General features: G+C 56.5%; 36 protein-coding genes (2 of these 36 running past the window's edge). 9 read left to right on the top strand and 27 right to left on the bottom strand.

Translation table 11 applies throughout. From position 1 onward, the window contains the following. On the bottom strand, positions 1-502 hold the 5' end (the start) of the coding sequence (locus LC059_RS12510; RefSeq protein WP_226704206.1) for an MFS transporter. 773 nt of this gene lie to the left of the window's left edge; the window shows 502 of its 1,275 coding nt (coding positions 1-502); the start codon lies at positions 500-502; its stop codon lies off the left edge, out of view. A gap of 528 nt (positions 503-1,030) precedes the next feature. Between LC059_RS12510 and LC059_RS12505 the strand changes: the two genes are divergently transcribed. Next, complete coding sequence (locus LC059_RS12505; protein ID WP_319005110.1) at positions 1,031-2,629, top strand: carboxylesterase/lipase family protein; 1,599 nt, start codon at positions 1,031-1,033, stop codon at positions 2,627-2,629. 123 nt (positions 2,630-2,752) lie between these two features. Beyond that, positions 2,753-3,367 (top strand): histidine phosphatase family protein, encoded by a 615-nt coding sequence (locus LC059_RS12500; protein WP_226704204.1) that lies wholly within the window; start codon positions 2,753-2,755, stop codon positions 3,365-3,367. 55 nt (positions 3,368-3,422) lie between these two features. Here LC059_RS12500 and pepN read toward each other — a convergent pair whose 3' ends face one another. Together pepN and ggt are read right to left on the bottom strand one after the other, a co-directional pair. Beyond that, complete coding sequence (gene pepN, locus LC059_RS12495; protein ID WP_226704203.1) at positions 3,423-6,062, bottom strand: aminopeptidase N; 2,640 nt, start codon at positions 6,060-6,062, stop codon at positions 3,423-3,425. Positions 6,063-6,101: 39 nt separating this feature from the next. Continuing rightward, complete coding sequence (ggt, locus tag LC059_RS12490) at positions 6,102-7,763, bottom strand: gamma-glutamyltransferase (RefSeq protein ID WP_226704202.1); 1,662 nt, start codon at positions 7,761-7,763, stop codon at positions 6,102-6,104. Positions 7,764-8,140: 377 nt separating this feature from the next. On the opposite strand from ggt, the gene LC059_RS12485 reads away from it, so the two are divergent. The 3 genes from LC059_RS12485 (at position 8,141) to LC059_RS12475 (ending at position 12,043) form a co-directional block, all read left to right on the top strand. After that, a complete protein-coding gene (locus tag LC059_RS12485) occupies positions 8,141-11,266 on the top strand; it encodes a YdbH domain-containing protein (RefSeq protein ID WP_226704201.1) in 3,126 nt (1,041 codons plus the stop codon). 196 nt (positions 11,267-11,462) lie between these two features. Further along, on the top strand, positions 11,463-11,675 hold the full coding sequence (locus tag LC059_RS12480) for a YnbE family lipoprotein (RefSeq protein WP_226704200.1): 213 nt from the start codon (positions 11,463-11,465) through the stop codon (positions 11,673-11,675). After that, positions 11,675-12,043 carry a YdbL family protein gene (locus tag LC059_RS12475; protein ID WP_226704199.1) on the top strand — a complete coding sequence of 123 codons (369 nt, stop codon included), beginning with the start codon at positions 11,675-11,677 and terminating at the stop codon, positions 12,041-12,043. The genes LC059_RS12480 and LC059_RS12475 overlap by 1 nt, the downstream gene beginning before the upstream one ends. Before the next feature lie 90 nt (positions 12,044-12,133). On the opposite strand, the gene rpoS is transcribed toward LC059_RS12475, so the two are convergent. The 12 genes from rpoS to tilS form a co-directional block, all read right to left on the bottom strand. Continuing rightward, positions 12,134-13,219 (bottom strand): RNA polymerase sigma factor RpoS, encoded by a 1,086-nt coding sequence (gene rpoS / locus LC059_RS12470; protein ID WP_226704198.1) that lies wholly within the window; start codon positions 13,217-13,219, stop codon positions 12,134-12,136. Between the two features lie 255 nt (positions 13,220-13,474). Beyond that, positions 13,475-14,308 carry a peptidoglycan DD-metalloendopeptidase family protein gene (locus LC059_RS12465; RefSeq protein ID WP_226704197.1) on the bottom strand — a complete coding sequence of 278 codons (834 nt, stop codon included), beginning with the start codon at positions 14,306-14,308 and terminating at the stop codon, positions 13,475-13,477. A 209-nt stretch (positions 14,309-14,517) separates the two neighbouring features. Beyond that, complete coding sequence (locus tag LC059_RS12460) at positions 14,518-15,465, bottom strand: DUF368 domain-containing protein (RefSeq protein ID WP_226704196.1); 948 nt, start codon at positions 15,463-15,465, stop codon at positions 14,518-14,520. Beyond that, the gene (locus LC059_RS12455; protein WP_226704195.1) at positions 15,465-16,136 is read right to left on the bottom strand and encodes a protein-L-isoaspartate(D-aspartate) O-methyltransferase; all 672 of its coding nucleotides are present in this window, start codon (positions 16,134-16,136) and stop codon (positions 15,465-15,467) included. Before LC059_RS12455 ends, LC059_RS12460 begins: the two co-directional genes overlap by 1 nt. Before the next feature lie 101 nt (positions 16,137-16,237). After that, positions 16,238-17,239 carry a tRNA pseudouridine(13) synthase TruD gene (gene truD, locus LC059_RS12450; RefSeq protein WP_226704194.1) on the bottom strand — a complete coding sequence of 334 codons (1,002 nt, stop codon included), beginning with the start codon at positions 17,237-17,239 and terminating at the stop codon, positions 16,238-16,240. Then, complete coding sequence (ispF, locus tag LC059_RS12445) at positions 17,236-17,730, bottom strand: 2-C-methyl-D-erythritol 2,4-cyclodiphosphate synthase (protein WP_226704193.1); 495 nt, start codon at positions 17,728-17,730, stop codon at positions 17,236-17,238. Before ispF ends, truD begins: the two co-directional genes overlap by 4 nt. Next, on the bottom strand, positions 17,727-18,476 hold the full coding sequence (gene ispD / locus LC059_RS12440; RefSeq protein WP_226704192.1) for a 2-C-methyl-D-erythritol 4-phosphate cytidylyltransferase: 750 nt from the start codon (positions 18,474-18,476) through the stop codon (positions 17,727-17,729). The genes ispF and ispD overlap by 4 nt, the downstream gene beginning before the upstream one ends. Then, complete coding sequence (locus tag LC059_RS12435) at positions 18,473-18,787, bottom strand: septum formation initiator family protein (protein ID WP_226704191.1); 315 nt, start codon at positions 18,785-18,787, stop codon at positions 18,473-18,475. The genes ispD and LC059_RS12435 overlap by 4 nt, the downstream gene beginning before the upstream one ends. A 225-nt stretch (positions 18,788-19,012) precedes the next feature. Continuing rightward, entirely contained in the window at positions 19,013-20,299 is a 1,287-nt protein-coding gene (eno, locus tag LC059_RS12430) for a phosphopyruvate hydratase (RefSeq protein ID WP_226704190.1), read from the bottom strand. 117 nt (positions 20,300-20,416) lie between these two features. Continuing rightward, positions 20,417-21,262 carry a 3-deoxy-8-phosphooctulonate synthase gene (gene kdsA, locus LC059_RS12425; protein WP_226704189.1) on the bottom strand — a complete coding sequence of 282 codons (846 nt, stop codon included), beginning with the start codon at positions 21,260-21,262 and terminating at the stop codon, positions 20,417-20,419. A gap of 100 nt (positions 21,263-21,362) precedes the next feature. Continuing rightward, positions 21,363-22,991 carry a CTP synthase gene (locus LC059_RS12420; RefSeq protein ID WP_226704188.1) on the bottom strand — a complete coding sequence of 543 codons (1,629 nt, stop codon included), beginning with the start codon at positions 22,989-22,991 and terminating at the stop codon, positions 21,363-21,365. Between the two features lie 125 nt (positions 22,992-23,116). Then, positions 23,117-24,415, bottom strand: a complete 1,299-nt coding sequence (tilS, locus tag LC059_RS12415) for a tRNA lysidine(34) synthetase TilS (RefSeq protein ID WP_226704187.1) — start codon at positions 24,413-24,415, stop codon at positions 23,117-23,119. A 222-nt stretch (positions 24,416-24,637) separates the two neighbouring features. Between tilS and LC059_RS12410 the strand changes: the two genes are divergently transcribed. The 3 genes from LC059_RS12410 to LC059_RS12400 all read left to right on the top strand — a co-directional run bounded on the left by LC059_RS12410 (position 24,638) and on the right by LC059_RS12400 (position 28,057). Continuing rightward, complete coding sequence (locus LC059_RS12410) at positions 24,638-26,083, top strand: sugar porter family MFS transporter (protein ID WP_226704186.1); 1,446 nt, start codon at positions 24,638-24,640, stop codon at positions 26,081-26,083. A 123-nt stretch (positions 26,084-26,206) separates the two neighbouring features. Beyond that, positions 26,207-27,097 (top strand): DegV family protein, encoded by an 891-nt coding sequence (locus tag LC059_RS12405; RefSeq protein WP_226704185.1) that lies wholly within the window; start codon positions 26,207-26,209, stop codon positions 27,095-27,097. A gap of 165 nt (positions 27,098-27,262) precedes the next feature. Then, entirely contained in the window at positions 27,263-28,057 is a 795-nt protein-coding gene (locus LC059_RS12400) for a transporter (protein ID WP_226704184.1), read from the top strand. Positions 28,058-28,144: 87 nt separating this feature from the next. Here the strand turns inward: LC059_RS12400 and LC059_RS12395 are convergent, their stop codons facing one another. From LC059_RS12395 to LC059_RS12375, 5 genes are all read right to left on the bottom strand, one after another. Further along, positions 28,145-29,725, bottom strand: coding sequence for a phospholipase D family protein (locus LC059_RS12395; protein ID WP_226704183.1), 1,581 nt, complete (start codon positions 29,723-29,725; stop codon positions 28,145-28,147). 139 nt (positions 29,726-29,864) lie between these two features. Beyond that, positions 29,865-31,376, bottom strand: a complete 1,512-nt coding sequence (locus LC059_RS12390) for a flavin-containing monooxygenase (RefSeq protein ID WP_226704182.1) — start codon at positions 31,374-31,376, stop codon at positions 29,865-29,867. A 169-nt stretch (positions 31,377-31,545) separates the two neighbouring features. Then, complete coding sequence (locus LC059_RS12385) at positions 31,546-33,147, bottom strand: AMP-binding protein (RefSeq protein ID WP_226704181.1); 1,602 nt, start codon at positions 33,145-33,147, stop codon at positions 31,546-31,548. A 151-nt stretch (positions 33,148-33,298) separates the two neighbouring features. Continuing rightward, complete coding sequence (locus tag LC059_RS12380) at positions 33,299-34,132, bottom strand: SDR family NAD(P)-dependent oxidoreductase (RefSeq protein ID WP_226704180.1); 834 nt, start codon at positions 34,130-34,132, stop codon at positions 33,299-33,301. A gap of 230 nt (positions 34,133-34,362) precedes the next feature. Then, a complete protein-coding gene (locus LC059_RS12375) occupies positions 34,363-34,908 on the bottom strand; it encodes a 2,4'-dihydroxyacetophenone dioxygenase family protein (RefSeq protein WP_226704179.1) in 546 nt (181 codons plus the stop codon). 189 nt (positions 34,909-35,097) lie between these two features. Here LC059_RS12375 and LC059_RS12370 point away from each other — a divergent pair, with 189 nt between their 5' ends. Continuing rightward, complete coding sequence (locus LC059_RS12370) at positions 35,098-36,111, top strand: helix-turn-helix transcriptional regulator (RefSeq protein WP_226704178.1); 1,014 nt, start codon at positions 35,098-35,100, stop codon at positions 36,109-36,111. A gap of 21 nt (positions 36,112-36,132) precedes the next feature. Here LC059_RS12370 and LC059_RS12365 read toward each other — a convergent pair whose 3' ends face one another. The 7 genes from LC059_RS12365 to LC059_RS12335 form a co-directional block, all read right to left on the bottom strand. After that, on the bottom strand, positions 36,133-37,176 hold the full coding sequence (locus tag LC059_RS12365; protein WP_226704177.1) for a HupE/UreJ family protein: 1,044 nt from the start codon (positions 37,174-37,176) through the stop codon (positions 36,133-36,135). Then, the gene (locus LC059_RS12360) at positions 37,173-38,054 is read right to left on the bottom strand and encodes a peptidyl-prolyl cis-trans isomerase (RefSeq protein ID WP_226704176.1); all 882 of its coding nucleotides are present in this window, start codon (positions 38,052-38,054) and stop codon (positions 37,173-37,175) included. The genes LC059_RS12365 and LC059_RS12360 overlap by 4 nt, the downstream gene beginning before the upstream one ends. A gap of 39 nt (positions 38,055-38,093) precedes the next feature. Next, positions 38,094-40,007, bottom strand: coding sequence for a DUF3604 domain-containing protein (locus LC059_RS12355; RefSeq protein ID WP_226704175.1), 1,914 nt, complete (start codon positions 40,005-40,007; stop codon positions 38,094-38,096). Positions 40,008-40,155: 148 nt separating this feature from the next. Next, positions 40,156-40,662, bottom strand: coding sequence for a 2,4'-dihydroxyacetophenone dioxygenase family protein (locus tag LC059_RS12350; protein WP_226704174.1), 507 nt, complete (start codon positions 40,660-40,662; stop codon positions 40,156-40,158). 37 nt (positions 40,663-40,699) lie between these two features. Beyond that, a complete protein-coding gene (locus LC059_RS12345; RefSeq protein WP_226704173.1) occupies positions 40,700-41,680 on the bottom strand; it encodes an NAD-dependent epimerase/dehydratase family protein in 981 nt (326 codons plus the stop codon). Between the two features lie 75 nt (positions 41,681-41,755). Next, positions 41,756-42,817, bottom strand: a complete 1,062-nt coding sequence (locus tag LC059_RS12340) for a zinc-binding dehydrogenase (protein ID WP_226704172.1) — start codon at positions 42,815-42,817, stop codon at positions 41,756-41,758. An 82-nt stretch (positions 42,818-42,899) separates the two neighbouring features. Beyond that, positions 42,900-44,829, bottom strand: partial view of a TonB-dependent receptor gene (locus tag LC059_RS12335; protein WP_226704171.1) — the 3' portion only. It continues 650 nt past the right edge of the window; 1,930 of the gene's 2,580 nt are visible here — the last part of the coding sequence; its start codon lies off the right edge, out of view; it ends in the stop codon at positions 42,900-42,902.

The following is a 44,829-nucleotide window of genomic DNA, read 5'->3' as shown; positions in this document are numbered from 1 at the left end:
GCGCACTGATACCTGCCCATACGCCAATAATCGGCCCGAGCGCTGCTCCCACATTGATCAGGAAGTACCGAAACTGCAGTGCCAGCTCGCGCGACTTTACGTCGCGAATAAGATCACCGAACAATGCGCTTGCTGGCGGCTCCCAGATTGCCCGCCCAATTGAGCACAGGGTGATAGATACCACAAAGGTTGCGAGTGATTCTGCAAGCGCCAGAATAAGAAAGGCCAGCGCATTAATTGCCGTGCCAATAATCAAAATACTGCGCCGGCCATAGCGATCCGAAAGCGAGCCGACATAGAATCCAAGCACGGCGGAAGCCATCGCCGAAACACTCAGAATCACGCCGATGGCGCCAGGGCCCAGTGCGAATTTTTCATATAAAAGAATCGCCAGAAATGGCCACACCATAAAGTAGGTGCCACGTCCGAAGAAGCTGCCTAGCAAAACGATCCATATCAGGGGCGGTAAGCCGTGCAGTGATTGCCACCATTGCCTGTCCATTGCCGTATCTCCCAAATTTTCGGCATAAAAAAACCCGGAGGGCAGAACCCTCCGGGTTTTTTCCTGGAGGATTTGAATTAACCCTCCAGCACAAAAAACTGTTAACTGTCAGGTAATCATTCTACGCACTCGGGTGCCCACAGCAGCGCAGACCGCAGAAGTGGACAGGTGTTTACACAGGGAACTGGATAGCCACGCAGACATGGGCTTGAACGCAGGCACCAATAAGTACACAGCAGCGGCCACGAATTTGAATCCGTCGCGGTGCGGTGATGTCATGGGGCCGGCAATCAGGTTCACGAGGCGTCTCTAAGCAAAAAGTGGTGTACTAAATAATGACAGGAATTTTTTAATCATATCTGACTTATTGTTCATTGCAACCGTATTCCGTAGTGATTTTCGTATTTTTCTTTCCGGCAATATTTTGGTCATGTCCCACTGCAACTGCCAGAATATGACAGCTTCTATACTCACTGGGTCAAAAAGTCTGTGCGCGGCGCATCGTCGTTCGGACTTACAGATCGCAAAATGCGCATAAGAGGGATACAACCAATAATGCGGACTTCTGATTTACCCAAGACATCCCCCATGGTGAATGCCCCTTGCGGCACCTTGGAAGGAAGGCTCGATGAGACGGGGTCAGTTTGCCAATTTCTCGGTGTCCCTTATGCACAGCCACCGGTGGGCGAACTCCGCTGGCACCCGCCCCAACCTCTGGCCCCCTGGAAAGGCGTGCGAAAGGCAACCTGTTACGGTATGCCGGCACCGCAGAATCCCTCTCCGCTGTTTGAGATCAAGGGCCCCAATGGCGAGTCACCAGATAGCGAAGACTGTCTGTACCTGAACATCTACGCTCCGGCAAATCCAATCGGCGAAAAGTTGCCGGTGATGGTGTGGATACATGGAGGCTCCTTTTATCTGGGCTCCGGTTGCCAGGCGTTATATAACGGTCGTTTTCTTGCGGAGACAGGCCGCGCCATTGTGGTCACCCTGAACTACCGCCTGGGTGTATTTGGATTTTTGCGCTTGTGTGACTACCTTGATGTGCCCGCCTCGGGTAATGAAGGACTGGAAGATCAGATTGCGGCACTAAAGTGGGTGCGAAAGAATATCGAGGCGTTTGGCGGCAACCCGGATAACATCACTCTGTTCGGTGAGTCCGCCGGCGCCATGTCCATAGCATCACTGTTTTCCGCACGTACAGAAAACAAGACGCCGTTGTGTGGGCATCAATTCCACAAGGTCATTGTGCAGAGTGGCAACCCGGGCGTCTTTCATAACAGAGCAAAAGCCACACAGCTGGCGGATAAGTTTTGCCAACTACTTGAACAGTTGCGAGGCGGAAAGTCATTGCAGCAGGGTCCATCCACCCGTGAGCTACTACGGGCCCAGGAAGCCCTGCTGAACGAACCCGGTTCCGATATTCACTGGGGGCACCTTCCCTTCAAACCCGTACTGGATGGCAGGCTACTGCAACAAACACCAGTGGAAGCCCTGCGCAATGGAGCGGGGGCGAATGTGGCCATGATGGTCGGCAGCAATCGCGACGAGTGGAACCTGTTCAGCGCCGCACGTCCGGAAACGCTCACTCTGGACGACCAACAGATTCGTGGCCACCTGAAACACGTGCTACCAGAGTCCCTGATCGGCACCTTACTGGAACACTATCGACAGCGGGCGGAGGCGCAACCGGAAAACCCCTGGCCCCTGTGGAGCCGCACCTGGAACCTGATGTTGACGGATATGGTATTTACCGTGCCGGGCTTGCGCCTGCTACAGGCACACCAGGGCCAGCGCTTCCACTATCATTTTTCACAACCCCTGAGCGCCCAACCACTATTGGGCGCCTGTCACGCTGCGGAACTAGGATATGTATTCGGTACCCATGGAGACAGTTCACTACAGCACTTTTACGGCGCGGAGTCGGCGCCACACCTGCTGAGCGAGGCCATGCGTAACGCCTGGCTCAATTTTGCCGAATCCGGAAACCCAGGGGAGGACTGGCCCGGCTTTGAGCTGGGTCACAGCCGGAGTTTTGGAGATACAAAGAACCACACCCTGGACCTGGATGCACTGTATCAACTTTGGAACGCAATGGAAGACACCCGGATGCACGGCTTTCTGTAATTTTCCCATGAGATCTCTCACCCAGAGGCCCCCTGCCCGTTCGGCTTAAGTAGTTCATCTCGGTTATCATTGCTCCAACCAGCACTAGCCATAGACCGGAAAAGCTCGGGGAGACATAGCGAATTGCACCAGATTATTCTTATTCGCCACGGAGAAGCCGCAAAATCCGCCGTGGATGCCGACCCGGGTTTGACCCCACAGGGACAACAACAGGCCGAGGCACTGATTGCCAGCCTCGATGCAAGTTTTCCCGGTGGCGAAGGTGTGCAGCTCATCAGCAGCCCGAAATCCCGCGCGTTACAAACCGCGATTCCGGTAGCAACGCACTGGAACAAGGAAGTACAGCAAGCAGAGGATGTGATTGAAATCCCCTCACCCATGGGGATGTCGCTCGCTGGACGCGGTGCGTGGATCCGACAGCTGCTCCACAGCAACTGGGAGAGCCTAGACGCCGCACAGGACCAATGGCGGAAGGGCGTGATACGCTACCTCATGTCACTGGATTCACACCCACAATCCCCGGAAAATGCTCAGCAGATACAGCCCCACACGACACTGGTCTTCTGCCATTTTATGGTGATTAATTCGGTCGTTGCCGCGCTGCGCAACGATTCGAAGGTGGCACAGTTCTTTCCGGATTACACTTCCCAGACCCGATTCGGGCTCAATAAAGATACGTTGAAAATCATTGAGCTTGGTAAAGAGCGCGACGCAAGCCCCAGCCACCGTATTCAGTAGCAGCTATTGAAAAAAAGGGGCCGAAGGCCCCTTTTACTCGTAGGCAGAAATAAAGCTATGCCAGGCTTTTGCTGACCACTTCATACAGATCCGCCGACAGGTCCCCGCTGTCTGCTATTCGTTTCAATGCGCCGTGAATCTGAACTGATTCATGGGATCGATACTTCTTCCAACGCGTCAATGGTGTGACCAGTCGCGAGGCAATCTGCGGGTTCAGTTTATCCAGCGCAATCACCTGCTCCGCAAGAAATTCAAATCCAGTGCCATCTTCCTTGTGGAACTGGTTAAAGTTACGCATGGCAAACCCGCCAATCACCGCCCGTACCTTGTTCGGATTCTTTAACTCGAAGGCCGGGTGATCCATCAACTGTTTTACTCGCTCCAGGGTGCCAAAACTGGCACTGCCGCTCTGCAGGCCAAACCAGGTTTCCACCACCTGAGTGTCCTGCTGCCAACGCTGATAGAAAGATTCGAGTAACCCCTCTGCAGTTTCCACCGGCCCGTACTCCACTAGCGCCGCGAGAGCCGCAGAAACATCGGTCATGTTTTCGTCACGCTCAAACTGAACCTGAGCTACTGCCAACGCGTCTTCATCCGCAGTAATACACAGGTAAGCGAGGCAGGTGTTTTTGAGGCTACGCTCGGCAATATCATCGGCGGTTGGCCGGTAGGGTTTGCGCTGATCCAGATCCTTATACCGAGACAAGAACTTTGGTTTCAGTGACTGTGCAATGGACTCCCGCGCAAATTTTCGCGCGGCGATAATCGCGGTCGCATCGATTTCCCCACCATGTTCCGCCAGCTCCTGTGCGCTGGGTAACGCGAGCATTTTGGCAACCAGTGCCGGATCCAGTTCGGGGTTGTCGAGCAGTACCGCGAATCCTTCGATCAGCTCGGCTGGCTGTTCCAGTGGTTGCCCCGCCCTGTACTGGCGTTGCAGGGTTGCCAGGGTGCTCAGTGCCAAGCGCTGGCAGGCATCCCATCGGTTGAATTCATCGGTATCGTGCTGCATCAGAAACTGCAGCTGTGAACCGCTGTAGCTATAGCGCAGCTTTACCGGCGCAGAAAACCCGCGCAGCAGTGATGGCAATGGGCGCTCATAGATATTGTCAAAAACAAATGACTGAGTTTCTTCGGTGAGATGGAGCACGGTCTCCATGCTGCCAACTTCATCGAGCGGCAGCGCCTTGCCAGTTGTGCCCAACAGGCCGACTGCCACTGGAATATGCAGAGGCAACTTGTCCTGCTGGCCCGGTGTCGGGGGAGTGTGCTGACGCAGGGTAAGCGAATAGCGCGCATTCTCAGCATCGTACTCGTCTTCTACCTCCACGACCGGCGTGCCGCCCTGACTATACCAGCGCCGGAATTGCTTTAGGTCCGCACCGTTGGCATCTTCCATTGCCGCGACAAAATCTTCACAGGTGACGGCCTGACCATCGTGGCGTTCGAAATACAGATCACTACCGCGACGGAAGGCGTCGGGCCCGAGTATGGTGTGAATCATCCGCACCACTTCGGCGCCCTTCTCATACACGGTGAGTGTATAGAAGTTGGAGATCTCCATATAAGAGTCCGGCCGTACCGGGTGGGACATGGGGCCGGCATCTTCGGCAAACTGAGCGGTGCGCAGCAGGGTTACATCTTCAATTCGCTTGACCGCACGGGAGTTCATATCCGCAGAAAACTCGGCGTCGCGGAATACGGTAAACCCTTCTTTCAGGCTCAACTGAAACCAGTCCCGACAGGTGACCCGGTTGCCGGACCAATTGTGGAAATACTCGTGGGCCACAATGGATTCAATACGCTGGAAAGCCGCGTCGGTGGCGGTTTCCGGGCTGGCGAGTACACAGGCGGAATTGAAAATATTCAATCCCTTGTTTTCCATCGCCCCCATATTGAAATGATCCACCGCCACGATCATAAAGATATCCAGGTCGTACTCGCGGCCGTAAACATCTTCATCCCAACGCATGGAATGCTTCAGCGAGACCATGGCATGTTCGCACTTGCCAATATTGCGCGCTTCTGTAAATAACAGCAGTTTGACCTCACGGCCGCTGCCAGTGGTATAGGTATCCTCGACATACTGAAGATCGCCCGCCACCAGCGCGAACAGGTACGAAGGCTTGGCAAAAGGGTCTTCCCAGGTTACCCGCAAGCGACCGTCGTCGGTGGTGCCGCTGTCGACCTTGTTACCATTGGAAAGCAACACCGGATACTGGGCGGGTGCGACGATGGTGGTCGTGAACACCGACATAACATCCGGGCGGTCCGGGTAAAAGGTGATTTTACGGAAACCCTCTGCCTCACACTGTGTGCAGTACATGCCATTGGACAGATACAGGCCCTCGAGGGACGTGTTGGCCTCCGGCGCAATGCGGGTCTGGATTTCCAGCTCGAACTCCGATTTATCGACGGACAATGACAGACCGCCAGGCATTTCCTGATAGCGCTGCGCGGGTAGCAGCTCACCATCTTCCTCGATCGACAGCAATTCGAGATCGATACCGTCCAGCCATAGCGGGGGCAAAGTAGCACCACCACTCTGGGCATCCGGGTTGCGCCGCACTATGAGGCGCGATTTCACCAGTGTGGAATGCGGGTCCAGGTCGAACGTCAGCTCGGTACGGTCAATCAGGTAATCTGGCGCCTGATAGTCCTTGAGGTAAATCGTGCTTGGCTTAGCGTTTTTCATTGCTGTATTTCATTCACTCGCTTGTGTAATTACCGGGCCTTAGTAACCGGCGGCCTGGCCATCTTTACGGCTTTCCGATGCACCGTGATACACACCCTGGTCGGACTTCAGAATGGCCTGGTAACCACCGTAAGGGCCGCTCTCAAAACGAACCTGATGGCCCATCTGTACCAGTTTGCGGCGTGTTTCCATCGGGAACCCGTCTTCAAGGCTCAGGTAACCGCCGTCTTCCATAATTTCATCGGTAGGCTGGCTGGAGCCGCTGTGCAGGATACGGGGCGCGTCACCCGCCTCCTGAACATTCATGCCAAAGTCCACCATGTTGATCACAATCTGTGCGTGCATCTGCGGTTGGGTCGCGCCCCCCATGACACCGAAACTGAGCCAGGGCTTGCCGTCTTTGGTCACAAAGGCGGGAATAATCGTATGGAAAGGTCGTTTGCCCGGTGCGTACTGATTGAAATGACCTTCCTTGAGGCTGAACATTTCTCCGCGGTCCTGCAGGATAAAACCGAGTTCACCCGGCGTCATCCCCGAGCCCATGCCGCGATAATTACTCTGGATCAAAGACACCATATTGCCGTCCTTGTCCGCGGTGGTCAGGTAGATAGTATCGCCGTGACGCAGTGCCACATTGCCAGCATCGTAGCGCTTTGCCGCCTTATCCGGATTGATCAGCTTCCGACGTTTGTCAGCATAGGGCTTGGAAATCAGCTCCTGTACCGGCAGCTTGTTGAACGCCGGATCCGCGTAGTATTTGGCGCGATCTTCAAAGGCCAGTTTTTTCGCTTCTGCAAAAAGATGCACATACTCCGGACTCTGGCGACCAAGCTTTTTAAGATCGAATCCCTCGAGAATGTTCAGAATCTGCAGCGCAGCAATACCCTGGCCATTGGGTGGTAACTCCCAGACATCATAGCCGCGGTAGCTGGTAGAAACCGGCTCAATCCAGTCAGAAGTGTGGTCGGCAAGGTCTTCATACGACAGAAAGCCGCCATTGGCCTTCATATATTGGTCAATTTCCCGGGCGATATCACCTTTATAAAAGGCATCGCGGCCGCCATCGGCAATCTTTTGCAGCGTATTTGCCAGGCGCGGGTTGCGGAACAGCTCACCCTCCCTTGGCGCGCGCCCACCCGGCATATAGGTCTCGCGGAACCCGGGAAATTTTTCCAGGATGGGCACCGAGCGATTCCAGTAGTAGGCCACCAGCTGAGTTACGGGAAAACCGTCATTGGCGTAGTCAATCGCCGGCGCCAGCAATTCCTTCATCGGCAGCTTGCCGAACTTTTCATGCAGTTCAAACCAGCCATCCACGGCACCAGGTACAGACACCGGTAATGGTCCGTGGGAAGGGATTTTGTCGAGATTATTGTCGGCAAAGTGACTAAACGGTAGCGATTTAGGCGACCGTCCACTGGCATTCAAACCGTGAAGCTTTTTATCTTCAGCACTCCAGACAATGGCAAACAGGTCCCCGCCGATGCCGTTGCCAGTTGGCTCCATCAGCCCCTGCACAGCATTGGCAGCGATCGCCGCATCCACAGCACTGCCGCCTTTCTTAAGGATATCCAATGCTACCTGGGTGGCCAGAGGCTGGCTGGTGGCGGCCATTCCCCGCGTGGCCAGTACCGGTGAGCGGCTGGCGAACCCCTCCCCGTTTACGCGGTCGAAAGCACTGACACTATTTATCAGTAACAAGGCGCCTACCAGCGCTGTCGCAACCGTCTGCAGGGAATGCCTGCCCTTTGTGTAACCAGCGCGTAAAACTGTCATCATGTATTTCACAATTACTGCCCCTGTCGTTATTCTCAGATGGGCTCAACTGAAAATAGTCGCGAGCAAGTGGCTGACGGTGACCGCCGGCGCGCAGGAAGCGGAGTGTATATGTGATACACGAGCATTCCGACCGGGCTGGCGAACCAGCACCGCCGGCCTCCGTCAGGCGCTTGCGCAGTAGATTTTCAGTGAGCCTTTAGCAAGTCTCTACGTTTAATCGTCGATTCTCAAGCCACTCAACCGAGGTTTTCGTGCGAGCTGTCTCCCGCCTTTCTATCGCTGTTGCAGGTGTACTGCTGTTGTTCCTGCTGGCGGGTGTTTCCGGCTGGCTGACTCGGCACCAGTGGCTACCTCCAGTCATTAACCATCAGCTAGAAGGAATCACGCTTTCCGCGCTCCACGGATTAACGCTGACGCGTCAAAACAACCAGATTAGTGCACATATTGATCAACTGAGATTGACCAGCGACACAGGTTTGGGTATCGACATCGATAATGTGCAATTGACAGACCTTCGATCTTTTCTCCGCAAACAAAGGCATAATGACCCATCGACACCCGCGCAAAGCGAGCTTCGCATGGCTAGGGTAACCCTGCGATCCCCGAAGACTTCCACTTCATCATCATCGGAAGTCAAATCGGAACCTGCCTCCCGAGGTGCCAGCTCGCCTGCTACGCAAACGGACGCTTCGGTTGATACCTCGCCGGGGAATGGTCAATTATCGATCAGCGAAACCCTCCTAGCCCTGAAAAAAGTCCCCGTTCGGGAACTGACGATTGAACAGATTTACTGGGCAGAAAAGTTTGACGGTTATCTGACTGTCTCTGCAAAAAATACGCCTGGGCAGAATATCACCGGGAAGGTCCTTAGCTCTCGCTGCGAGAGCTGTACTGTTAACCTTGCGCTAAACAACGCTGAAGCCCATGCGGTTGATTTTGAGTTGCAGCTGAACTACGAGGACCAACCGCTCAGCACTATTCAGGGCAAAATAAACCGTAAGGGTGCGGACCACAGTGCTGTGAGCGCGGACGTCTGGACAATGGAAAGCCAGATCCAGTTCAACGCCAATGGCATGGTCTCTTTGCTGAAACAACTGGATATTTCGCTGACTGCGGTTACCAGTGACCCGGCACCCGTTGACTGGAACTCTATCGCGCAATCCTTAAACGGCGAGGTCGAGCTGACACTGCAGGGGCAAACTCCAGATCACCTGGAGAGCCTGGCAAGCGTGAGTAATATCACTGCTACAATGGCCGCCTCATCTCTCTCAGCGGAATTGCCAGAAAATATGCTTGGAGCACCGCTGGCAGTTCAGTATGAAGTCAAAGAGCCGCTATCGTTTCACATATCGACACTCTCTCCGCTAGTAGTGAATTCGGTCGAGGGAAAAGTTTTTGTCGAGCTTACGCCCATATCGGAACCACAGATTCCCGCTGAAAGCAGCGCAACGCCACTGCTGCAAACAGAGGTTTCCCTAGCCACCGAACTGTCCATTCCACAAATTATGTTTAACGGGCAATACGACCTTGCCCGCCTTTCCCCTTTGCTTAACAGCCCGAGATGGAGTGCCACCTTCGGACACTACAGGGTCAATGATCTCAGTGGCCGGCAGCGATTCAGTGGAAACGCCCTGCTTCCCTCGCTAAACAACCTGACAAGCGGGCAGACATCGGCCGTCCTAACAGAGCTTTCAGTGCAAATCGAGAGCCCGTCACCGGCAGAATTCTCCCTTTCTCTTCCGCAAAAGGAAAATCCACTGGCGGCACTCGGCTGGCAAACGGTCGATGTAAAGGTGGCGGCACTACAGCCCCTGGTTATCTCGGCAACAAAAATGCCGGGCCCGCTGGCCCTCGATATTCCAGAGCTGGAGTTCAGGGCCGAAGAGAAAAGCCCCCTAAAAGCAAAAGAGAAAAAGCCTGCACCGGAGCTAGCAGGAAGAATAACGAATGCCCAGTGTAGCAAGCTCCCCGCTGTCGATTGCTCTATGGCTATAAAGGCAAGCCTGGGAACGCTGGATCTGATTGACGCGGCTACTTCGGCGGAACAGCTGGAACTGGAGACCACAGGTACAATCAAACGTAATCCGGCCAGCGAAAGCATCGAGTTCAGTTTCACAAATTTTAATCTTGCCGCCACCGAAATGACCTCAGGCCCCGTCAAGATTTCTGCCCCGGAATTGTTTACCCAAAAGGCCATTTGTACGGCAAGCCGGCAACAGACCGAATGCCAGATTCCTGAAATGGCTCTGAGTGTTTCCCCCCTGGTAGTGGAAGAAAATGGGATAAGCGGCGCTGTATTCCTACGGGAAATCACCATCAGCAATAAACCGGGCAGGAAGCACGGGTTCAATGCAAAGGCGCAATTCCAGAATGAGAACCTGAATGTACAGGCGCTCGATCAGTTCGAAGCGAGTGTGTCTTCCAATGGACGTCTGGCACTAAGCGATGGGCAGATTTCAGGCGTTAGCACCGTTACCAGTGGTCCATTAAAGATGAGCAGCCAATGGACCCATAGCCTGGAGACCGGCAAAGGCGAACTGAAAATCACCCTGCCCGAGACAGCGTTCTCCCCCAATAACACACTCGCCCGTGTCATAAAGGGCTTGCCCGTTGACATAATCGATGGCTCAGTACAGGCCTCGGCGCGACTGCAATGGCCAGATAAAGACAGAGGTCGTGCCATTCTTGCAATGAAAGATGCCGGGCTTCAGGTCAATAAAAGCTTTGCCGTGGGTGTAAATACGGAGGTGAAACTGCAGCAGAGTGGCGACCACTGGATCACAGAGAAACCGGCCATGGTATCGATCGACACGGTGGATACCGGTGTCGCACTCAACAACCTTCACTTTTCCCTCACCCTGAGCCCCAATGGCGACCTCACGCTGAAAAACTTCGCCGCCGAGCTTTTGGAGGGCGCCCTGACCTCCGAGTCAGCCACCTGGAACCTGAACGGCGAAGAACGTCGCTCACAGTTCCAGTTTACCGGGATATCCATTGGCGCCCTCGCGCGGGAAATGGAGTCGACGAACTTTGCCGCAAGTGGTCTGCTTGACGCCAAAATCCCCATCGTCACAGATAAGCAGGGAATTACCGTTGAAAACGGAGCCATTCAGTCCCGACCTCCCGGTGGCAGGTTGCGTTACTACGGCGCCTTCTCCCCAGCAATGCTTGGTAGCAACCCCCAGTTGAAACTCCTCGCCGGCGCACTGGAGGATTACAACTACCGGGATATCAATGGCACCATCACCTACCCACTGAGTGGCGACCTGAAGCTAGACCTGAAGCTGACCGGACGCAGCGAGGCCATCGACGCCAACCGGGACCTCATCATCAATCTGAACCTTGAAAACAACATTCCCACCATGCTGCGCTCCCTCCAGGCCAGCCGGGACCTGACCGATGTTCTGGAAAAACAGGTGCAGTGAGAGAGGAGAGTAAAAGATGGTAATAAGGCCTGCGCAGGATTACTCCGATTTCTGTACACTGTTCAGTTACGGTTAATCCGGCAGTATCTATAGTAATCATCAACAGTATGCAGGTAGTGGCCTCGTCATCACCGAACACGATCCCGGTTCCCCGGGTAAAACCAGGCCAACCCCTGAACAGTAACGGGAGTACCCAGTGAAACAAACAGGAATCTTCAAGCGCTTGGCACTATGCCTGCTGCTGGCGCTCGGCTTGGCCGGCACCAGCGCGTGTACGCCCACAGTTGCTGTGCAAGCGCCCAGTGAGCCAATAACGGTCAACCTGAATGTGAAGATCGAGCATGAGATTCGCGTCAGAGTAGACAAGGAACTGGACGATCTGTTTGAAGATAAGGAAGGCATTTTCTAATGAACGATAAAAGGAACCCCACTGCAGCCATGAAACCATTTATCAAAAAACTGCTTTCAGGTCTCTTTTCCCTCACCCTGTTGATTGCCCTGCCCGCCAGTGCCATATCCCTGAAAGAGGCACAGAGCAAAGGACTGGTGGGTGAAGCGAATAGTGGTTATATCGCCGTGGTACAGGGAGCCACCCCAGAAGTCGAAGCACTGGTAACAGAAGTAAATGCCAAGCGTAAGCGTGAATACGCTGCCATCGCCAAGCGCAACAACATCGATATCAGCCAGGTAGCAGCGCGTGCGGCGGAAAAACTGGAGGCGCGGCTGTCCAAGGGCGAGTACTATCAGGACAACCTGGGCCGCTGGAAGCAGAAGTAATTCAAGAGTCCGGATATGAAAAAACCCGCAACAACTGTTGCGGGCTTTACTAAAGGGAAAAGAAGCAATCTATTTTGTCACTACACCTGATCACAGGTTGGCAAAAAGTGACATGCCGTCGAGCCCCTGGCTCTCCATCACTTCGCGCAGACGTTTGAGCGCATCCACCTGGATCTGGCGCACGCGTTCACGAGTCAGGCCGATTTCACGCCCTACTTCTTCCAAAGTACTGGCCTCGTATCCGCGCAATCCGAAGCGACGGGAAACCACTTCACACTGCTTGTCCGGAAGTTCACTGAGCCAGCGGTTGATGCTGTCGAACAGATCTTTGTCCTGCAGCAACTCCGCGGGGTCTGACTCCTGCTGATCCGGGATGGTATCGACCAGTGTTTTTTCCGAAGACGGACCAATCGGCGTATCCACGGAGGTCACACGCTCGTTCAGGCCGAGCATCCTCTCAACATCTTCTACGGGTTTTTCCAGCAGGCTGGCAATTTCTTCCGCACTGGGTTCATGATCCAGTTTCTGTGCCAATTCGCGGGATGCGCGCAAATAGACGTTGAGCTCTTTAACCACATGAATGGGCAGACGGATAGTGCGCGTCTGGTTCATGATGGCACGCTCAATGGTCTGACGGATCCACCAGGTTGCGTAGGTTGAGAAACGGAAACCGCGTTCCGGATCAAATTTCTCCACCGCGCGGATCAGGCCGAGGTTTCCTTCCTCGATCAGGTCCAGCAACGCCAAGCCACGGCTGACGTAACGTCGGGCTATTTTAACAACCAATCGCAGGTTGCTCTCAATCATGCGCTTGCGCGCGGCCGCGTCGCCTCGCAGGGCTTTACGTGCGTAGTAGACCTCCTCTTCTGCGGTCAGCAGAGGAGAGAAACCGATTTCGTTCAGGTATAACTGGGTTGCGTCGAGATTCTTTTGCCCGTGGGCATCATCCGTTTTACGGATGGAGGTTTTCGAAGGGGATTCTTTCGAGACTGTTTTCGAAGAACCCGTTTTCTGAGAGATAGGCTTGTGAGAGATCGTTTCGGAGCTTTTTTTTGCCGTTTTACTCCGGGTACGGCTTTTTTTGGTTTCTGATATGGGTTCGTCCCGATCCACTGGCTCGGGTGTTAGATCTGTTCTGGCGTCAAACGCCATGTGATCCTGTCGTTGTGCTTCCATTTCCCCAACTCCTTGTACTTTGCCTGTTTCAGCCACGTTGACAACTCGCAATCGCTGAATCGGTCGCCGTCAATCGCGACAGCCTCCGTTCCCGGCAACTCACCTTCACTGGTGAGTAGTGTCACTGCAGGGCAGTTACTGCCGATCCCGGTGACTACCTCAAGTGGTTATAAATAAAAGTCCATTTTTATTGCACAACAGCGTTAGACAGGGGGCTCTCCACACCAAAAAACTGAGCAGACCTGGTCGGTCGGGTTATGGCAGGTAGGCCATGGGGTCTACCGGCTTACCATTCCTGCGAATTTCAAAGTGGAGCATATCGCGGTCGGTACCACTCGAACCCAGTTCCGCTATCCGTTGCCCCGCCTTGACCTTCGCACCCTCGCCAACAAGTAACTTGTCGTTGTGGGCATAAGCACTGAGGAATTCCTCACTGTGCTTGATGATCAAAAGCTTGCCATAACCTCTCAATGCGCTTCCGGCGTAAATCACTGTGCCATCTGCTGCTGCCTGAACAGATTCCCCCTTTTTCCCGGCAATATCAACACCCTTTCTGAGGGCATTGTTAGGCTGGAATCGGGAGATAACTCTCCCCTTAGCTGGCCAGCGCCAATTTATGACACTTTTATTACTGACCGTTTTAGACGTTTTGGCCACGGGTTTTGGCGTTACTTTTTTAACAGAAGCAGGTTTCTTCGCAGTGACTCGGCGAGGCTTCGCAGGTGCACTTGGTGCTTTTCTAACCACCTGAACGGGAGCAGTACCGGCAAGTTTCAGGCGCTGCCCCGGAAAGATCCGATAGGGTGAAGGAATCCGGTTTATATACGCCAAGTCCTTGAAATCTTTACCATATCTCCAAGCAATCGAGTAAAGGGTTTCACCGCGACTGACCGTGTGATGCTGAATTCTCTGGCTGGGCGGCTGCCCCAGAGAGGACGTTGGCGCCAGGTTGCTGGCACACCCTGAAGCCGAAACAAGGAGAATAGCGATGGTGAATATTTTTAACAGAAAAAAGAAATAACGGCACAAAAAACACCCTTCAATTGCGGTTAAAGCAGTGTTTTTATGTAGAAATATACGCCGTTTCATTATTCTCTTTTTACATCAAAGGGGTGCATTTATGGAAAAAGTGTCTAAAGAAAAGTGCTGTTTTATCCCTTGTAGGCGACAAATAAATCTGGTGCTTTCGCTGCTATCAGTTAATTACTTTTCTTAAAAGAATCTGACACTTCAGAACTGTAAGTCAGCCGACCATTACTTGTGAAATATGGCCTGCAATGACTGTGAGCAATTGCTCCTTATCCCTGTGCGACATTTCTTACATGGCGCCAGTGCATCCATTCGATAGCCAGCACCAGAAATACCGCTGCCAATGAAGCCAGCAGGGCCCCGATCCAGTACGAAGGCTCACCAGAGACCGCAGCAAACTCGCCCGGCGAAACATTGGACATCACCGGAGCCAGTTCCTCTCCCGCGCCACTGGAACTTCCGACCGCCAACTTCCACGGCCAGACAATGTTCAGGCTGCCAATCAGAATACCCACCAGAAAGGTCAGGGTAACCGACGGAAACCGGTGCATCAGCCAAGACAACAAACGACTGAAGAGCAACAACCCGGTAACCGCCCCCGCTCCAAACCAGACCAGCGCACTGAACTGAAGCTGGTGGACCGCTTGAATGACTTTGGGATAGATGCCGATCATCAGCAGAATAAAAGAGCCTGAGATGCCAGGCAGGATCATGGCGCAAATGGCCAGGGCCCCGGAGAAAAACAGGGTATAGGGCGTTGCAGGGATTTCCCGCGGCCGCATCTCACTGATGAGTACCGCCATTACTACACCGAGGATTAGCGCTACCCAGCACTGCCAGCTCCAGCGTGGCACCCGCCGGACTATGGGCACAACAGAGGCCAGGATCAGTCCAAAAAAGAAGCTCCAGACCACGATGGGATATTCTTCAAGCAGATAGCTGATGAGGTTGGCGAGGCTAAAAATACTGACAAGGACCCCGGAGAACAGGGCCAAAAGAAAGGTACCGTTGATCTGACGCCAGGCCGCAGAAACTCCCTGCTTGAACAGAACCGTAACCGTGTGCGGTCCGATCCGGCTGAGGGAGTCCAGAAGTTCCTGATAAATACCGGTAATAAAGGCAATCGTGCCACCGGACACACCGGGCACCACATCCGCTGCCCCCATGGCCAACCCGCGCGCCGCTACGCCCAGGTAGTGATTTATTGGTTGGGGCATCAGCGAACCACCCCGCTTAGCAGCGGGACAAAGCGTACCGGTTCAGCCTTCTCCACATCGAAGCGGCTTCCATCCTCACTGCGGGTGACAATCGTCAAATACTGTCTGTCGCTCCCCACCGGGATGACCAGAACTCCGCCAGGGGCCAGCTGCTCTCTCAGCTCGTCGGGAACAGTAGCCGGTGCGGCCGCGCACAGAATCGCGTCGAAAGGCCCCTGCTCAGGCCAACCAAAGCCGCCATTACTCAGGCGCATTTCCACATTGAATATGCCCAGCTCGCGCATACGCTGCCGGGCTTTGATCAGCAACGGCTCGACGCGCTCTACCGAATACAGTTTGTCGACCAGGCGCGCCAGAATCGCAGTCTGATAGCCGGAGCCGGCACCGACTTCCAGCACCCTGGCACGGGAACGAGCGCGACTGATCAGCAGCTCGGTCATGCGCGCGACAATATAAGGTTGGGAGATGGTCTGACCGTAACCGATCGGCAGCGCCGTGTCTTCATAGGCACGGATGGCCAGCGCCTCGTCGAGAAACAGGTGACGAGGGGTAGAAGCCATTACATCCAGCACTTCTTCACTGCTGATGCCTTCATCCCGCAGGCGCTGAATCAGGCGGTTACGGGTGCGCTGGGATGTCATTCCCAGACCTTCGTGTCTAAATCGATCCATAAGGACGCACAGTCTCCCTGCAAGCGGATCGCCGGTATCCACACAGTGTCCGGCGACTGGCCGGGGCCACACCTGTGCCACCGGTCACATTTTGTTGTCGATTATTTTATTGTGCTAGCGGACAGATTGGCCAGTTCTGCCACTTCCCTCAAAACTGCCGTGGCGAAAGTGCCCGGCGGCAGTGCAAAATTCAGAATCAGGTCATCCCCTTCCCAGCGGGCCTGGAACCCCTGGGGCTGCAGCACCAGCCCGCGCCGCTCCTGGCTTAGACCGCAGTGCTCCAACCAGTCACACCAAGGCTTCCAGGGCGCCATAGCCTCCTGCTCAAGCGCCAACTGCTCGTCACCCGCAGGATTGCGACCGCGGCCCCAGAGCGGCCCAGATCCGGCTTCTTCGGGTTCACCAGCAATCACTTGTAGCCAGTTGCCCTGTTCCACACGGGCAGCGAGCACCTGATTGAACAGCCAGCTGCGCCCGGCAGACATGGCAAAGGCCTTCTGATTGCGCGGGATCCTGCGGCGCTTTCCCGCCTCCTCATCAGCGACGATGCGGTTCACCAGATCCAGGTTGCCGCCATTGTGGCCAAAGCGTTGTTCGCCAAAATAGTTGGGGACCCCTGCCGGCACCTTGGCCAGGACGGCTTCGGCAGCATCGCGGTCTCCCTGCACATTGCGCAGGCGAATCTGAAAGCGATTGCCCAGATGTTCGCCGCGACGCAGCTTCCTCAACCCGCGAAAGTGTTGAAGAACGCTGATCTCCTCATCATTTACCTGCTGCCAGTCCGGCTCTGGCTTCTGTGCCAGCCATACACTAAACCACTGGGTAGTGACTGCATGGCGGTCTTTGAGCCCGTAGTAACCAACGTCTTTACTTTGCACTCCCGCCAGCTGAGCCAGCTGCTGCGCTACATAACCCGTATTGGCGCCGCGCTTTCGGACCTGCACGATGACATGCTCACTCTCTCCGGGTACCGGAGCGGGTTCTGGCGCAGCCAGCTCGTCCACCACAAAATCCTCTGGCTCAGTGCGAAAATCCGCGCGAATGGCGGCGCCGCCCAGGGCCCGCGGCCAGTCCAGATTCCAGTTTGAGTGATCTTCGCTCACGCAGCACTTCCGCCAGTTGATTCCAGCAACACCACGGCCTGTGCTGCAATACCTTCTTTACGACCAGTAAAGCCGAGCTTTTCGCTGGTGGTGGCCTTTACACTGATCGCATCCATTGGAACCTCGCAATCGGTGGCGATTCTTTCGCGCATAGCGACGATATGCGGAGCCATTTTGGGTGCCTGGGCAATCAGGGTCGCATCGGCATTGACCACGCGGTAGCCGCGCTGGTGGATCAGGCCAACAACATGGCGCAACAGCACACGGCTGTCGGCACCGGAATAGTTTTCATCGGTATCGGGAAAGTGCTTGCCGATATCACCCAGCGCCAGTGCGCCGAGCAGGGCATCGGCCAGTGCATGCAGCAGCACGTCTCCGTCGGAATGTGCCACCAACCCTTGCTCGTGAGGGATGGTGACCCCGCCGAGGACGACGTGATCGCCGGGGCCGAAGGCGTGGACATCAATGCCCTGGCCGATTCTGAAGCTCATTGTTCGGCTCCTGACTGAAGTTGCTCGAGAGTTTGCCGGTGTTGCAGCAATGCCTCCGCCAGTACCAGGTCGGCGGGGTGGGTAATCTTGAAGTTACTGCGGCAGGCAGCGACCAGTTCCGGTTTATGCCCCGCCAGCTCGAGTGCGCTGGCTTCGTCGGTGATGGCCTGGGGATTATGTTCAAGTCCGAACTTCAATGCCTGTTGCAGCACCTGCAGTGGCGATTTTTGCGGTGTCTGGGCGAGCCAGATCTGGTCTCGCGGCAGGGTCTGGCTTACCAGTGTTTTGCTACCGTCGCACTGCGACTGCTTGATGGTGTCGCTGGCCTGTTGAGCGAGCAGTGCGATGGGGCTGGCGCTCAACAGGCTCTGAATATCTTTCTGGCTCACCAGTGGCCGGGCGGCATCGTGGACGAGCACGATGGTCTCTGGGCCGGCCTGCTGGCTCAGGTATTCGAGGGCGGCGAGGACGGAGTCTGCGCGCTCGGCACCACCGGTAACCGTGTGGACTCTGGGGTCCTGTGCGGCGCTCAATGTCTGAAATTCTGGGTCGTCGGCTGCGATGGCGACGACGATCCCGCTCAAGCCGGGCCAGCCCAGGATATTTTCAAGGGTATGGGCAATGAGGGGTTTGCCGGCGAGGCTGAGGTATTGCTTGGGTTTCTCTGCCCCCATGCGTTTACCGGATCCGGCAGCGGGGACCACGACCCAGTATGCGTGTTCCACTGGGCTGATTGTGTTACTCATTCTTTTTCTCGCTGTGACTGCGCAGGATTTTTGTGCTTATCCTGATCGAGAAAAATAAACAGGGTTTCGCCTTCTTTGATAAGGCCGAGGTCGTAGCGGGCCTTGGCTTCTACGCCGTCGGTGCCCTCTTTCAAGCTACGGACTTCCCGTAACAGGTGACGGTTCTCCCGTGCAAGGGCGGTATTTTTTTGCTGCTGCTCATTCAGTTCGCGCTCAAGACGCGTCACTTCGGCAAAACTGCCCTCTCCCACCCACAATCGGTATTGGGTCATCAACAACAGTACGGTGAGGATAGCCAGCAGCCATTTCATTTGTTTTGTTCTCTCTGGCTCAAAGGGTAGTGCTCACGAAATAAACTCCGTGGCGACTCTGCTACCGACGGCCCTTCCTGGGACACGCCGTTAACCCATCCATGGGGGCTCGGCTGCGGCCGTCCTGGCCGCAGACGGTCCCGGGAAGGGCCGTCGATATCAGAGCCTTCGCTTCCAAGCACGCGCTACGAAGCGAGTTTTAGCCAGTTTACCGGGCTTCCTGAATTACTTGAACTCAGCAATGCCGCGGTAAGGCGCTTTGCCTTCCAGCTCGGCTTCGATGCGCAGCAGACGATTGTACTTGGCTACGCGGTCGGAGCGGCACAGGGAGCCGGTTTTGATCTGGCCAGCGGCGGTGGCAACGGCCAGGTCGGCGATGGTGGTGTCTTCGGTTTCGCCGGAACGGTGGGAGATAACCGCGGTGAAGCCGGCGTCTTTGGCCATTTTGATCGCGTCCAGAGTTTCGGACAGGGAGCCGATCTGGTTGAACTTGATCAGGATGGAGTTGCCTACGCCCTTCTCGATACCTTCTTTGAGGATCTTGGTGTTGGTTACAAACAGGTCGTCACCTACCAGCTGCACTTTCTCGCCGATTTTGTCGGTGAGGATTTTCCAGCCGTCCCAGTCGCTTTCGTCCATGCCGTCTTCGATGGAGATGATCGGGTAGTTCTCGGACAGTTCCGCCAGGTAGTCGGCGAAGCCCGCGCTGTCGAATTCTTTGCCTTCGCCAGACAGGTTGTACTTGCCGTCTTTGTAGAATTCAGAAGATGCGCAGTCCAGGGCCAGGGTGATGTCATCGCCCAGTTTGTAGCCAGCGGCTTCAACGGCTTCGGCAATCACTTTCAGGGCGCCTTCGTTGGACGGCAGGTTGGGGGCGAAGCCACCTTCGTCACCTACCGCAGTGTTGAGGCCTTGGGAGGACAGTACTTTTTTCAGGGCGTGGAAGATTTCAGCACCCTGGCGCAGTGCTTCAGCGAAGGTCTTCGCTTTCACCGGCTGGATCATGAATTCCTGGATGTCGACGTTGTTGTCGGCGTGCTCACCACCGTTGATGATGTTCATCATCGGTACCGGCAAGGTGTACTGGCCCGGAGTGCCGTTTACTTCAGCAATGTGCTGGTACAAGGGGATGCCCTTGGAGATAGCGGCAGCTTTGGCGGCGGCCAGGGAGACGGCGAGGATGGCGTTGGCGCCCAGTTTGGATTTGTTCTCAGTGCCGTCGGCGTCGATCATGGCCTGGTCGAGGGCTCGTTGATCGCTAGCGTCTTTGCCAACTAGCAGGCTGGCGATTTCGCCGTTGATGTTCTCAACTGCTTTCAGTACGCCTTTACCCAGGTAACGGCTTTTGTCGCCGTCGCGCAGCTCGAGGGCTTCGCGGGAGCCAGTGGAAGCGCCAGACGGTGCACAGGCAGAACCTACCGCGCCACACTCAAGAATCACATCGGCGTTAACGGTGGGGTTACCGCGGCTATCCAATACTTCAAACGCTTTTACAGCAACAATCTTGCTCATTGTTTTTACGGGCTCCTTGTATTCAAGAAATAGTTAGACCTAAAAATCACTTCTGTGAGGTTTGGATGTGGTGGCCGCTTTTTTCAGGGCCACTCATTCTAGTTATTCGTTTTTACATTATTTGGTATCGAGCGGTTCGAAATTTTTCACCAGGTCGTCCACCGCTTTCATTTGTGCGAGGAAAGGCTCGAGCTTTTCCAGGGGCAGTGCGCTGGGGCCGTCACACAGGGCCTTTTCCGGATTCGGATGTGCTTCCAGGAACAGTCCGGCAATCCCGATGGCGAGGCCGGCGCGACCCAGCTCGGTCACCTGGCCGCGGCGACCACCGGAGGCAGCACCGCCCGGGTCGCGCATTTGCAGGGAATGGGTAACATCAAAGATCAGCGGTGCACCACCGGAGGCATCGATCATGGTGCGGAAGCCGAGCATGTCGACGACCAGGTTGTCGTAACCGAAGCAGGCGCCGCGCTCACACAAAATGATCTTTTCATTGCCGCCTTCAGCAAATTTTTCCACCACGTTTTTCACCTGTGGCGGGCTCATAAACTGGGGCTTTTTCACGTTGATTACCGCACCAGTAGCGGCCATGGCGGCAACCAGGTCAGTCTGACGGGCGAGGAACGCAGGCAACTGAATGACATCGACCACTTCCGCCACCGGCGCTGCCTGGTGGGGCTCGTGTACGTCAGTGATCAGGGGGACGCCGAAGGTCTTTTTGATCTCTTCAAAAATCTTCAGGCCCTCCTCCATACCGGGACCCCGGTAGGAGTGAATAGAGGAGCGATTAGCCTTGTCGAAGGAGGCCTTGAAAACGTAGGGAATACCCAGCTTGTCGGTAACGTTGACGTAGTGCTCGGCCACTTTCATGGCCATATCGCGGGACTCCAGTACGTTCATCCCGCCGAACAGGGTGAACGGGCGATCATTGGCAACCTGCAGATTGCCGACTTCGATATTTTTCATTTTTCTCATCCTGAGCCAGACAGGGGCTGGTCATCGCTCAAATTCTTTTGGCAATTCCGGGCGGGTCAGTGTCTCACCGCCCCACCCTGAGCACATCAAATTACGATTTTCTGTGCTTCAACGCTGCCGCTACAAAGCTCTCGAACAACGGGTGGCCGTCGCGGGGGGTGGAGGTAAATTCCGGGTGGAACTGACAGGCTACAAACCATTCGTGCTCCGGCAGCTCAACCATTTCCACCAGGGTGTCGTCCGCAGACCAGCCGCCAATTTTCAGGCCAGCTTTCTGCAGGCGGTCTACGTAGTTGTTGTTTACTTCGTAGCGGTGACGATGGCGCTCGACGATTACATCTTTGCCGTAAATTTCGCGAGCCTTGGAATCTTTCGTCAGGCGACACTCCTGGCCACCAAGACGCATGGTACCGCCCAGGTCAGACTTCTCATCGCGCTTCTCGACATTGCCTTCGCTGTCAATCCACTCGGTAATCAGGCCGATGACCGGATGCGGGCTCTTAGCGTCGAACTCGGTGCTGTTAGCGCCTTCCAGGTTCAGTACGTTGCGCGCGTACTCAATGACCACGGACTGCAGGCCTAGGCAGATGCCAAGGAAGGGCACATTATTTTCACGGGCGTAACGCACGGATTCCAGCTTGCCTTCCAGGCCGCGCTCACCGAAGCCGCCGGGCACCAGAATCGCGTCGGCATCCTTGATCAGGTCGAGGCCATTCTCGCCTTCCACATCTTCCGCGTTGATGAAGTCGATGTTCACTTTGGTGCGGTTCTTGATGCCTGCGTGCACCAGGGATTCGATCAAGGATTTGTAGGCATCAAGCAGCTCCATGTACTTGCCGACCATGGCAATTTTCACTTCGTGCTGCGGGTTTAGCTTGCCGTCTACCACCTCGTCCCACTCGGACAGATCCGGCGCGTCACACTCCAGCTGGAGCTTTTCCACCACAATGTCATCCAGACCATATTCATGCAGCATGCGCGGCACGCCGTAAATGGTCTTGGCATCAGGCAGAGGCACGACCGCGCGCTCTTCCACGTTGGTGAACAGGGCGATCTTGCGGCGGGAGTCATCGTCGATGGCGCGCTCAGAGCGGCACAGCAGGATATCCGGCTGCAGGCCGATGGAGCGCAACTCTTTCACGGAGTGCTGGGTAGGCTTGGTCTTGGTTTCACCGGCAGTGCCCAGGTACGGCACGTAGCTCAGGTGAATCAGCAGTGCGCGGTTGATGCCCATCTCCACGCGCAGCTGGCGCACGGATTCCAGGAACGGCTGGGATTCAATGTCACCCACGGTACCGCCAATCTCAACGATGGCGACGTCCACGTCGCGACCGCCTTCGATCACGCGGCGCTTGATCTCATCGGTGATGTGCGGGATTACCTGTACGGTACCACCCAGGTAGTCACCACGGCGCTCTTTGCGCAGTACGGTTTCGTATACGCGGCCGGTGGTGAAGTTGTTGCGCTTGGACATGCGCGTGCGGATGAAACGCTCGTAGTGGCCCAAGTCCAGATCTGTCTCGGCGCCATCTTCGGTCACATAGACCTCGCCGTGCTGGAAGGGGCTCATGGTGCCCGGGTCCACGTTGATATAAGGGTCAAGCTTCAGGATGGTGACCTTGAGGCCACGGGCTTCAAGAATGGCAGCCAGAGAAGCGGAAGCGATACCTTTCCCCAATGAGGAAACCACGCCGCCAGTGACAAAAATATAGCGCGTCATGCAAAACCTTGGTCAGTTGAATGCCCGACGAGTTCGGGCGTGCGGAACTGGCTCTGGGGGCGCAACCTCGCGCAACCCGGTGCCTTTGAGATGGGACGCCAGACTACCAGAAAGGCTGTTCCCGCTCAATCTGAAAAACGCCAGATTGGCGGTTCCGTAGGCCCTCCAGCGGTGACAAACAAGTCCCCCACCGCCACAAGCTCGCCACTGGAATACACCAGCGGAATCCGGCTGCGCAGCCAGGGCTCCAGTGCATACTCCTGCAGCAGCTTCTTTAATGTCTGGGAGTGGGCGCGTGCGGCCGGCTTGGCCCGCTCGCCGCCAGTGCGATAGCGAACAATATAGTCCGCCCCCAGCCAAGCGGTGTGGGCAGAAAGCACCCAGCCACCGGGAAGTTCCAGATCGCCAACACCGTCCCATTGCCAGGCACACTCCTCTGCTGTCGATTCGCCAAGAGGAGGTAATTGTGGTGTGAGATAAAGGCGATCACGATACCGGCGTACCACCAACCCCCCGAGGGCGACGGTCGGCTGAGCATCATCGGCAGCCCGAATTTGCATCAGAACCTGGGATAACTGCACTGCCTCAGGCATCTCGCCGCCACTGGCATCAATCCACCCGCGCAGCAGATTCTTCTGACGCGCTGCTGACAGGGATAGAAACCCATCCAGTGCGATGCTTTCACCGAAGCGCTCCTGGCGGACACCACAGTCCGATCGATCACGCTCCGCCAGGTCTTCCAGCAATTCGGCGGATTCCCTCAGGTTCTCCACCGCCCTTGCGATCCGGTTTACCAACGGCCAACGGGCCGCAAGCGCAGGCAAAACCTGACTGCGGATATAATTTCGGTCAATCGACAGGTCGGCGTTGCTGTCATCCTCGATCCACTCCAATCCTTCGGTATGCGCGTAGGCCTCCAGCTCCGCACGAGGCACCTTTAATAGAGGTCGCAAGACCGATTTACCCTCTTCCAGTGCTCGGGACTCCGCCATCGCCGCCAGGCCTCGTGGCCCGGCACCGCGCATCAAGCGCAACAGCAGGGTTTCCGCCTGATCATCACCATGGTGGGCCAGCAGAAGCTGATCCCCAGGTGCCATCACCTGGGCGAAGGCCCGGTAGCGGGCGGTTCGCGCGCCCTGCTCCATTCCCCCATCGCGACGATCTACCTGGACCCGCAATGCCTGAAAAGGCACCCCCAATCGATCGGCCTGCGCCTGACAGTGCGCCAGCCAATGATCCGCCCTCACGCTCAGGCCGTGGTGAACGTGCAGTGCCGTCACTTCAACTCCCGAGCGCACCAGCAGGTGCAGAAGCACCGTGGAATCCAGCCCACCGGAATACCCGAGCCACAGGTGCCGCGCCGGTGGGTGCCGCAGCATTGTCTGGCGCACTGAATCTGTCAGATTGGTTGAGTGATCGGACATGAAAGGTCGATTGACTAGAGGGTTTAAAAAATTTGTGCGGGCATGGGCCGCGAGCGGAGTATACCGCGCTGCAGGGCCAATGACTCTTCGACCCGGAAGTGGAGCGTCCTACTTTACTTTTTTACCTAAAGTAGGACGCTTTCACCTTGGCAGTGGGTCACACTTGCAAGCGATAAATGCCCGCCGGGCGACCAATGATAAAAACAAGCAGGAAGTAATCTCATGCAAGCGATTGAGAACTCTGTCGAAAACCTCGCGGCCCGCGAGGAATCCCCCTCTCTCCTATACATAATTCTGATCTGCAGCGTCGCCACCATCGGTGGTTTTCTGTTCGGTTTTGACAGCGGTGTAATCAATGGCACCGTGACCGGCCTGCAGCAGGCGTTCAATTCCAATACTGCGGGGACCGGGTTCAATGTGGCCTCGATGCTGCTCGGTTGCGCGGTGGGCGCCTTCTTTGCCGGGCGACTGGCAGACCTGTGGGGGCGCAAGACCCTGCTGCTGATTGCCTCGGTACTGTTCATAATCAGCGCCTGGGGATCCGGCATCGCCACCAGCTCTCCGGAGTTTGTGTTCTATCGCATCCTCGGCGGTCTCGCGGTGGGAGCGGCCAGCGTGATGTCACCCGCGTATATCAGTGAGATTGCACCGGCAGCCATTCGTGGGCGGCTAACAACTATCAACCAGATGGCCATCATCTCCGGCCTGTTCGCGGCCTTCGTAAGTAACTACTGGCTCGCCAATCTAGCTGGCTCCGCGGTCAACGAGTGGTGGATGGGTTACAACGCCTGGCGCTGGATGTTCTGGATTGAGATTGCCCCGGCCACCCTGTTTTTCCTCGCACTGCTATTGATTCCGGAAAGCCCCCGCTACCTGGTACTGTCCAGGCAAACCTCCCGCGCCACTGACGTACTGCGCAAGCTGTATGGGGAGGCGGCGGTAGCCGGAAAGCTCGAAAGTATCCGCAAGTCTGTGGCCGGAGACCACCGCCCACACTTCGGCGACTTGCTGGAAAAAGCCGGCCGACGTGTCGGCAGGGTGCGCAAGATCGTCTGGGTCGGTATCGGCCTTGCCATCTTCCAGCAACTGGTGGGTATCAATGTGGTGTTCTACTACGGCGCTGTGCTTTGGCAGGCCGTGGGCTTTTCGGAGTCCGACGCGCTGTTGATCAATATAATCTCCGGTGGTGTGAGCATCGGCGCCTGCCTGATCACCATGGCGCTGATTGACCGGATTGGCCGTAAGCCCCTGCTTCTCGTGGGCTCCATCGGCATGGCGGTAACTCTGGGACTGGTGGCCTTTGCGTTCACCACCGCCACCATCGGTGCCGAAGGCGGCCTGCAACTGTCCCAGGGTATGGGTTTACTGGCACTGGTCGCGGCCAGCGCCTATGTATTCTTTTTCAATGGTTCGTGGGGGCCGGCCATGTGGACCATGCTGGGAGAGATGTTCCCCAACCAGATCCGCGGCTCCGGCCTTGCGGTATCCGGGCTCGCCCAATGGGGTGCCAACTTCGGCATAACCATGACCTTCCCGATCATGCTGACTGGTATCGGCCTCGCCGGCGCCTACGGTATCTACACCCTGTTCGCCCTGCTTTCCGTCGCCTTTGTGATCTATATGGTGCACGAGACCAAGGGGCTGGAACTGGAACAGATGCGCGGCTGAACGACCTGACAGTCACAGTTTGCGACATCAACCAAGGGGTTGCATCTGTTGCAAACTGTGACGAAGTGCTACATTTGGCGCCTAATCCCTCCGACAGCGAACCAGAAAATAAGAGGTATTCCCATGGTTCAGTTAGTCGTCGATTCCGGCTGCGATCTCCCCGATGAATTCCTGCGCAGGTACAAGATCCCGGTGCTACCCCATTCCGTCAGTGTGGGCAAGGACGCATTCGGGGATCAGCGCAACCCCGCACAAATGAACCACTTCTATTCCCTCAACCTGGTGGACCGCTCCCACCAGGTTCAGTCCGGCCCCGCGGGCGAGGACGAAATCGAGGAAGTGCTGACAAAGCTAATGCGCAACGGCCACAAAGATATCGTGGTCCAGACCATCAATGGCGCAAACAGTCCGACCTTTGCCAATGCGCAGAAAGTTGCGGGCAAGCTGACGAATGATGAGACACAGATCAACGCGGTGGACTCCCACACGCTATTTTCCGGACAGGGGCTGCTGGCGCTTTACACGCTCTCGCTGATCCAAAAGGGATTAACCGGCGCACAGATCAAATCCCGCGCGGAAGAGTTCGGGCGCAAGATGGTGGGTTACGCAACCATCAAGGATATCTATTACTTGCGTGAACGCGGCCGCCAGAAGAATGAAAAAAGCGTAAGCTGGATGAAAGCCTTTATGGCCCGCACGCTAAATCTGCACCCTATTATCTCAATGACCTACCAGGGTTCCGGGGTTGCCGACACGGTGAAAACCTACGACGGTTGCACCCGCCGCCTGTTCGAGCTGGCAACGGAAAAAATGGTCGCAAACGAGTTGCTGATGCCTGCCGTCGTCGTCAGCATTGCCGGCCCGCTGAAGGATCTTGAAAAGGTACCCGGCTTCAAGGAATTCGAAAAAACAGCCGCCGAGCACAAGGTGAAAATCTATCGCTCGGTGATGAGCCTTTCCGGGGGCATCAACCTTGGCCCGGGCACCGTAGCCCTCGCAGTTGCTGCAAAGTAACAGCGCCCCTTCTCCCCAGGCGGCATGGAAGTGTCGCCTAAGCCTCCCCCTCTCTCTCCACTTTCCTATTTTTCGTTGAGCAACACGTCGCGCAGAAACAAAAACCGCCCGGGATATCTAAACTGAGGGAAGCCGTTTTACGACTTTCCAATTATGGTGAAAAAGATGTACCGTTGTTTCGCCGCACTACTCGTACCGACTCTCTTCCTTTCCAGCGTCAATGCCCTCGCCGACTCCGACCTCGCCAAGAAACTCAGCAACCCAGTTTCTGACTTGATCAGTGTGCCGTTCCAGCACAACTGGGACAATCGCTATGGCCCGGTAGAGGGAGGACGCAAATACACTCTGAATATCCAGCCAGTGATACCCATTTCGATCGGAGAGGACTGGAACCTCATCAGCCGCACGATTTTACCGGTGGTGAGCCAGGAGGAGATCTTTCCTGGCAGCGGAGACCAAACCGGCCTTAGCGACACGGTGCAAAGCGCCTTTTTCTCTCCCAAAGAGCCCACCGAGGGTGGCGTCACCTGGGGCGTGGGGCCGGTTTTTCTGCTACCGACGGGAACCGAACCACTTTTAGGCACTGAAAAATGGGGTGCCGGCCCCACCGGCGTTGTACTGAAACAGACCGGACCCTGGACTATTGGTGGGCTCGTAAACCATATCTGGTCCTTTGCCGGCAATGACAACCGCGCCGATGTGAACAGCACCTTTGTACAACCCTTCCTCGCCTACAACACCCCCACGTCCTGGACCTATACACTGCAGACAGAGTCCACCTATGACTGGGAAGCGGAACAATGGAATGTGCCCGTGCACTTTCTGGTGGCGAAGGTATTCAAGGTCGGCAAGCAGACCTACCAGATCCAGGCGGGACCGCGCTACTACGCCGAGAGCCCTGCCACCGGTGGGCAGGATTGGGGGTTTCGTTTGAACTGGGTAATGCTATTTCCCAAGTAACATCCGGCGCTACTGATTGGACTGCTGAATGGACTACTGAATGGACTACCGAATTGAGAGGTGAACACCGGCATAGGAAGTGTCCGTTCAAATCTGGGACTCCACTGGCAACCAGGAAAGCACCCAGGCCAGCGTTCTCTGCCACAAAGTGGTATCCGGGTCTTTGTGCTTCACGATCGCATCGCCGTCATCACCTTCCGCATGCCATTCGAGCTTGCCGGATTCAGAAAGCTGCACTGACCAGGCTGAATCCGGCGCGACCCACTCCTCAAACAGGGCGTGCAACTCCTGATTAATTTCGGCACTTTCCATCAACATGCCAATTTCCGTATTCCACAGCAGGGAGCGACCATCGAGGTTGATGGAGCCGACAAACCCTTGGCTGTGATCGATGACAAAGGTCTTGGCATGCAGCGTGGCTTTTGAATCGCCGCGAAACCACTTCTTGCGCCGTTCTTCCCCGGCAACGACACGCAATTCCCACAGATCAACCCCCGCACTCAGTAGCTGCTCGCGATAGCGAGCATAGGCGCCGTGGACGATCGCCACATCGTTACTGCTCAGGGAGTTTGTCAGGACCCCCACATTGACGCCCTGTTTTTCCAGCCCAGTAAACAGGTCGACGCCAATCACACCAGGCACAAAGTAGGCGGCACTGATGCTCACCCGCTCCTTGGCATCGCGAATAATTTCTTCAAGTTGATAGCCGGGATATTCCTCCCGGGGAATATCATCCTTGCCCAGCGCCTTTTCCGGCGGATCCGCCATCAAGCGTGCTTTTCCCCAATGAAAAGGAATGTTGCCACTGGCGAGCTCTGCCGCCATTTTCGACTGTTCTAGAGCACGGGTAAACTCACTGCCTTCTTCATCGGCCAGCAGTTTCTGAGTGCGCTTGCGCAACTCCTCCAGGCTGTGTTCATCATCATCGGCGATCAACAGCTCCGACACCTGAACGGAAACCGGACTATTCCAATAGCGGTCAAAAATCTCACTCGACTGCGGCAGCACTTCACCAATGGAAAGTACATCTACATCGAGAAACTCCACCGATGATTTTGAGAAGTAACCATCGGCAATATTGCGCCCACCGGTAATCATCACCAGCCCGTCGGCAACCAGCAACTTGTTATGCATGCGGTGATTGATGCGCCCCAAATTTACCGCCTGCTCCAGTGCGCGCTTGATACCACTGCGCCCCTCTACCGGGTTAAATACCCGAATCTGCATGTTTGGATGCCGATCCAATGCCAGTATCCAGGGATTGACCACTCGGGTGCCGAGATCGTCGACAAGCAAGCGTACACGCACGCCGCGATCCGCTGCCTTCAGCAAAAGGCTGGTGAGCAGGCGGCCGACGCTATCGTCCTGGTAGATATAGTATTTGAGGTCGAGGGAGACTGTGGCCTCTTCAATCAGTACCGCGCGGGCGACAAACGCCGACAGGCCGTCGCGCAGCAGGTAAAAGCCCGACATATCGTTCGCATGCTCCGCTGCGGCATCGCGAATCCCCTCAGCGAGCCGGGAATCGGTGGCGGGCTTCAGGCTGGTTGTGACTGTTCTCTGCTGCGCGGCCATCCCTGTTCCGGTGTCGCTGGAGTCCCCACACCCCGCGAGCAGTAGCACAAATAACATCTGGCTCAGTATCAGGGATGCACGTATTGGAATCATAACTCTGAAGAATCTGCTAACGGCGACCCCGCCACCCCGCCGCACTTACGCGGGGACTCGGCAGGTGTGTCTTCAGAATAGAGTCTAGCCGCTCATCACCATGGCAATGCGCTTCACCGAACCCCAACGCAGGTACTGGCTAATGCGGCGACGGGGCTTTGTCGCAGCGAGTAGATTCCGTGACAACGGCCTTTCCACGGTTCGCCGGATAAAACTGAAGAACGCCATCCTCGATCGGCGATTCCCGCAATATTTTGCTGTCGCGCTCATAATCGTTCAGCAACCGCCAGGGATACCTAGTGCCCTGACGAGGTAAAAGATGGTCAGCCCTGGCCACATAACCTGACTGTAGTGCCGCCATCACCGATTCCTCCGCAACACAGCCCTCACGGTCCAGCGGCAGGAAAGCACCGTAACCAGACGCCCTCATGTGTTTGAGCAGCCGACTGATATAGGCCCCTGAAAGATCTGACTTCAGTGTCCACGCGGCATTGGTGTAGCCAAAAACCCACGCCATATTTGGCACGCCTTCCATCAGCACGCCCTTGTAGGTCAGGCGGTTGCGCATATCCACCACCTGCCCGTCCACACTGAGGGACATACCGCCGAGCAACTGTAATTTCAGACCGGTGGCGGTCACCACGATATCCCCGGCCAGTTCCTCGCCGGACTTAAGGCGGATACCGCGCTCGGTAAAGGCATCAATTTCGTCGGTTACCACGGACGCGCGCCCAGACTTGATTGCCTCGAACAGGTCGCCATCGGGCACCGCACACAGGCGCTGGTCCCAGGGTTGATAGTTCGGGGTAAAGTGGCGCATATCGGTACTGCCGGCAAGAGACTTCCGGACCCCGCGCAGAATCAAGCGGCGCATCAGGTTCGGCCAGCGCTTGGAAAGCTTGAACAGCAACCGGTGCAGGGTGAGGTTGCGGCGGCGGGCGAACCGGTACACCCAGGATTCCGGTAATAGCTTATTCAACAGCGCCAGCAAACGGTCGCGTCCGGGCATGGACAGGATATAGGTGGGCGATCGCTGCAGCATGGTCACCTTGGCGGCCTTTTCCGCCAGTGCGGGTACCAGGGTCACCGCGGTGGCGCCGCTGCCAATCACAATGATGTTCTTGCCTGCGTAATCCAGGTCCTCCGGCCAGTGCTGCGGGTGCACCAGTTGCCCGGTGTAGTTGTCCTGCCCCGGGAAGGCCGGCGCGTGCCCCTCTGCATAGTCGTAATAGCCGGTACAGGAAATCAGTACCGAACAGGTGTACCGCACCGGCTCACCGCCACATGTACCGGACAACTCCCAGCACTGGCGCGCACTACTCCAGTTTGCGGATTTCAGATCCACGCCAAAATGAATGTGTTCGCTGACCCGGTAGGCCTCGGCAGTTTCCGAAAGATACTGGCGAATGGATGGGCCGTCGGCCAACACCTGGTCGCCATTCCATGGGCGAAAGCTGTAACCGAAGGTGAACATGTCGGAGTCCGAGCGGATACCCGGATAGCGGAACAGGTCCCAGGTACCGCCGATACGCTCACGGCGCTCCAGGATCGCAAACGGCTGCTCGGGGCAGTCACGCATCAGGTGGCAGGCGGTGCCGATACCGGACAGGCCGGCACCGATGATCAGGGTTTCAAAATGTTGTACAGGCATCGCAGTCTCACGGCACGGGTATTATTGTTGTACCCACAGTGTCGCGAGTTTTCCTGGCCTTGTGAAGTCAATATCGGACCACCAGCCAGCCGACAGGTCCAAATCGCGGACCGTGTACAGAATCAAAAAACGCAGCCATGGGCTGCGTTTTTTGAAGTTTGCTTAGATATCAGGCGGGCTCGGAAGCGGGCACCACACGCAGTTCCCTGCGCAGTATCTTGCCGACGGTGGACTTCGGCAGCTCACTCTGCACCACGATCTGCTTGGGTACCTTGTACGCCGTGAGCTGGGTGCGGCAGAACTCGATCACTTCCTGTTCATCAATTTCCCCGTCCACCACAATATGCGCACACACGGCTTCGCCGGTCTGCTCGCTGGGAACACCGATCACCGCGGCTTCCACTACCTGTGGGTGGCGGCACAACACGTCTTCCACTTCGTTCGGATACACGTTGAAACCGGACACGATGATCATGTCCTTGAGGCGGTCGACGATACGAACATTTCCGTTGTCCTGGATCAGGCCAACATCGCCGGTACGGAAGAATCCGTTGTGCATGACCTTGGCGGTCTCATCCGGGCGGTTCCAATAACCCTGCATTACCTGCGGGCCACGTACCACCAGCTCACCACTCTCGCCTTGGGGGACCGGATTGCACTCTTCGTCCCACACCTGAACCTCGGTGTTCTCCAGTACCGGGCCAACGGTGCCGATTTCCTCGCGCCCGAAGGCATTCAGGCTGATCACTGGCGAGGTCTCTGACAGTCCCCAGCCCTCGGTGACCGGGCAACCGGTCACCTGATGCCACAGCTCAGCTGCACTGCTGGTGAGCGCGGTACCGCCGGAAAAGGTCATTTTGAGGGAGCTGAAGTCCAACTGCTTGAAGGCCGGATGGCGGCAAAGCCCCACAAACAGCGTGTTAATGCCGGCGATTCCGGTAAAGCGGAACGGCGCAATCATTTTCACGAAGCCGTCGATGTCCCGCGGGTTCGGAATCAGCACGTTCATGCTGCCCATACCGAAGAAGGTCAGCATGTTCACGGTAAACGCGTAGATGTGATACAGCGGCAGTGGGCAAACAAAGATCTCTTCGCCTTCATTGCCGCGCTGCATGATGCGCTCCAGCATCTGGTCGGTATTCGCCAGCAGGTTGGCATGTGTCAGGCTCGCGCCCTTGGCCACCCCGGTAGTGCCGCCGGTGTACTGCAACACCGCGATATCGTCCCGTTTCGCAGTGCTCTCTACCAGTTCGGCGCAGGCTGCACCGCGCTCCAGCGCGTCGATAAAGCCGTGATAACCCTCAGGTGCAGGAGCGGCCTTGCCCAGCAGGTCCGCCGCGCCGGTAACCAGTACGTGCTCGATCTGGGTAGAGGCTTTGATCTCTTCGAACTTTTCGATGAAGTCCGCCAGAATCACCAGTGCCTTGGCACCGGAGTCTGAAAATTGATGTTGCATTTCCCGCGGCGTGTACAACGGGTTGGTATTCACTACCACCAGGCCAGCACGCAAGGCAGCATAAGCGGCAATGGGGTACTGGGTGATATTGGGCAGTTGGATCGCGATACGGTCGCCGGCCTGGAGACCACAGTCGTGTTGCAGCCATTGCGCGAGGTGACGGGATTTTTCCTCGATTTCGCCAAAGGTCAGGGTCTGACCGATACAGTGATACGCTGGCTTGTCGTGGAATCGTTGCAGACAGCGGCCAACAAAGTCAGCCAGGTTTGCGGCTTGTTGGCTCAGTTCACGTACTTGCATTTCAGGGGTTCTCATATTCGCTCCGAAATTTATTGTTTTGGTTTCCGGTCAAGCATTTACGACACCAAATGATTCACTTTGTGCCGCAATAAATCAATGTATGATCCATGAATACAGGCTGCTGAGTTTCCATCAGCCGCCCGCATTCACAAGCGGTCGTCTCGTATTACTTCGAACTACCGTCACCGTAGGTTGCCAATGCCTTGGCCACTTTCTTGTCCACAATCCAACGGAACAATCCGGTGTGGCTGCGGGCCAGGTAACGGGTGAGCTTCGCCTTGAAGCCCGGGGTAATCATAAAGGTACGCTTGCGCAGGCCATCGAGAATACCTTGTACCGCATCATCTACCGGCAACACGCCGGCAAATTCGTTCACAATTTCCGTCACCGGGCTGCCGACCCGGCGCTCTTCCACCAGCATCGGCGTTTGTATTTCGCCGGGGCAAACCACAGAAACATCGATACCTTTCGGCTTCATTTCCGTGCGCAGTACTTCTGCCAACCCTACCACGCCAAACTTTGAGGTGGCGTAGGCGCCGTGGGTATAGCTGCCACACATACCCGCCAGCGATGCGATCAGTGCAAGATGGCCGCCACTGCGCATGTGTTTCAGCACGCCCGCAGCGAAATTGCGACTGCCGTACAAATTAACGCGCATACTCTGGTCAAACATCGCATAGGACATTTCGGTGAATACCGCGGTGCGTAAAATACCCGCACAGTTGATCGCAAATTCAGGCGCACCGAGCATCGCTGCGGCGTCGTCCATGGCCTGCTCCACCGCATCCGGATCGGTGATATCCACCAGGAAGCGTTCCACCTGTGCACTACCCTTGCACAGTCCACGTAATTCCTCCAGCAGTGCGTCTTCTACCTTGAGGTCGAAAATCGCCACCGAGGCACCGTCCGCCAGCAGGGCCCGGGTAAGATTGAGGCCGATGCCACTGCCGCCACCCGATACAAATGCCACCTTGGGCGCGCCGTACTTCCAGCTCGTCATTCTGTTATGCCTCAAACTGTCTCTGTGGACTTGAAAAAATTTTCCAACTCACCGGCTGTCTGCTCACTTGGCGCCAGCAGGCGACGAGCAGGGATACGGGCGAGAAATACCGATAAAACACACGAGACGCTGCAGGCACAGCTTCCGGTAACATCATAACCATCCACAGTGATAAGAATGTCACCTTTTTGACAGTCTGAACGCCTGCAGCACACCGCGTCTTCGGCTGCTTATTCGCCGATGACGATCATGTTTTCGCAGGTTTTGCCTTCGGCCTCACACAGCGCGCGGTACACGGTCATCACGGTTTTGGCATCCAGTACGCTGGTCACGTTACCGTCGTCATCGATGTTGACGTTGCTGCCGAATACCGCGAACCAAACTTCCGCATCTTCTTTGGCATCATCCGCCACGGTCAGGGTGTGCACCGAGTGCGCGGGCTCGAACAGGTAGGAGCCAGCCTTGTTGATTTTGTCCGGGTACTCTTTGTAGAACCATTCGCCCGCGGTGGTCACAGCGAACACCGGGCCGGTGTGGTAGTGAGTGTCGACACCAAAGCCGGGTTTGAATTTGTTTTTGATCACCCACAGGTTCTGATTCAGGTCTACGTGCAGTACCTGCAGCAGGGAACCATCGGGCAGGGAAACCCAGGGCAGGTCCGCCTCTTGGATCAGGATCGCCTCGCGGGCGTGATCGCGGGAAACGACACCGCCGGTTTGCATTGCGGCCAGCATCTCAAGGATCGGGGTCTTGTTTTCACGTGCAGATTCGCTCATCGCCATTCTCCAGTAATTGAGTTAATCGTTTTTATTGTGTTTCCCCCTACCCTCCGCCTGAGCACAAACCTGTATTCAGAGCGAGGGAGCTTGCCCAGTCTAGAAACCTGGCCGACACTCAACTTGACTTTTTACGAACGCAATTTGACTATTTGCGAACACATCATTCTCTCAGCGGCCGAGAGCCTCATGTTCCTGATACGCAGCGGCGCCATCGAAGGCTATGAACAACTGGTCACCCAGTGTGGGCAAAACCCCACCACCCTGCTCCAGCAATTCGGCTTGAGCAGTGCGCAGCTGCGCGACCCCAACACCTACGTGTCCTACACGCGCCTGGCCGACCTGCTGGATGCAACGGCGCAGACCTGTTGCGATCCACTGTTCTGTCTCAATCTGGCCGCCGGACAGAGCGTATTGGCCCTGGGTGAGATCGGGCTCTCCATCCGCCAGCAGCCGACGCTGGCGGACGCCCTGAGCTATTCCAACCAGCACATCAGCCTGCACGCCTATGGCGTGCACGTGCAGCAATCCCCCCGCGGGGAGTCACTGCAGCTGCAGCTCAATTTCGACTTTTCCAACGCCACCGGGCTAGCCCAGCTGATGCAGCTGAGTGCCGGACAGGCGTTCAATCTGGTCGCACAGATGGTTGGCAGTATCGGCAATGCGCTCAAGCTGCACCTGCCACAAGCAAAACCCTCAGCGACATCCCTTGTGCCCGAGCCCTATCGCGAGCATATCGAGTACCAGAGCGAGTTCGGCGGCGTCAGTTTTCCGCTGAGCTGGCTGTCGCGCAAACCGCACTTTGACGAGCAGCTATTACGTGCGCATTTCCAGCAACGCATACAGCTTCTGGAAGCCATCTACCCCGGCAATCTGCAGGCACAGGTTTGCCACATTATTGGCAACCTGCTCCCCAGTGGGGAGTGCAGCATTGAGCGCGTCGCTGCAGCACTGAACCTCCACCCGCGGGTCTTGCAGAAAAAGCTACAGCAGGACACCACTTCATTCCGGGACTTGTTGCAAAAAACCCGCATGGAAATTGCCATGCGTAACCTGCAGCACGGCCAGCTCAGTATTACCGACCTGGCGCTCAATCTGGGCTATGCGGATGTCGCCATATTTAGCCGCAACTTCAAACGCTGGACAGGGATGTCACCCAGTAAGTGGAAAACCCAGCGCCAGGCCGACGCCAGCGACCTATAACTGACGGGTGTCCTCCACTCGTTATGTAAACAGTGCTACCGTGCGATCAAACAGCCACCAGCTTGCGGTACCGCCAATAACATAGACCAGCACCAGCGTTGCAGTAGCCCCGGTAGCCAAAATTCTCGATGCAGGTACCCGGGCGTATTCAAAAAACTGGCGTACCAACCACACCAGTGCCGCCACCAGGCCAATAAACAGCACCTGACCGGCTTCCACGCCCAGATTGAACGCCAGTAGCGAACCGGCAATTGCCTGCTGCGGCACGCCGATATCTGCGAGTGCTCCGGCGAAACCCAGGCCGTGTAGCAATCCAAATCCCAGCGCCACTGCCCAGGGGTAGCGGATCGCCAGCGTCGAGCGCCCCCGCTGCTTGAGCCGTATCTCGCTGGCAACAAAAACGATACTCAGGGCAATCACCGCTTCCACCGGCGCCTGTGGCACCGACACCACACCCAGTACCGACAGCGCGAGAGTCACACTGTGAGCAAGAGTAAATGCGGAAATGGTGACTGCCAGGGAGCGCCAACCACTCACCAGCAATAACAAAACCAGTACGAACAGCAGGTGGTCGATCCCCAGCAGTATGTGCTCCACACCCAGCACAAAATAGGTCGCGAACCAGCCGTCCGCAGCTTCGCCCACATTTGCGGAAAACTGGTAGCGGGGATTTTCCGGCACCAGTCGCATAACCTGCTCACGCCCATCGAGCCAGGTCACGCGCATCAGCACATCGGTCATTGTCTGCTCGAGCCCGGCCACCACCACCGTGGCGCCAGTCAATCCAGCAGGGCTCTCAATTTGCCAGCGCTCGCTATACATACCGTTGGACAAACCACCGATGCTGCGATTGCCAACAACGACATCGCCCTGGAACTTTACATCCAGAGACAGCTTCATCTGACCGCGTGCGGGTACCCGCCACACCACATCGAATACCTGCGGCGCCTGCTGTGTCACCTGCAGATAGGCCGGGCGCAATTCGTGGGCCCAACTGTTATTGGCCATCACGACACTCGCCATAACCGCCAGTAAAAACAGTAGCTGCGACAGCTTCGCTTTCATCGCGCAGCCACCTCGTCTGTGGGTTCTGCACTGGCAAGCTCCCGTACACTGGGATCAACGTCCATACGTACACGATAGCCTTGGCGCAACTGGCGATACTGGCTCTCCAGTGCATCGCCGTGGGCTTGCGCCTGCCAGTCACGTAGCACCTGCGACCGGACACTGGTAAAATCCGCGCTGGCCTGCGCGGTGTATTCCTCTACGAATACGAGATGCACGCCGTATTCTGAATGCACGGGGCCCACCCACTGTCCCCGAGGCTGGCCAAGCAACTCTTCAGCGAATCCAGTACCCAGTTGTTTATTCACTTCTTCCAATGAGGCCTGAGTGAACTGTCGCGGTAACAAGTGACTGTCACCGGTGGTCGCCCATTCCGCTCCATCGGCCAGCGCGACAAGGGCCATCTCCGCATCCTGCTCAGGTTCCGCCCGTCGATCATCATTAAAATATATCTGACGGAAGCTCAGCCGCGCCGGAAGCAGATAGCGATGCTCGTTGTCCCGGTAAAACTGTCGCAGAACCTCGAGTTCCGGCTCTATACCGTCTACCAGATCCCGCGCGAGGAATTCCATTTTCAGCCGTAGGCGCCGGCGAACTACCGTATCGTCGGCTTCCAGGCCGAGTTTCAGTGCCTCGCGGTAAAGCACTTCCTCGCGCACGAAGTTGTCCACCAGCTTCTGCATTTCCTCATCGCTCGGCGGGCGCTGCCAGCTTCGCTCAAACACTGCCGCAAGGTGCTCGATCCGGCTTGGCGTAATCACGATCTCTTCCGCGTCTGCGTTGCCGCCAAACAGGCCATCAATGGCGAACAGCAAGCCGCCAATCAAAGTGAAGTGCAGCAGGGGGTCGCGCAGCAATCGGACTTTTTTCAAATTCATATCAACCACTCGATCATCGTCAACAACCCATTCGATAAATTACCGCGCTTGCGGCGTGTACCAGATGGGTGAACTCCAGGCGCGCTCCTGAATCGATACCGGAAGGTCTTCGCGGGGTTTTCGCCCCAGTGCCTTGGCATCATAGGTGGACCAGCGCGGCGTCGGGATTTCCAGCACGCGTACGTAGTAGAAGGCGTGCTGCTGAGGGTGGAACTTATCGTCTCGCCATACCACCGACAGCTGAGCGTCACCGATCTCGTTGGTGTAAGTTGCGTTGACCGGGTCGACAGTATTGCCCACCGGTGCCACCTTGCCGTCTGCATCGGCAACGCGGCCATCAGACAGAGCCACATCAAAAATCGCTTCGTGCTGTTCGCCATCTTCGACCCAGCCTTTCACCACCTGAATACGATCCAGGTTTGCACCGGCACTGTCTTTCATGGCGCTGATCAGGAATACCGGCTTTTTACCGCCGCCTGCGCTGGGCAAATCGCCACCCATGGGTACGCCTGCGTCGTAGGCCTGTTGCAACCAGTCGGCTTTACTGAGGGTGTCATCGCTAAAATCCCAACCGCCGAAGAAGCGCAGTTTCATGCGAGTGCCGGAGGTTGCATAGGTTTCCTTGCGCATCAACGCCGCGTAGATTGCCTCGCGAGTATTTTCCGGTGCCCACACAGCCGCGAGACCACCAGAGCTGAACTCGCGTACACGGCGATTGTTGATGTCGTCACCGGGAAGCGGGCCATCGAGGCGTTTATCGGGTGTAGCTTCAAAAGCGAATTTGCCGGTGTGGTTGTCTTCTTCCACCGAGGCCGCTGCATTGTGGGTATCGGAATCGCCGATCAAACCGAATTTGTAGGGATTGCCACGTCCGTCTGCGGCCATCGACAATCCATCGAGATAAGCTTGGCGTGCGTAGCCGCCCTTTTTTTTTTCCGGCACCGCCGCGGTACTTGCGGACAGCAGGTAGTCCCACAGTTCAAAGCCGGCAAACTCGTCGTTCGGCGACAGCAACGGATGGGTTTCCGAGGAACCCTTGATCTGGCTCACTTCATACAGCGGCTCATTAGCGAGGCGCGCTTCGATATACTCCGCCGACAGCGGCTCGCCGTCCGCGGTTGCGGTAGGGAACATCAGGCCGTCGCTGGCATTGCCGTTGTGGCTGATGGCCAGCAACGTGGCACCGTTGGCGCGGGCGCGATCCATGTATTTCCACAGGTCTTGTGGGTCTTCAGATTCGTTGGTACTGAATGGCAGCTCTGGAACCCCTTTGGAAGATTCGAATACCACTACCCGATGCAGGTTTCGCATGTCCGGTGTGGAGGTCCATTCAAACGCGGGAAAGGTAGTGAATTTTCCCGGCTCATTGTATTCATCTGCAGTATCCACCACTTCCCGCCAGATCGGCTTCATGATGGAGGGGTCTGCAAGGGCCGGGTCTGCCTTGCCCGGGGACATGGTGTCCAACACCCGTGCGTAGGCGTCAAACGCGACCTTCTTGTCCTTGGAAGTAATTTCACTGGCGATCGGCAGTTTGCTCGCGGGGTTATTCGGATCCTGCATTTTTTTGAATACACCAAGGTATTCCGAGTGGTCGGAAACCGCGTAGAAATCCAGCGGGCGCTTGATCTGCATCACCCCGGCAGCCGCCGCTGCGGGAATGGCTTCGCCCTTGGCCCAGCGGTAGGCGTCAGCCGGTGTGGTATTGGCGCCGTTGGTCAGGGCATCGAAGGAATAGCTGGTGTGAACGTGAAAATTTCCAAAGTAAACCTGTTCAGCGATACCGGCGGCTCGGGCCTCGCTGGGGTTATTCTCCGGCCCCGCGTGCGCCCCATCAGTTACCGCCTGTTCCGTTTCTGCTTTGCCGCCGGACAGTTCGTTGTTATTCGCCACCTGCTCACCACAGCCGGCCAGACCAAGCGCCAGTAGGCAGGCACCAGAAATCAATCGCATCCGATTCTCTCGTTATTAAATTTTTGCGGATTTGCCATTTGCCTGCGCAAATGAAGTGTGAAAAAGGCGGCCTTCCTTTCGTAAAAAGGCCGCAATACACCACAGTATGGAAAGTTGTGTGAAGACGCTTGCTTTCAGGTCAAGGCGATCACTCGTCGGCGTAACCCGCGCCTACTGCCGGCTTGATATAACGGGGCACTATGCCCTGCGCCTTGGCGGCTTCGCGGATCATCATTTCAATCCAGCCGGCGTCCATCACATTCATGAACTCGTCGTTTTCGTCGAAATTGATATTGGCGCCGGTCACCATCATGAAGGTGTCGGTCACTTCTGTGTTGCTTTCCGGAACGTGCAGCTGGTGAATGGAACCACCCGGCTCGTACAGGTAGCTGCCTGCAGTTTGCGGCTGCTCCGGGTATTCCACGTAGTGCCAGCTGCCTGTCATGGTATACAAATGCACGGCCCCAGTATGAAAGTGCTTGGGTAGGGTAACGCCCGGCTCAAACAACACGCGCAATACCCAGACGCCGTTCTCGGCATCCAGGAAACAGGGATAGACATGCACGCCCGGCAAAACATCTCGGATCAGGGGAAGTTTGCTAGTGTCCAGGGTCAGCAGGGAGTCCTGCGGATGAATAGGCAATGGAAGTACCATAATATTTTCCTCTTATGCTCGGGGCGAGCTTCAGTTTTTATGCTTTGGAGTAAGCTTGACGAATTTCCTGCATGGCTTCGTCAAGCGTGACGGATGGCTGATATCCGAGAAGTTTTTGCGCTTTGCTCGCATCAAAGATGCTCTCGACACCGGTCAGGCGATAAGCCAGACGCGTCACCGGAGGCGCCTTCTTTAGCCCGAATAGTTTGCCGAAAAATTCCAGAACCGGAGCCAGTATGCGCGCGACGCCATTGGGAATACTTTTGGGTTGGGGTAGAGACAGCGTTTGTGACAGCGCATTGAGATATTGCTTCCAGGTCACTCCCTGGCCGTCGGATATCACAAAGATCTCCCCGCTCCCGATACCGTCTTTGCTACCAGCCAGGGTCATTGCATTAACCAGGTTGCGCACGTGTACCAGGCCCGCGTCCCATTCGCCACTACCCATCAGCGCTGGTTTTTTCTCGGACAGGAATTCATGGAAACGATTGACCCACACACTGCCGACGCCATACACATTAGCCGGCCGGATAATCACCGCATGCAAGCCGCGCTCGCGTACCGCTTGCAGCGTGACATCTTCCTGCTGTTGTTTGGCGAACTCGTAGCTGGAGGAAGGCACGCCGCGAGGTGTTGACTCGTCCAACCTGCCACTGCCCATGGCACTGGCAAATGCGGCGATACTAGTGGTGACTACAAAGCGGGCATCCCACTTGAGCGCCAGTAAAATTGCCTGCTCGGTACCACGCACGGTGATATCCACATGTTCCTGGCGCGATCCCCAATCGCTCACCACCGCCGCCAGGTGAAAGATTGTGTCGACCGCACCAATTTCTTCGCTGACGGCATCGAGCTTTCGCACATCCCCGGTGACGGTGCGCACGCGATCGCCCCAGGATTGTGGTACAGGCTCGCCGGGCAGCATCAACGCGATCACATTGCAGCCCTGCTCCAGTAATTGCGCCACCAGGTGGCGGCCGATAAAGCCGCCGGCACCGGTTACAAATACATTTTTCATTGGAATTACCTCGCGTTACTTTGTATTCCCTTGTATTCCCTTGTATTCCCTTGTATTCCCTTGCATTCCCTTGCGTTACTTTGCGTGCTCAAGTTCGCCCGCGCGCCACGGTTCAACAATGACTTTGATGTGGGAGTTGGGTTGCATCAGGGTTTTGAACGCACCCGGCACCCCATCGATACCCACGGTGCCGGTCCACAATGCCTTCCAGTTGACCTGGCCCTTGGCGATACGATTAAGGCATTCGGCAAATTCTTCCGGTGTGTAGTAGTAGGTAAAGCGGATATCCATTTCCTTCACCAGTGCGAAGGCGAAATTCACCGGTGTTTCCGCGGTGTGTACCCCGGTCACTACGAGGCGGGCCTTGGGCGGGGCACGGCGAATAAACCCATCCAGCAGCGTGTGGATTCCCACACATTCAAAAATCACTACCTGGTTATCACCGGCCAGTGCGGCGGCTTTCGCGACTTCATCGTCGCTGGTCGGGTCTACCGCTTCAGTGGCACCGAATTCCAGCGCCATTTCGCGGCTGGAGGCCTGCGGGTCGGAGGCAACGATGTGTCGCACACCGCGCAGACGCAGAGCGGCAATGACAGCAAGCCCGATAGGGCCACAGCCGGCTACCAGCGCCACCTCGTTTTCGCCTATATCCGAGCGATTAACCGAATGCAGTCCGACGGCGAGCGGCTCGGTGATCGCCGCCGCCTGCGGGGAAACCCCTTCCGGCAGTGGCAGCATCAGCGCTTCGTCGAGCAGGAAATATTCGGAATAGGCACCGTTCACACCGGGGGTTACCCCAATACCCGCGCCGTTCTGGGACATCAGAATGGGTACACTGGTGACCTTGGAGCCCACCGCCAGGGCACCCTGGGTTTCCGGACCATAGGCCACGACCTCTGCACTGAATTCATGGCCCAGCATGATGTCCGGGTTGACTTCGAGTTCCGCCGGCATCAAGCCCATCTTTTTGTAGAGGTCGAATACTTCGTCACTGTGACGAGTCAGGTGCAGGTCGGAGCCGCAGATTCCACAGGCGAGGGATTTCACCAGTACCTGCCCCGGTCCCGGTTGTGGAATGTCGACGGTTTCCAGCTGAATGGCGCCGTTGCGCAGCACCACGGATTCCATGGTTTGCATAATGTTTTCTCGAATTTATTTTTATCGTTGATGGTGTCAAAGCGCAGCAACGGCGCGCAGGGGCGCCGCTGCCAGCATGCAATTAATCACCCAGGGTATAGCTGAACTTGACGTTCCAGGAGCGACCGGCCAGTGGCATGTAGTTATGCGCTCCGGCGAACAGCGGCACGTCGTTGATGTAATTGAAGTGATCGCGGTCGGTGAGGTTTTTCCCGGTCAGGGCGACCTGCCAGCTACCATCCACCGGCATGAAGATCAGACCCGCATTCACAAACGCCTTGCCCTGCTCCAGGCTGATCGGATCCAGGTCGTCCGAGCGATAGGTATCGCTGTAGTAGTTGACCGCAAAATTCGATTTCAGCTCGTAGTTACCCAGTGGGAGGTAATGACTGGCCGAGAGGGAAGCTGTGGTGTCAGGGGCATTGGCTGCAGTGCGACCGGAGAGGTCATTGGTGCCCGCAGCGGCACACAGCGCGTTGTTGTAACCCAGCGCCGCGCCCAGCTGGCCGGCGATATCACCTGCAGCGCCCGCGGCCTGGTAGAGCGCCTCGCGCTCCGACAGGAACTGCGCACTGGTACACGCCTGGTTGGGGAATTTGTCGTAGGAGAAATCCAGCAGGCCCAGCGCACCGGACAGAGTCAGGTTATCAGTCACCATCCAGCGGCCATCCACCTCGATGCCCTGGGAAGTGGCTTCCGCCGCATTCTGCACCTCGAAGGTGGTGTTACCACTGAAGATGGCCGCCTGCAGGTCCTCGAAGCGGGTCTGGAATGCGGCCACATTCAGCTCCGCCGCACCGCCGAGCAGGGATGACTTAAGACCGACTTCAAATGAGGTGGCCTTCTCTTCTTCAAAGCTCACGTCTTCAGAGAAGGCGCCGTTGCCGCGGGTCGGACTACGCATGTAGAAGGAGTTGAAACCGCCCGCCTTGAAGCCGGTGGAGAGAGTGGTGTACGCCATAACACTGTCATTCAGGTCGTACTGCAGGTTCACAGACCAGGTAGGGCTGTTTTCCTTGCGCGTCATGCCCGGGTCATTTGCGTTGAAGCTATGCGTGGTAAATTCACCCACCGAACTGGACACCGCGGTTACCCAGGCCTGTTCGGTTGGGGTGGTATTGCGTTCGGCGAAGTCCACCGCGTAAGTGGCCTTGTCTGCTGACTTCTCTTCGCTGGTGTAACGCAGGCCGAGGGTCGTGCGGAAACTGTCGGTGATATGCCAGGTACCCTGCGCAAAGGCACCCAAGGTATCGGTCTGCTGTTGCAGTCGGGCATAACGGCCCACACCATCTGGTATGCCATCAAATGCCGCCGCGGTGCCACAGGAATTTACCAACCCGGCCGGGCCGCCAAGCGCGATCACACCGGCACCGGTGGCAACCGCATCACCACCCACATAGACAGAGCCCAGGTCGCCGCCCATGGCGCCCACGCCTGCAGCACAGCCGCCCAGCAGTACCTGCTGCAGCACCGGGATATTGAACAGGGACAGGCCATCGACGGTCATGTCCTGCTGCTGCCAGTAGAGGCCCGTCATGTATTCGAAGTTGTCACCGGCGCTGCCGCTGAAACGTACTTCCAGACTGCTCTGGGAAAAGTCTTCGGTATCGTCAAAACGCAGGCCATCCAGGGGCGAGTAGTCCGCATCCAGGTAGCGCTCGTAATCGTAGGCCGAGTGACCGGCAACGATATTGAGGGTGCCGGCATCCAGCTCGGTTTCACTCATTACGGTGAATTCGTTGTGGTTGCCGGCCATTTTCTGGGTGGCGCCAAAATTCAGTACCGGGTTGGTGTTACCCATGCTGGTGACGTCGGTACCCTCGATGGCACCCAGAGCCGCCAGGGGCCCCGCAACTTTGGTCGCGTGTGGAAAGGCACCCATGTCAAAGTCCGCGCTCTCCGCGATTGCGGTAATGACGGTACTGTCGGAGACATCCCACTCCAGGGTGGCACGGCCCATCAGCTCGTCACTGCGCGGATCGTTGGTATCGTAAAACTCGTTGTGCACCCAG

Source organism: Microbulbifer elongatus (genome assembly GCF_020524885.1).
In the GTDB taxonomy this organism is placed as follows: Bacteria; Pseudomonadota; Gammaproteobacteria; order Pseudomonadales; family Cellvibrionaceae; genus Microbulbifer; species Microbulbifer elongatus_A.
Note: the sequence above shows the minus strand (reverse complement) of the source record. Positions and strands in the feature narration are given on the sequence as shown.

What these genes read in the sequence shown, in the direction of transcription:
- LC059_RS12410 (WP_226704186.1), top strand. Translation starts at nt 24,638, where the DNA reads ATGCAAGCGATTGAGAACTCTGTCGAAAACCTCGCGGCCCGCGAGGAA.
- LC059_RS12370 (WP_226704178.1), top strand. Translation starts at nt 35,098, where the DNA reads ATGTTCCTGATACGCAGCGGCGCCATCGAAGGCTATGAACAACTGGTC.
- LC059_RS12475 (WP_226704199.1), top strand. Translation starts at nt 11,675, where the DNA reads ATGAACGATAAAAGGAACCCCACTGCAGCCATGAAACCATTTATCAAA.
- LC059_RS12365 (WP_226704177.1), bottom strand. Translation starts at nt 37,176, where the DNA reads ATGAAAGCGAAGCTGTCGCAGCTACTGTTTTTACTGGCGGTTATGGCG.
- ispF (WP_226704193.1), bottom strand. Translation starts at nt 17,730, where the DNA reads ATGAGCTTCAGAATCGGCCAGGGCATTGATGTCCACGCCTTCGGCCCC.
- LC059_RS12385 (WP_226704181.1), bottom strand. Translation starts at nt 33,147, where the DNA reads ATGAGAACCCCTGAAATGCAAGTACGTGAACTGAGCCAACAAGCCGCA.
- LC059_RS12345 (WP_226704173.1), bottom strand. Translation starts at nt 41,680, where the DNA reads ATGAAAAATGTATTTGTAACCGGTGCCGGCGGCTTTATCGGCCGCCAC.
- LC059_RS12405 (WP_226704185.1), top strand. Translation starts at nt 26,207, where the DNA reads ATGGTTCAGTTAGTCGTCGATTCCGGCTGCGATCTCCCCGATGAATTC.
- LC059_RS12505 (WP_319005110.1), top strand. Translation starts at nt 1,031, where the DNA reads ATGCGCATAAGAGGGATACAACCAATAATGCGGACTTCTGATTTACCC.
- LC059_RS12360 (WP_226704176.1), bottom strand. Translation starts at nt 38,054, where the DNA reads ATGAATTTGAAAAAAGTCCGATTGCTGCGCGACCCCCTGCTGCACTTC.
- LC059_RS12395 (WP_226704183.1), bottom strand. Translation starts at nt 29,725, where the DNA reads ATGATTCCAATACGTGCATCCCTGATACTGAGCCAGATGTTATTTGTG.
- LC059_RS12340 (WP_226704172.1), bottom strand. Translation starts at nt 42,817, where the DNA reads ATGCAAACCATGGAATCCGTGGTGCTGCGCAACGGCGCCATTCAGCTG.
- LC059_RS12455 (WP_226704195.1), bottom strand. Translation starts at nt 16,136, where the DNA reads ATGGATCGATTTAGACACGAAGGTCTGGGAATGACATCCCAGCGCACC.
- kdsA (WP_226704189.1), bottom strand. Translation starts at nt 21,262, where the DNA reads ATGAAAAATATCGAAGTCGGCAATCTGCAGGTTGCCAATGATCGCCCG.
- LC059_RS12390 (WP_226704182.1), bottom strand. Translation starts at nt 31,376, where the DNA reads ATGCCTGTACAACATTTTGAAACCCTGATCATCGGTGCCGGCCTGTCC.
- LC059_RS12355 (WP_226704175.1), bottom strand. Translation starts at nt 40,007, where the DNA reads ATGCGATTGATTTCTGGTGCCTGCCTACTGGCGCTTGGTCTGGCCGGC.
- LC059_RS12435 (WP_226704191.1), bottom strand. Translation starts at nt 18,787, where the DNA reads ATGAAATGGCTGCTGGCTATCCTCACCGTACTGTTGTTGATGACCCAA.
- ispD (WP_226704192.1), bottom strand. Translation starts at nt 18,476, where the DNA reads ATGAGTAACACAATCAGCCCAGTGGAACACGCATACTGGGTCGTGGTC.
- rpoS (WP_226704198.1), bottom strand. Translation starts at nt 13,219, where the DNA reads ATGGAAGCACAACGACAGGATCACATGGCGTTTGACGCCAGAACAGAT.
- LC059_RS12460 (WP_226704196.1), bottom strand. Translation starts at nt 15,465, where the DNA reads ATGCCCCAACCAATAAATCACTACCTGGGCGTAGCGGCGCGCGGGTTG.
- LC059_RS12400 (WP_226704184.1), top strand. Translation starts at nt 27,263, where the DNA reads ATGTACCGTTGTTTCGCCGCACTACTCGTACCGACTCTCTTCCTTTCC.
- LC059_RS12350 (WP_226704174.1), bottom strand. Translation starts at nt 40,662, where the DNA reads ATGGTACTTCCATTGCCTATTCATCCGCAGGACTCCCTGCTGACCCTG.
- tilS (WP_226704187.1), bottom strand. Translation starts at nt 24,415, where the DNA reads ATGTCCGATCACTCAACCAATCTGACAGATTCAGTGCGCCAGACAATG.
- LC059_RS12380 (WP_226704180.1), bottom strand. Translation starts at nt 34,132, where the DNA reads ATGACGAGCTGGAAGTACGGCGCGCCCAAGGTGGCATTTGTATCGGGT.
- pepN (WP_226704203.1), bottom strand. Translation starts at nt 6,062, where the DNA reads ATGAAAAACGCTAAGCCAAGCACGATTTACCTCAAGGACTATCAGGCG.
- LC059_RS12375 (WP_226704179.1), bottom strand. Translation starts at nt 34,908, where the DNA reads ATGAGCGAATCTGCACGTGAAAACAAGACCCCGATCCTTGAGATGCTG.
- LC059_RS12465 (WP_226704197.1), bottom strand. Translation starts at nt 14,308, where the DNA reads ATGAAACGGCGTATATTTCTACATAAAAACACTGCTTTAACCGCAATT.
- eno (WP_226704190.1), bottom strand. Translation starts at nt 20,299, where the DNA reads ATGAGCAAGATTGTTGCTGTAAAAGCGTTTGAAGTATTGGATAGCCGC.
- LC059_RS12420 (WP_226704188.1), bottom strand. Translation starts at nt 22,991, where the DNA reads ATGACGCGCTATATTTTTGTCACTGGCGGCGTGGTTTCCTCATTGGGG.